Annotated in this window: 48 protein-coding genes and 2 pseudogenes (1 of these 50 running past the window's edge); 28 read left to right on the top strand and 22 right to left on the bottom strand. The window is 37.7% G+C overall.

Annotated elements, in window-relative coordinates; all coding sequences use genetic code 11:
- Together AC0N32_RS10645 and dinB are read right to left on the bottom strand one after the other, a co-directional pair.
- Positions 1 to 254: the 5' portion of a DNA polymerase III subunit alpha gene (locus AC0N32_RS10645; protein ID WP_476393837.1), read on the bottom strand. The gene continues 2,800 nt to the left of window position 1, outside the view; 254 of the gene's 3,054 nt are visible here — the first part of the coding sequence; its start codon is at positions 252 to 254; its stop codon lies beyond the left edge, outside the window.
- Positions 255 to 267: 13 nt separating this feature from the next.
- Positions 268 to 1,410, bottom strand: a complete 1,143-nt coding sequence (gene dinB, locus AC0N32_RS10640) for a DNA polymerase IV (RefSeq protein ID WP_476393836.1) — start codon at positions 1,408 to 1,410, stop codon at positions 268 to 270.
- A gap of 61 nt (positions 1,411 to 1,471) precedes the next feature.
- Here dinB and AC0N32_RS10635 point away from each other — a divergent pair, with 61 nt between their 5' ends.
- The 5 genes from AC0N32_RS10635 (at position 1,472) to AC0N32_RS10615 (ending at position 7,816) form a co-directional block, all read left to right on the top strand.
- Positions 1,472 to 2,251 carry an XRE family transcriptional regulator gene (locus tag AC0N32_RS10635; protein ID WP_476393835.1) on the top strand — a complete coding sequence of 260 codons (780 nt, stop codon included), beginning with the start codon at positions 1,472 to 1,474 and terminating at the stop codon, positions 2,249 to 2,251.
- Between the two features lie 105 nt (positions 2,252 to 2,356).
- Positions 2,357 to 2,968 carry an alpha-ketoglutarate-dependent dioxygenase AlkB family protein gene (locus tag AC0N32_RS10630; protein WP_476393834.1) on the top strand — a complete coding sequence of 204 codons (612 nt, stop codon included), beginning with the start codon at positions 2,357 to 2,359 and terminating at the stop codon, positions 2,966 to 2,968.
- 207 nt (positions 2,969 to 3,175) lie between these two features.
- Positions 3,176 to 3,541, top strand: a complete 366-nt coding sequence (locus AC0N32_RS10625) for a hypothetical protein (RefSeq protein WP_476393833.1) — start codon at positions 3,176 to 3,178, stop codon at positions 3,539 to 3,541.
- 523 nt (positions 3,542 to 4,064) lie between these two features.
- The gene (locus AC0N32_RS10620) at positions 4,065 to 5,384 is read left to right on the top strand and encodes a serine hydrolase domain-containing protein (protein ID WP_476393832.1); all 1,320 of its coding nucleotides are present in this window, start codon (positions 4,065 to 4,067) and stop codon (positions 5,382 to 5,384) included.
- A gap of 554 nt (positions 5,385 to 5,938) precedes the next feature.
- Positions 5,939 to 7,816, top strand: a complete 1,878-nt coding sequence (locus AC0N32_RS10615; protein ID WP_476393831.1) for a T9SS type A sorting domain-containing protein — start codon at positions 5,939 to 5,941, stop codon at positions 7,814 to 7,816.
- Between the two features lie 107 nt (positions 7,817 to 7,923).
- On the opposite strand, the gene AC0N32_RS10610 is transcribed toward AC0N32_RS10615, so the two are convergent.
- The 3 genes from AC0N32_RS10610 to AC0N32_RS10600 form a co-directional block, all read right to left on the bottom strand.
- Positions 7,924 to 8,598, bottom strand: coding sequence for a CPBP family glutamic-type intramembrane protease (locus AC0N32_RS10610; RefSeq protein WP_476393830.1), 675 nt, complete (start codon positions 8,596 to 8,598; stop codon positions 7,924 to 7,926).
- 226 nt (positions 8,599 to 8,824) lie between these two features.
- On the bottom strand, positions 8,825 to 9,289 hold the full coding sequence (locus AC0N32_RS10605) for a LexA family protein (RefSeq protein ID WP_476393829.1): 465 nt from the start codon (positions 9,287 to 9,289) through the stop codon (positions 8,825 to 8,827).
- On the bottom strand, positions 9,286 to 10,539 hold the full coding sequence (locus tag AC0N32_RS10600; protein ID WP_476393828.1) for a Y-family DNA polymerase: 1,254 nt from the start codon (positions 10,537 to 10,539) through the stop codon (positions 9,286 to 9,288). The genes AC0N32_RS10605 and AC0N32_RS10600 overlap by 4 nt, the downstream gene beginning before the upstream one ends.
- A 61-nt stretch (positions 10,540 to 10,600) precedes the next feature.
- Here AC0N32_RS10600 and AC0N32_RS10595 point away from each other — a divergent pair, with 61 nt between their 5' ends.
- Positions 10,601 to 11,266: an SOS response-associated peptidase gene (locus tag AC0N32_RS10595; RefSeq protein ID WP_476393827.1), complete on the top strand. Its 666-nt coding sequence runs from the start codon at positions 10,601 to 10,603 to the stop codon at positions 11,264 to 11,266.
- Between the two features lie 197 nt (positions 11,267 to 11,463).
- Here the strand turns inward: AC0N32_RS10595 and AC0N32_RS10590 are convergent, their stop codons facing one another.
- Positions 11,464 to 11,949, bottom strand: a complete 486-nt coding sequence (locus AC0N32_RS10590; RefSeq protein ID WP_476393826.1) for a DUF4385 domain-containing protein — start codon at positions 11,947 to 11,949, stop codon at positions 11,464 to 11,466.
- 237 nt (positions 11,950 to 12,186) lie between these two features.
- Between AC0N32_RS10590 and AC0N32_RS10585 the strand changes: the two genes are divergently transcribed.
- The 3 genes from AC0N32_RS10585 (at position 12,187) to AC0N32_RS10575 (ending at position 16,241) form a co-directional block, all read left to right on the top strand.
- Complete coding sequence (locus AC0N32_RS10585; RefSeq protein WP_476393825.1) at positions 12,187 to 12,477, top strand: helix-turn-helix domain-containing protein; 291 nt, start codon at positions 12,187 to 12,189, stop codon at positions 12,475 to 12,477.
- A 104-nt stretch (positions 12,478 to 12,581) separates the two neighbouring features.
- Positions 12,582 to 14,042 (top strand): DUF3945 domain-containing protein, encoded by a 1,461-nt coding sequence (locus tag AC0N32_RS10580; protein WP_476393824.1) that lies wholly within the window; start codon positions 12,582 to 12,584, stop codon positions 14,040 to 14,042.
- A 78-nt stretch (positions 14,043 to 14,120) separates the two neighbouring features.
- Positions 14,121 to 16,241 (top strand): type IA DNA topoisomerase, encoded by a 2,121-nt coding sequence (locus AC0N32_RS10575; RefSeq protein WP_476393823.1) that lies wholly within the window; start codon positions 14,121 to 14,123, stop codon positions 16,239 to 16,241.
- A gap of 75 nt (positions 16,242 to 16,316) precedes the next feature.
- Here AC0N32_RS10575 and AC0N32_RS10570 read toward each other — a convergent pair whose 3' ends face one another.
- From AC0N32_RS10570 to AC0N32_RS10555, 4 genes and pseudogenes are all read right to left on the bottom strand, one after another.
- Entirely contained in the window at positions 16,317 to 17,138 is an 822-nt protein-coding gene (locus AC0N32_RS10570) for a helix-turn-helix domain-containing protein (protein ID WP_476393822.1), read from the bottom strand.
- Positions 17,139 to 17,741, bottom strand: a pseudogene (locus AC0N32_RS10565) (aldo/keto reductase).
- 72 nt (positions 17,742 to 17,813) lie between these two features.
- The gene (locus AC0N32_RS10560) at positions 17,814 to 18,221 is read right to left on the bottom strand and encodes a hypothetical protein (protein WP_476393821.1); all 408 of its coding nucleotides are present in this window, start codon (positions 18,219 to 18,221) and stop codon (positions 17,814 to 17,816) included.
- A gap of 85 nt (positions 18,222 to 18,306) precedes the next feature.
- The gene (locus AC0N32_RS10555) at positions 18,307 to 20,859 is read right to left on the bottom strand and encodes an AAA domain-containing protein (protein WP_476393820.1); all 2,553 of its coding nucleotides are present in this window, start codon (positions 20,857 to 20,859) and stop codon (positions 18,307 to 18,309) included.
- 182 nt (positions 20,860 to 21,041) lie between these two features.
- On the opposite strand from AC0N32_RS10555, the gene AC0N32_RS10550 reads away from it, so the two are divergent.
- From AC0N32_RS10550 to AC0N32_RS10520, 7 genes are all read left to right on the top strand, one after another.
- On the top strand, positions 21,042 to 21,311 hold the full coding sequence (locus AC0N32_RS10550) for a hypothetical protein (protein ID WP_476393819.1): 270 nt from the start codon (positions 21,042 to 21,044) through the stop codon (positions 21,309 to 21,311).
- Between the two features lie 137 nt (positions 21,312 to 21,448).
- Positions 21,449 to 22,408 (top strand): hypothetical protein, encoded by a 960-nt coding sequence (locus AC0N32_RS10545; protein ID WP_476393818.1) that lies wholly within the window; start codon positions 21,449 to 21,451, stop codon positions 22,406 to 22,408.
- 3 nt (positions 22,409 to 22,411) lie between these two features.
- Positions 22,412 to 22,819 (top strand): hypothetical protein, encoded by a 408-nt coding sequence (locus tag AC0N32_RS10540; protein WP_476393817.1) that lies wholly within the window; start codon positions 22,412 to 22,414, stop codon positions 22,817 to 22,819.
- Complete coding sequence (dcd, locus tag AC0N32_RS10535) at positions 22,812 to 24,944, top strand: dCTP deaminase (protein WP_476393816.1); 2,133 nt, start codon at positions 22,812 to 22,814, stop codon at positions 24,942 to 24,944. Before AC0N32_RS10540 ends, dcd begins: the two co-directional genes overlap by 8 nt.
- Positions 24,945 to 24,948: 4 nt before the next feature.
- Positions 24,949 to 25,728: a hypothetical protein gene (locus AC0N32_RS10530; protein WP_476393815.1), complete on the top strand. Its 780-nt coding sequence runs from the start codon at positions 24,949 to 24,951 to the stop codon at positions 25,726 to 25,728.
- A gap of 12 nt (positions 25,729 to 25,740) precedes the next feature.
- Positions 25,741 to 26,112, top strand: a complete 372-nt coding sequence (locus tag AC0N32_RS10525) for a hypothetical protein (protein ID WP_476393814.1) — start codon at positions 25,741 to 25,743, stop codon at positions 26,110 to 26,112.
- Positions 26,112 to 27,362: a hypothetical protein gene (locus AC0N32_RS10520; protein WP_476393813.1), complete on the top strand. Its 1,251-nt coding sequence runs from the start codon at positions 26,112 to 26,114 to the stop codon at positions 27,360 to 27,362. The genes AC0N32_RS10525 and AC0N32_RS10520 overlap by 1 nt, the downstream gene beginning before the upstream one ends.
- Positions 27,363 to 27,460: 98 nt before the next feature.
- Here AC0N32_RS10520 and AC0N32_RS10515 read toward each other — a convergent pair whose 3' ends face one another.
- Entirely contained in the window at positions 27,461 to 27,742 is a 282-nt protein-coding gene (locus AC0N32_RS10515; RefSeq protein WP_476393812.1) for a helix-turn-helix domain-containing protein, read from the bottom strand.
- Positions 27,743 to 28,379: 637 nt separating this feature from the next.
- Here AC0N32_RS10515 and AC0N32_RS10510 point away from each other — a divergent pair.
- The 3 genes from AC0N32_RS10510 to AC0N32_RS10500 are packed head-to-tail and all read left to right on the top strand — an operon-like array spanning position 28,380 to position 35,279.
- Entirely contained in the window at positions 28,380 to 31,385 is a 3,006-nt protein-coding gene (locus tag AC0N32_RS10510) for a SusC/RagA family TonB-linked outer membrane protein (RefSeq protein WP_476393811.1), read from the top strand.
- A gap of 11 nt (positions 31,386 to 31,396) precedes the next feature.
- Positions 31,397 to 32,794 carry a RagB/SusD family nutrient uptake outer membrane protein gene (locus AC0N32_RS10505; RefSeq protein ID WP_476393810.1) on the top strand — a complete coding sequence of 466 codons (1,398 nt, stop codon included), beginning with the start codon at positions 31,397 to 31,399 and terminating at the stop codon, positions 32,792 to 32,794.
- Positions 32,781 to 35,279 carry an alpha/beta hydrolase family protein gene (locus AC0N32_RS10500; protein WP_476393809.1) on the top strand — a complete coding sequence of 833 codons (2,499 nt, stop codon included), beginning with the start codon at positions 32,781 to 32,783 and terminating at the stop codon, positions 35,277 to 35,279. Before AC0N32_RS10505 ends, AC0N32_RS10500 begins: the two co-directional genes overlap by 14 nt.
- Positions 35,280 to 35,311: 32 nt before the next feature.
- Here the strand turns inward: AC0N32_RS10500 and AC0N32_RS10495 are convergent, their stop codons facing one another.
- The 4 genes from AC0N32_RS10495 to AC0N32_RS10480 all read right to left on the bottom strand — a co-directional run bounded on the left by AC0N32_RS10495 (position 35,312) and on the right by AC0N32_RS10480 (position 37,536).
- On the bottom strand, positions 35,312 to 35,596 hold the full coding sequence (locus AC0N32_RS10495) for a DUF6520 family protein (RefSeq protein WP_476393808.1): 285 nt from the start codon (positions 35,594 to 35,596) through the stop codon (positions 35,312 to 35,314).
- A gap of 76 nt (positions 35,597 to 35,672) precedes the next feature.
- The gene (locus tag AC0N32_RS10490; RefSeq protein ID WP_476393807.1) at positions 35,673 to 37,115 is read right to left on the bottom strand and encodes a MauE/DoxX family redox-associated membrane protein; all 1,443 of its coding nucleotides are present in this window, start codon (positions 37,113 to 37,115) and stop codon (positions 35,673 to 35,675) included.
- Positions 37,116 to 37,134: 19 nt separating this feature from the next.
- Complete coding sequence (locus tag AC0N32_RS10485; RefSeq protein ID WP_476393806.1) at positions 37,135 to 37,302, bottom strand: hypothetical protein; 168 nt, start codon at positions 37,300 to 37,302, stop codon at positions 37,135 to 37,137.
- Positions 37,303 to 37,317: 15 nt separating this feature from the next.
- The gene (locus AC0N32_RS10480) at positions 37,318 to 37,536 is read right to left on the bottom strand and encodes a hypothetical protein (protein ID WP_476393805.1); all 219 of its coding nucleotides are present in this window, start codon (positions 37,534 to 37,536) and stop codon (positions 37,318 to 37,320) included.
- Positions 37,537 to 37,815: 279 nt separating this feature from the next.
- On the opposite strand from AC0N32_RS10480, the gene AC0N32_RS10475 reads away from it, so the two are divergent.
- Together AC0N32_RS10475 and AC0N32_RS10470 are read left to right on the top strand one after the other, a co-directional pair.
- Positions 37,816 to 39,522, top strand: coding sequence for a helix-turn-helix domain-containing protein (locus AC0N32_RS10475; protein ID WP_476393804.1), 1,707 nt, complete (start codon positions 37,816 to 37,818; stop codon positions 39,520 to 39,522).
- A gap of 46 nt (positions 39,523 to 39,568) precedes the next feature.
- The gene (locus tag AC0N32_RS10470) at positions 39,569 to 40,411 is read left to right on the top strand and encodes an RteC domain-containing protein (protein WP_476393803.1); all 843 of its coding nucleotides are present in this window, start codon (positions 39,569 to 39,571) and stop codon (positions 40,409 to 40,411) included.
- A gap of 45 nt (positions 40,412 to 40,456) precedes the next feature.
- On the opposite strand, the gene mobC is transcribed toward AC0N32_RS10470, so the two are convergent.
- Positions 40,457 to 42,457, bottom strand: a complete 2,001-nt coding sequence (gene mobC / locus AC0N32_RS10465) for a conjugal transfer protein MobC (RefSeq protein WP_476393802.1) — start codon at positions 42,455 to 42,457, stop codon at positions 40,457 to 40,459.
- A 288-nt stretch (positions 42,458 to 42,745) separates the two neighbouring features.
- On the opposite strand from mobC, the gene AC0N32_RS10460 reads away from it, so the two are divergent.
- Positions 42,746 to 43,645 (top strand): SDR family oxidoreductase, encoded by a 900-nt coding sequence (locus tag AC0N32_RS10460; RefSeq protein ID WP_476393801.1) that lies wholly within the window; start codon positions 42,746 to 42,748, stop codon positions 43,643 to 43,645.
- A gap of 36 nt (positions 43,646 to 43,681) precedes the next feature.
- Entirely contained in the window at positions 43,682 to 44,596 is a 915-nt protein-coding gene (locus AC0N32_RS10455; protein WP_476393800.1) for a helix-turn-helix domain-containing protein, read from the top strand.
- Positions 44,597 to 44,627: 31 nt separating this feature from the next.
- Here the strand turns inward: AC0N32_RS10455 and mobB are convergent, their stop codons facing one another.
- On the bottom strand, positions 44,628 to 45,902 hold the full coding sequence (mobB, locus tag AC0N32_RS10450; protein ID WP_476393799.1) for a conjugal transfer protein MobB: 1,275 nt from the start codon (positions 45,900 to 45,902) through the stop codon (positions 44,628 to 44,630).
- A gap of 4 nt (positions 45,903 to 45,906) precedes the next feature.
- A complete protein-coding gene (gene mobA / locus AC0N32_RS10445) occupies positions 45,907 to 46,341 on the bottom strand; it encodes a conjugal transfer protein MobA (RefSeq protein ID WP_476393798.1) in 435 nt (144 codons plus the stop codon).
- 668 nt (positions 46,342 to 47,009) lie between these two features.
- On the opposite strand from mobA, the gene AC0N32_RS10440 reads away from it, so the two are divergent.
- The 4 genes from AC0N32_RS10440 to AC0N32_RS10425 all read left to right on the top strand — a co-directional run bounded on the left by AC0N32_RS10440 (position 47,010) and on the right by AC0N32_RS10425 (position 49,061).
- The gene (locus tag AC0N32_RS10440) at positions 47,010 to 47,777 is read left to right on the top strand and encodes a ParA family protein (protein WP_476393797.1); all 768 of its coding nucleotides are present in this window, start codon (positions 47,010 to 47,012) and stop codon (positions 47,775 to 47,777) included.
- Positions 47,778 to 47,780: 3 nt separating this feature from the next.
- Complete coding sequence (locus AC0N32_RS10435) at positions 47,781 to 48,194, top strand: DUF3408 domain-containing protein (protein WP_476393796.1); 414 nt, start codon at positions 47,781 to 47,783, stop codon at positions 48,192 to 48,194.
- Between the two features lie 208 nt (positions 48,195 to 48,402).
- Entirely contained in the window at positions 48,403 to 48,822 is a 420-nt protein-coding gene (locus tag AC0N32_RS10430) for a hypothetical protein (RefSeq protein ID WP_476393795.1), read from the top strand.
- A gap of 50 nt (positions 48,823 to 48,872) precedes the next feature.
- On the top strand, positions 48,873 to 49,061 hold the full coding sequence (locus tag AC0N32_RS10425) for a hypothetical protein (protein ID WP_476393794.1): 189 nt from the start codon (positions 48,873 to 48,875) through the stop codon (positions 49,059 to 49,061).
- An 86-nt stretch (positions 49,062 to 49,147) separates the two neighbouring features.
- Here the strand turns inward: AC0N32_RS10425 and AC0N32_RS10420 are convergent, their stop codons facing one another.
- Together AC0N32_RS10420 and AC0N32_RS10415 are read right to left on the bottom strand one after the other, a co-directional pair.
- Positions 49,148 to 50,341 (bottom strand): lipase family protein, encoded by a 1,194-nt coding sequence (locus tag AC0N32_RS10420; protein WP_476393793.1) that lies wholly within the window; start codon positions 50,339 to 50,341, stop codon positions 49,148 to 49,150.
- Positions 50,342 to 50,372: 31 nt separating this feature from the next.
- Positions 50,373 to 52,277, bottom strand: a complete 1,905-nt coding sequence (locus tag AC0N32_RS10415; protein WP_476393792.1) for an amidohydrolase — start codon at positions 52,275 to 52,277, stop codon at positions 50,373 to 50,375.
- Positions 52,278 to 52,786: 509 nt separating this feature from the next.
- On the opposite strand from AC0N32_RS10415, the pseudogene AC0N32_RS10410 reads away from it, so the two are divergent.
- Positions 52,787 to 52,972 (top strand): annotated as a pseudogene (locus AC0N32_RS10410) (DUF4134 family protein); the annotation flags it as partial.
- A 413-nt stretch (positions 52,973 to 53,385) separates the two neighbouring features.
- Here AC0N32_RS10410 and AC0N32_RS10405 read toward each other — a convergent pair.
- The gene (locus AC0N32_RS10405) at positions 53,386 to 55,575 is read right to left on the bottom strand and encodes a S8 family serine peptidase (protein ID WP_476393791.1); all 2,190 of its coding nucleotides are present in this window, start codon (positions 55,573 to 55,575) and stop codon (positions 53,386 to 53,388) included.
- Positions 55,576 to 56,281: 706 nt separating this feature from the next.
- On the bottom strand, positions 56,282 to 57,451 hold the full coding sequence (locus AC0N32_RS10400) for an NUMOD4 domain-containing protein (protein ID WP_476393790.1): 1,170 nt from the start codon (positions 57,449 to 57,451) through the stop codon (positions 56,282 to 56,284).
- Positions 57,452 to 57,671 lie beyond the last annotated feature (220 nt).

Genomic DNA, 57,671 nt, shown 5'->3' with positions numbered 1-57,671 from the left:
ATCTCTGCAATTCCTGAAGCATTCTTAGCCAGGCAGATATAATACGGTTCATTTTCGACCCTGATCTCTGCACCTACGATGGGTTTGATATCATGCTTTTGGCACAGCCTGTAAAAATCATAGATCCCGGTGACCGTATTGATGTCGGTTAAAGCCAATGTTTTAATATTAAAATCCACAGCCTGACGGACCAGATCCTCCAGGGAAATGGTACCGTACCGTAAGCTGTGATAGGAATGGCAGTTGAGAAACATAGGTTGAAGATATTTATTTAAAAAAACCGGATGCTCTTCCCACGCTGGATGCCCCGAACCTGTTTTTGATCCTGTCCATGGTCTGGTAGAGGGAGATCAGTTCTTCAGTGTCCTCGAACAGATCCATCTGGTGGCAGCCATGAACAAGACCGGTAAAGCGGACCCCGATCAGCCGGATCCGCATCCTGCGGGTATAAACTTTATTGAACAATTCAAGAACAAGACGAAGCAGGGTATGATCGGCAGAGGTATACGGGATCCTGCACTGCTTGGTCTCCGTATCAAAATTGGAGTACCTGATCTTAACGGTAACGGTTGAGGTCAGCCACTTTTCCTGTCTCAGCTGAAAGGCCAGCTTTTCCACCATTCCTGACAGGATGCTTTTGATCTGTTGCACATCGATCGTATCCTCTGAAAAGGTATCTTCAGTGGATATAGATTTCCTCTCCGAGTAAGGGATCACGGGCGTTTCATCGATCCCATGCGCTTTTTTCCAGAGCACCGTTCCATTTTTCCCGATCATTTGGTGCAGCACGTCCACCGGCATTTCCGACAGGGTTTTTATCGTTTTAACGCCTAACCTGGAAAAAAGATTGAACGTTTCGGTACCGACCATCGGGATCTTTTTGATGGACAGCGGATTTAAAAAATCCTGGATATGGGGAGCCCTGACCTCTAATCTTCCTGTAGGCTTTGATTCACCGGTTCCGATCTTGGAAACGGTCTTGTTGGTTGAAAGCGCAAAGCTGATCGGAAGTCCGGTATTTTTAGTAACGGCATCGACAATCCCATGGGTCCATTGGTAGCAACCGAAGAACTGGTCCATGCCTGACAGATCAAGATAAAATTCATCAATGCTGGCCTTTTCCAGGACCGGTACTCTTTCCTGGACCACCTCGGTCACCAGATGCGACATATTGGAGTAGTATTCCATATCCCCTTTGATGACCCTGGCCTCCGGGCATAGCCTCAATGCCATTTTAATCGGCATTGCACTGCGGACACCGAAATGCCTTGCCTCATACGAGCACGAAGCCACCACACCACGGTCTCCACCGCCGATAATCACCGGCTTTTTCTCCAATACGGAGTTTCTAAGCCGTTCACAGGAGACAAAAAACGTGTCCAGGTCCATATGGGCAATTGTTCTTTCCATGGCACAAAATTAGTTACGTTTTTAAACAAAAGCTGTATATTTGTTGTCATAAATAATGACAATGTCAATTTTTTCAGATAACATCGTGTTTTTGAGAGGTCAAAAAAAACTATCCCAGCATAAGCTGGCGGAAGAACTCATTCTGACCCGGTCAAGGTATGTCTCCTATGAATATGGGGCAGCAGAGCCGCCTATCGATGTACTGATCAGGATTTCCAAATACTTTAACATCAGCATTGACCTTTTGGTCACGGTGGACATCAGGAAGTTTCCTTTGCAGGAAATGATCAATCTTCCCGGAAATAAGATCCTGTTGCCCATTGTGGTAGACCCGGATGGCAACAATTATATTGAAATTGTCCCCCAGAAAGCATCGATGGGCTACCTGAAAGGATACAGTGATCCTGAATTTATTGAAAGCCTCCAGAAGATGCAGCTGCCTTTCTTAAAGAACGGGAAGTACCGCGCATTTTTAGCGGATGGCGATTCCATGCCACCTTTTGCCGACCAGTCAATTATCATCGGGGAGTATGTGGAAGCGCTGGAAGACCTGAAATCGAATAAAGAATATATTTTCGTTACCAAGGAAGGCATCACCTACAAAACCTTTCTGAAAAGAACCCAAAAGTGTATTACGGTATCAGCGGACAATGTGTTGTATGAGCCGTACCATATTGCTCTCGAAGACATTGCTGAAATCTGGCGTTACGTCAGAGGGATACTTCCCCAGGATTACAAGCCCTACACCCTTTATAACGAGACGAACCTGAAACATCTGGTAGAAGATGCAAAAAGAAGCATCAGCAAGCTGGAAAACAGCATTCTGAGATTGAATCAGTAAATGAACATCAACAAAAAAACTTCTCCGAAGGGAAGTAAAAACACAAATTGATGAAAATCCCATAAAATGGGATAAATAAAATGTAAGAATAAAATTAAATTCCAGATGATGACCCAGCTAAGTTTATTCAATTCCGAAGAATTATATGAATTTCCAAAAGATCTTTTGGAATACAAAGAACATTTTCTGAGCAGCCAAGAAGCTGATCTGCTGAATAACAAACTGCTTCAAAGTGCGCCCTGGGAACAACGTACCCAGAAGATGTATGATAAAACCGTTCTGACACCTCGTCTTACAGCATGGTATGGTGATGCAAAATCGGATGAACCTGCTGATAACAATATCTCCAACACCAATCCCTGGACTCCGGAGCTGTATGCTTTAAAAGAAAAAATCGAAAAAGAATTCGGATGCCAGTTCAATGGCGTATTATTGAACTTTTACCGTGACCATAATGATTCGGTAGCCTGGCACAGGGACAAAGAAAGCCGATACGGAAAACGCCCGGTCATTGCATCGATCAGCCTCGGACAGACCAGAAACTTTGACTTCAGAAAAAAAGACCACCATCAGAGCAAATATAGCCTTCCACTTCCTCACGGATCCCTTCTCATTATGAAAGGAGATCTTCAGGAACATTGGGAGCACAGGATTGCGAAATCCACCGTTCCTATGAAGCAACGAATCAATTTAACTTTCAGATGGATCCAAAGCTGAACTTTTGACTGGGCATCATTGAAAGATTAAGTATTTTCTTTTAATGGACGGAATGATAAATCGACGCAAATTGCCCTCAGAAATAGGGCTTCCATAGCAGCATTTCTGACGAATCATAATAATACCTGAACAAATGTTGAATGCCTGTTGGCAGACCGTAGTCCCTGAACTCTTAAAGTACTATAGAGATACCGTATAAAGCAAAAATTGGGTAAGGCCGATTTTAAAAATAAGGATATAGATAATGACGATTTTACGATACATATCTCTTATAAAAAATATGGAATAGATTGTTTTGTTCACTATGAGAATTCTGGTTTTTTCTATACCTCATTTCATTTAAAAGATCTGCTGATAGACAATATACAGATAGCAAGCCTTGGAAAAGAAGATTGTATTTTGGTACTAAAAAAATTTCATCTTAAAAATTCAAAGGAATTCGTCATAGATGAAAAAACAGATAGTGAGGAAGTTACTTTCTATTTTGAAAATTTAGGTCTAACCATTTGGTATTCCAATGACGGTTTATCAGATATAAGTATAGAACCTATCTTCCTTTTAGCCGATGAATAATTATTGAACCTTAATAGTCATCATCGACTTCTCACACGTAAAAAGAAAATAATCATATTCTATCTGATTTTAATGATTATATTTACAATCTTCGATCTGTTGGATGTGGGGGAACAAAATATATTTTTGGGGTGCTGCTGTTGGTTCGAAGGAATATCCTTTAGAAATTTATGAAGACGATCCTTCCGAATATATCCATTAGTCCTTTGACGACAATCAACCCGAAAGATATAGAGAGCTTTGAGGTTTTGAAGGATGCGGATACAACGGCATTTTATTGTAACCGGAGCAGATCTAAATATTGCTATGAAAGGCAAGGAAGAAGAAATCAATTAGTATTGGAATTCCATATTGTACCAATTAAGCTTACAATATAACTTCTAATTAATCTCAAAAAACGATAAAAAAAATAATGTAATACGAGCACAATAGGAATTGCTAACTGCTCCAGAATGAAAGGTTCACAAAACAATAAGAATTGAAACCAGACCTCTACAGAAGATTAAAAAAACTAAATACAAAAATGAACTTTATAAAAACATTCGCATTATTGCTGGGTTTAACAGTACTAAATACTACGGCTCAGGCACAGTCTAAAATGGATATATATTTTGATCATATCTTTCAGAATAAAAAATATATGGGCAGTGCTAGCATTTTGTTCAAAGATTCTATTATTTACAAAAAGTCGGTGGGATACGCCGATACGGCTTTGCAACGATTAAATGACGAAGAGACTAAATTCCGGGTAGGATCTATTACAAAAACTTATACGGCAGTAATGGTTTTAAAAGCAATGGAGGAAGGTAAATTGAAATTAGACGATAAGCTGGCCAGATGGTTTCCACAGTTTGAAAATGCAAAAGAAATTACTTTAAAGATGATGTTAAAACACCGCTCAGGCATCTTTAACTTTACAGAAATTCCGGGTGAAAGTGAGTGGGAATCAACACCGCATTCGCAGGAAGAATTCATCGAATATATTTCAAAACCTAAAAGCAGTTTTGCTCCTGATACAGATTATCAATACAGCAATACCAACTATGCATTGCTTGGATTTATTCTAGAAAAGATTTATCAAAGCGATTATAATCAATTGCTACATACTTTTATCTGTAATCCTTTGAGATTAAAAAATACGTATTACACTTTTAAGAACAATCTTGCAAACAACGAATCCTACTCTTACAACATTCAAGGGACCTACTTAAAAAACGGGTCGATTCATTATTCTAACGAACCGGGCAGTGGCGGTGTTTTGGCATCCGCCAATGATGTGAATATTTTTATTTCTGCCTTATTTAAGGGAAAGGTTATCAGTCCTGAAAGTTTGGAAATCATGTTACCAAAGGAAAACGGCGAATATGGATTAGGGATTGAAAAGGTGGTTTTAGGCAATTTGGAATTCTTCCGCCATAGCGGTAGAATTGACAATTATATTTCTGATTACTGGTATTTCCCTAAAGAAGAATTAGGGTTGGTTTCTTTGGCAAATGCCACAAATATCAATACGGATCAGGTACAGATCGTGATGTTGCAATATGCGTACGGCAATGCACCAGCTTTAAAAGATTATAACCAGATAAAAGGAATGTCCAAAACGGAATTTCAGAAAATAAAAGGTACCTATTACTACCCTGATAAATCCACCTCGATCACCATTTCATCTGACGGAGATCAACTCATTTTTCAGGATTCCAGAGCAGGACAAATGTACGTGCCGGCGATATATGTAAAGGATTATAAATTTGAGTGTGATGATATTTTACTCACTTTCAATCCGATCAAAAAAGAACTGTTACAAGAGCAGGGAAATGTTAAAATTAAAATGAAAAAAATATAACAAAAAAACTGTATTCATTACAATGGTATCTTTATTTGCTTGAATAATTTAGAAACGAAGTTTGCAAGTAAGGAGAACTCTACCTTAGATCGTTTGGCAAAACAATACTTTAATAATTCGAAGGCGGGAGAAGTTATACTAGCCATATGATTAAAGGCCATGAATTATTGGCCATGTGGAGAAGTTTGGTTTGTAATTGTAATAATTCGGCAAATCCAAAGAATGCGCTTAATTTAGTCGTAAAACCGCTGTACAAAAAGAACGTTAGCATTGCTTGTAAAATCTCAAAAACGATGTTCCAACAGCATAATCAAATCCTTTTATCAAAGGGCCTACAACTATTTCTTAGGAATCTCGGTAGTATTACAGAAACTACGTATGGTATTGATTTTTGGAACACGGGTGAAGCTTTACTCTAAGAAGGAAATTGTAGGAAGTATATAAATGGTACTTGTACTCTTTTAGAAATTAAATGTTATTAATGGTTATATTTTCATTGAGATAGGCAAAAAATTAATATTTTTAGCCACATTTTTAAATAAAACTAAACAAGCATGATTTCTAAATTTAACATTAAACTCTTATTCTTATTAATTCCCATTTCCTCATTTTCTCAAACCTATCAGTGGCAATGGGCTAAACAAGGCGGCGGAAACCAAGGCTCCAGCGGCATTGGCTTCAATGAGGTTACCGATGAGATGATTCGGAGCGTGGCTGTGGATAACCAAAACAACTATTATTATCTTTCTACTGTATTTCAGGATAATCCCCAATTAGACGGCCAGCCGGTAACACATTACGGTTCCAGAGATTTGCTGCTGTTTTCAACGGACTGCCAGGGGAATATCCGTTGGAGCCAGACAATTGGAGGTTATGGTGACGGAGAAAGTGCATGGAAACTGGAGGCCGATAATAACGGAGGCCTTTATATTATGGCTAATGTGGTCAATCAAGCCAACGTTAATGCGCCTTCTACTTATACTGCAACTCATTTTGACACGAATGTTACTCTTCCGGTGGTAAATGTTGCCTACAACAGCCCTGAATCACATCCTGGTATCAATACCGCTTTTCTTTTAAAATATAATACTTCTAACGGATCCTTAGCATGGCAAAAGCCTCTGCAGGGCAATGTAAGTTATTCAGTAAGATCAGCCGACAATGGGGTGTGGTGTATGGACAGTGCAAAAAATATTCATGCAGTTTTGGGTTTTGCGGCAGGGACGCATCTCGATGGATTGATCACAGTGCCTTCAACATTTACCAATACATTTCAGTATTATCTGGTGAAATTCAATAACAATAATGGAAATATGACTCCGGCACCAAATCCGGTATTACTTCCCGTTTCAGGTACTTTGGCCTCAGCAGTGGGCGGCGGAAAAATAAATATGCTGTATGATGAAACCCTAAACAGATATTATATTGCAGGATCCAGAAGTTCAAGTTTCGGAAGCCCGTTTCCCTTTTCATACAACAATATTCCGGTTAGTAATGACGGGTTTATGCTGGCGATAAATGCTGCTAACGGAAATGAAATCTGGAGAAAAGAGTTTAGCGCACCCGGTACATCGTCTCAGGACGATAAAATATTCGGACTTGTAAAAGACAACGATTCCAATCTCTATCTTTCAGGATATTATTACAAAGGAGTTATTCCTACAGCCGTAGCGACATTTGGCAACTATAGTTTTCCTGTACCTTTCAATACTGGTTACAATCCTTTTGTTTTAAAACTAAATTCGTCCGGTGAAGTACAGTGGTCAAAGATTCATGAAGGCTTAACCGCTACAGCACCCATGGGATATCGGTTTATGAGAGGATCTTTAGTACTTAACGGTAACGAACTCGCATTCATCAAAGGGGCAATCGGTGACAAGTGGGGGACCTTCCAAATGACCAGAGCACAAAATGACCTGGCAGATCCTTTATTGGTAAGATTGAATAAAGACACCGGAGATGTCATAGGGACAAATGAAATACAGAGCAACTTTGGTTTTCAGGATGAGCTTTCTGCAATTGCCGTGGATAATGACGGTAATTATGTAGTAGGTGGTCTATTCCACAGCCAGTTGTTTACGGATCCCGCCGACGGTGTCAATACACTAACTGCAGCAGGAAACAGCGGGAAATCACAATTTTTTATTTCCAAACTAGCAAAGTCTGCCTGCGGCCAGCTTGGGCTTGATGAAATATCGCCCGGAGCATCAATCATAGTATATCCTAATCCGGTGCATGATATTCTAAAGATCAACAGCAATGAAGCCGTTCAATCTTTTGAAATTTACTCTTCAGCGGGTCAGCTTATAAAAACAGGCAGTTTATCTTTGGAAAAATCTTCGGTTGATGTCAGTCAATTAAATAGAGGCGTTTATTATATAAAATTAAAAACTGCGAAAGTTTCAGCAAGCGAGAAATTTATAAAGAAATAATTCTAACCCGATAAGCATTACATAGGACGAAATACCCATCCCTAAAAACTTAGTTTTCATATTAAAATCTTACAAAACAATCCTTAATCATTCGAAGTCGGGAGAAACTATGCCAGCCAGATGATTAAAGGCCATGAATTATTGGCCATATGGAGAAGAATACTCCATTGAAGACCAATTTTTGCGGCGACATACGCGAGTAATAATCCGTTTAGCATAAAAGGGAGCAGCGTGGCGATAACCGTCACAGTGCCCATATTATCAAATTCAAAATTATAATAATGCCAAAGTCCGAAAGCGATAGCGCCGCCCCAAATTAAGATAAGGCGATATGCTCTTTTTTGCAGCATGATGATCACTGAATTAATATTTTTACTGGGAACAAGCAAGGTAATCGTACTGCCCAATGCTGCCAAAGCAGTCGAAATACTGAATTCGTAAAAGTTAATTCCCAATACCCGGCAAATAAGCAGATAACAAATAGAGACCAAAGAAACTCTGAACCAAGTGTAATTTTTTTGAATGAGCCCACGGAATGCCGTTTCCTCCAAGATGGGCGCAAGAATTACGATCTCTGTGATCACTTGAAAGGCAGACATTGATTTCATGTATTCCGGAATCATACCTGAAGATGTAACAGGTTGGATGATTCCGGCTCTTGTCAGTAGAATCTGAAATAACAGAGTGAACACGATCACCACGAACATGGTGGGTAAGACCAAAGCAATGAGCTTAAGTTTTGACCTGTATGCGGTTAATGGACTTGTATCTTGATAGCCCATGAGAAAATGGAAAAAGTTTTTCATACCTATGATCTGCTAATGGTAATTGCTTACAAATCTAGACTAATTTATGCATTCATAAATGGTGGAATTTAGTCGTTTAACGATCTCTATGAATAATAAAAAGCAAAATGTTGCAGAATTAAATCAGTGACATTATAAAACAAACATTTCCTGTTTCAAAAAACAAACATATATGGTTTAAAGAATCTTTTATGATAAAAAATTAGTCAATATTCAGCGAAGACATATCCCTGAATATGCTTTTCACCACGCCGCGTGTTTCCACGATTTCATCAGCAGCAATGGTGATGACCGGGAAATCTTCATTCAGTGGGGTCAGGCAGTTTTTTTCAAGATCAATTTTCTTGGCTGAAAATCCTTCGCCCGCAACATAGACGATAGCCAGGTCACCGTCACGCGCTTCCAAGTCCGAGCGAATGATTAGATAGTCACCAGGCATGATGTAAGGATAATTGGACATCCCTTTTGCTTTGCCTATAAAAGTGGCTTCAGGTTTGGAGAGAAACTTCTCGTCCAAACTGATTCGTTTTCCTGAGAAATCTTCAGCAGGTGAGGGGAAGCCGTTGGCAATATTGTCGTGGACTTCGACATAAAATTTCTCACCATCATTTTTTACGGGAAAGAATTCAATTTCGCTGTAAATATTATCTGCTTTCTTTAAGATCATGATATTTCAATTAAATCGGTCCATTTTGTTGTGTAGCACTGTGAGAGTCTTTCACGCAGCATTTTCTCCCGTTTACCGAGATCATTGGATGCCAGCGTTACCACAGGATCCATCTTTGATATGTTGAGCGTGTCCATCACGCGCATCAGTTTTTCGTGCCTTGGGTCTTCATTGAGAAAAAGGTTTCCCTGTCTGTACGGCTGCGGTGTTATTCCGTGAACGACGACACCGGTTTTTTTATAGCCATAGCCGGGTTTATAAATGACATCCAAAGCTTTACGTGCGTATTTTGCCAGAGTGATATTAGAATTGGAAGCATAGGGCAGATTGATGATAACTTTGTTGGCGTATTGCATTTCGTGAACCTTGAACTGGTTGGTAATGACAAACACTTCGATCTTGCTGCAGTAAGACTTTTCGGCGCGGAGTTTTTCAGCGCATCTTGTCGCAAAAGTTGACACACGTTCGGCAAGATTATCATAATTATATTCATCATGGGCAAAACTTCTGGTGGTGGCGATTGCCTTTTTACGCTCAGTTTCTTCAAGGTCAAGGTAATTTAAGCCCAAAAGCTCTTTCTTAAGGCGAAGGCCGACAATGCTCAACTGCTTTTCGACAGTATGATCGTCCAGCTGTGTAAAGTCATACGCTGTTTTCACACCCCATCCCATAAGTTTTTTGGAAAGCTGCCTTCCTATGCCCCAGACATCTTCGATGGCCAGCCATTTGAGCGCTTTGATTCTTTTCTCTTCCGAATCGATAACATAGACACCGCTTAGCTGATCAGAAAACTTCTTGGCAATTTTATTGGCGACCTTTGCCAGCGCTTTTGTAGGGGCAAAGCCAACAGAAACCGGAATCCAGCAGTTTTTCTTGACCTTCTTACGCATGTCGAGACCATAATCGTACAGATTGTAATTCTGAAAACCCGTAAACTTCAAAAAGATTTCGTCAATAGAATAGACTTCTACTTCAGGTGTATATTCAGCAAGGGTATTCATTACCCTTTTACTCATATCATCGTAAAGTTCATAGTTGCTGGAAAAGATGTGGATGTCATCTTTTAAGAACTCTTTCAGCATGAAAGCCGGCAGACCCATTTTAATTCCCAGGTCTTTGGCCTCATTGCTTCTCGCAATAACACAGCCGTCATTGTTGGAAAGTACCACCAAGGGCTTACCGTTCAGCTCAGGCTGAAAGGCTCTTTCCGAAGAAGCATAGAAATTATTACAGTCGACTAAAGCGAACATGATGATCTGGGAATGAATTTTGTGGTAAAGGTAGACAAAATCACTACCAAAAAAAACGATTATGTGCTACAGGTTTTCCACACAGTTTACAGCAAAGCAGCTCGAAGAATATTACAGCGCTTTTGAGATTGAGAATGAATACCATCTTCTGGATGAACTCAACGGTTTTGATCATCCCAGGACAGCCATTATTACCAATGAAGCGCCGAGTGAGATCGTTTCCGGCATCTGGGGACTGCTGCCGGTATGGGCCAAATCTGACTTCTATAAAAAAGCCAATACGCTGAATGCACAGATCGAAGGCATAGAAAGCAAACCATCGTACAAAAACTCGGTCAATAACCGATGCCTTATTCCCGCGCATCTCTTTTATGAATGGCAGTGGCAGGATGCCAGGGGCAAAGAGAAAAAAAAGTTTGAAATTGCATTACGCGATCACGAGATCTTTTCCTTGGCAGGCATTTACAGCATCTGGACGCATGCTAAGACCGGTAATCAATACAAGACCTACAGCATTATCACCACAGCCGCCAATGACCTGATGTCTGAAATCCATAACACTAAAAAGCGGATGCCTGTCTGCCTGAACAGGAAGATGGATCAGGAATGGCTCGGTGGGAGAGTGCTAGAAGATTTTGCCTATCCTAATTATGATCCCGATCTCGTTGCAAACGAAATTGGCGGAGGAGTGGCGGATATTTTTTTTCCTAAGAAGAATACGGACTAGACTGAATTGCCTCTCAACCTGGTTCTAAAAGAATAACTATTGGTCAATGTGATCAAAATAAATCTATTGTCTGCACTCTAAGTTTATCTTTATTTGATTTTACCTAAGCTTTAGAATACTGATAGTATTAGAGCAATTGCTTTACAAGGTCAGAGAAATTTCCCTGATGATTCCAGAGTGTAATGTCAACTGAAAGCCTATCCATATTCTTTTTTCCATTCTTTTTTTAACCGTGCATATCTAGGGCAGTCTTCTGCCTGCTTCCATTTCTTATAAAAGATATCTGCTGATCTGGCTTTCCCGGGATCTCCTGTTCCCTTCTTCAATGGCTTGTATCCTTTTCCAGTATCATATTTCCTGCCACCTTTATAATTATAGTATCTTCTCGCTCTTGTAAATCCCATTTGAAGATATTTTCTGGCCATATCTGCACCGACAAAATCATCCTTATCGAGATAATCCAAAAATAGGTTATAGATTGTTTCTGAACTTGATCTGGCGATCTCTTCATTTTTAAAACGCCAATATTTTCCTATTTCAGACTTATACGGCTGACAGATTAAAACCCCTTGTTCACCTTTCCCTACTTTGTATAGCTCCGGATGCAAACGATAGTCGATATCAGGTTTCCAAAAATAATCTTTGTTATTAAAATTAAGGTAGGTCGGTTTTTCTGTACTCATTGCTTGGAATTTACTAAGTCAATGTATTGCAAGATAAGAGCCATGAGAATATAAAATCATTTCAAACTGAAATCTTGACCATTTAGCTCGTCAGCTGATAAAAATTTAACCTATCGATTTTTAAAAATCTTTTCGGTACTACGAAAAAGTAGTGATTTTATGTTAAGCTCATTTATCAATTTTACCTCAGTAAAGTTGATCAACTGTTCAAATCTATTAACATTAAAAAATCACGTTATGAATATCGAGAGAACAGAATTTATAGCATGGATGGAACGGATCATGGAACGATTTGACATCCTGAAAGAACAGGTAGTAAACAACCAATCCCGATTTATAGAAGTAGATGGTGAGCAACTGCTCGACAACCAGGATGTTTTGCAAATCCTGAAGATCAGTTCAAGGTCATTGCAGCGTTACCGGACTGATAAAAAGCTGCCGTACTATACGATCAGTGGTAAGCTGTATTATAAGCTGTCCGATGTCCACCAGCTCATCAGGAACAGCCTGAATTCAAAGATCACTTAACATAAAGTCAAACACGGCCAAATCATTCGGAAAGATTCCTGATTGAAAATGCTGGGTTGTCGTCCAAGTATCTTCCGTCCGTAGAAATCATAAAATATTAAGTGATGGAAGATAACCAGCCCAGTAATACCAATGAAATAAAGCCGGCAAAGGATACGCTTTTGGTCCTGAACATCCATAACAATACGATAGAGATGGTGAAGGGAATCGATAAAGAAGGTAACCTGCAAACAGTACCTCCCGAAAGCAAGAAAGAAAATGACCAACTTGTAAGGGTCGATAAGCACGGGGATCTATTCAGTAACTTCTTTTCCAACTTTTACCGTCAGCTTAAAAACCCGACGCATTTCAACTTCTTCAAAGTTTCGGAATATGATGCGGTCGATACCGCCAAAGACCTTCAGCAGTATGTCGATCAGGCATCTCCTGCAGATAAAGAACAACTCAAGGAATATGAGATTTTACCTAAAAATACCAACCCATTAAAAAATCAGAAAACAATGGAAAACAACACAGACAACCAGGAATACCGTTTCCAGCCGGAGCAGATCGACTGGAAAACCATGGAAAAATTCGGGCTTACCCAGGAAAAGCTTGAAAAGATGAATGCCCTAGATCCTCTGCTCAGAGGCTACAAGACCAATACCTTGATTCCCATCACCATTAACCTTGGTGCTGCCGTCAGCAAAATGGACGTCCGGCTTTCCCTACAGGAAGGGGATACGGGCGACATCGGCATTAAGCTTCACGGCATCCGCAGGGAACCCAATCTTAACCTCAAATTCCTGGGCCACGAGTTCAGTGAAGAGGATAAGAAGAACCTGATGGAAAACGGCAATATGGGTAGAGTTGTCGATCTGGTCAATCCCAAGACCGATGAGATCATTCCATCCGTGATCAGCCGTGACCGACTGACCAATGAACTGGTGGCTTACAGGGCAGAGTATATGAAGATCCCAGACGAGATCAAAGGAATCAAGTTGGACGAGCATCAGAAACAAACCCTTTTGGAAGGCAAACCTCTTTATCTCGAAGGCATGACCTCTACCAAAGGAACTTCCTTTGATGCTACTGTGCAGTTCAATGCCGATAAGCGCTATGTTGAATTCATATTCGACAACAATCAAAAGCAGCAGCATAGCCAGTCTCAAAAAGAAGGCAGTTCACAAAACCAGAGTCAAGATCAGAATAAAAACAGCGAACCCCCAAGAGTTTTCAGGGACAAAGAACTGGATGACAAGCAGTATGAAAAATTCAAGGCAGGGGAGACGGTCTATGTCAGTGGTCTTGTTGACAGCAAAGGCAAAGAATACCAAGGCTACATAACTTTCAATAAAGAGACCGCCAAGACCGACTTCTCATTTACCAATCCCAACAAGCTCAGGGAAAAAGCCCAGCCATCAGAGTCCCATAAAACCCAAACGGCTGTTAACACCGATGGTAAAACCAATGAAGCGACCAAAAACATCAAAGAACCGCTTCAATCAAAACAGCAGGAACCTACCAACAAGCAGCAACAGGAGCAGCAGAAAAAACCTGCCAGATCAAGAGGCAGAAAAATGTAATGGAGACCCCATTCCACTAAGGATCTTCGACCTGGCAAGAATAAATCAACCATAACAACAACCATCAAATCCAAACCTATGAAAGCCATCATTGCAGAAAAACCGAGTGTTGCCAGGGAAATTGCCCAGATTCTCAATGCCAACAATAAAAGAGACGGCTACTTTGAAGGAAACGGCTACTATGTGACCTGGGCGTTAGGTCATCTGGTAGCATTGGGAATGCCGGAAGATTATGGCATCAGAGGCTTTGACAAAGCCTCTCTGCCTATCTTTCCCAACCCCTTTATCCTTACTCCAAGAAAGCAAAAACCAGCCAATTCAAAAAACTACAAGCCAGACCCATCCGCCTTAAAGCAGCTCAAGATCATTAACAATGTCTTCAATCAATGCACAAGCATTATCGTAGCTACCGATGCAGGAAGGGAAGGTGAGCTGATCTTCCGCTATATCTATGATCACTTACAATGCCAAAAACCATTCGAAAGGCTTTGGATCAGTTCACTGACCGAAAAAGCCATACAGGAAGGCTTTAAAAATCTAAGACCCGGTTCAGATTTCGATGGACTTTATGAAGCTGCAAAAGCCAGAAGCGAAGCCGACTGGCTGGTGGGCATCAATGCGACCCAGGCATTAAGTATTGCAGCGCACAACGATGTCTATTCCTTAGGCAGGGTTCAGACCCCAACTTTAGCATTGATCTGCAAAAGATTTCAAGAGAACAAAAATTTTAAACAAAAGAAATACTGGCAGATCCAGTTAGAGCACCGTAAGGATTATGTAAATTTTACCAGTCTTTCCAATCAGCAATGGGAAGACAAAAAACAGGCAGAGCAGGTTTTAAAAGCCATAGAACGAGAGGGTAGAGCCACGGTAGAAGAGGTCTCCATCAGTACCATCAAAGAACAGTCTCCACTACTGTTTGATTTAACAGAACTACAGAAAGAAGCCAACCGAAAGCTGGGATTATCGGCAGATGAAGTATTACAGACCGCACAAAGTCTCTATGAAAAAAAGTTCATTACCTATCCAAGAACCGGAAGCAAATACATTCCTGAAGACCTTTGGTCAGAAATCTCTGAACTCATAAGAATACTCAATCAATCCGACCTATTCAAGCCAGCGATAGCAACACTCAAGTTCGGCAACTTCAACAAACGCATTGTCAATGATCTCAAGGTCACAGACCACCACGGACTTTTACCGACCAATAAAATACCATCCGCTTTGACCGCTAGTGAAAAAGCGATTTACCATATGATCGTTTACCGCCTGCTTGAATCATTATCAGAGCACTGCTCCAAAGAAGTCAGCCACATCACAATAAAAGTCCATCATTATGAGTTCAGTATCAAAGGTTCTAAAATACTCCACAAAGGATGGCGAGCCATCAAATGCCTATTGTGTGATGAAGCGAGCCCAGACCAAGATAATAACAGCAACAATAACGAAACACAAGAATCCCAACTCATTGAACTTCCGGAATTCAAAAAAGGCGATGAGCTTAAAATCTCATCCACCGAACTGAAGGAAAAACTGACCAGCCCTCCAAAACTCTACACGGAAGCAGATCTTTTATCAGTAATGGAAAACGCAGGAAAACAAATCGAAGACAAAGAACAGCAAAAAGTTTTAGCAAACATTGGTATCGGTACACCAGCTACAAGAGCCTCCATCATTGAAACCTTAATTACCAGAAACTACATTACCAGAAAAAGCAAAGCACTAATCCCAACCGACAAAGGCGAAAAGGTTTATGATCTTATCAAAGACCAAAAAATAGCCAATGTCCAGATGACCGCAGAGTGGGAGATGGCACTCCATCAGATTGAAACAAAAGAAATCAATTCAAAACAGTTTCTTACTGAGATTAAAAACTACACAGCAGAAATTACCAAAGAACTTTTGTCACTCAACATTCCTCAAGAAAACATCCCGGAGCTCAAATGTCCCAAATGCCTACAGCATAACCTCACCATAAAAGAAAAGATCGTCAAATGCCCGGATGAGCAATGTCAATGGATCTTATTCCGAGTTACATGCGGCATACAGCTCAGCATTAGCCACATCACTTCCCTCATAACAACAGGAAAAACACCACTTATCAAAAATATGAAAAGTAAAAACGGGAAAAAGTTTGATGCCTATCTTATTTTAGAGGAAGACTTAACAACAGGTTTTGAATTTCCTCAAAATAAGTAAAATTCAATACAATAATCCCCATGATAAGTTCTATCATTAAAAAGTCCGAAGAATCATTTATTCTTCGGACTTTTTTTAAATAGTTTTTGCCAAGCTTTCGGTTGGCGCTTTCGCAAATTTCTTCTTAAAGGCATACGAGAAATGGGATAGGCTTTCAAAACCCAGGTCGAGGTAGATTAAAGACGGTTTTTTATTTTTACTTTCAATAAGATGCTTTGCCTCATTCAGTCTTTTGTCCTGCAACCATTTTCGTGGCGGCATTCCGAATATCTTCTGAAAATCCCTTTTAAATCCTGATAGGCTTCTGCCGGTCAATTGAGCCAGTTTCTCAACCGGTACGTTAAAATGAAAGTTGCTTAACATAAATCTTTCCAGATCTATCTTATGATGTTCTGAAAAGTCGAATAGAAAATTTCGCAGCTCTGGAACGGCAAGCAACATTAACTTAATGCCTTCCTTCACTTTCAACAGTCCTAATTCGTCGGTCATTTCAGCACCGGAGCTTCTCGCATACGGAACAATGGACTGAAAATAACCTTGAAGAAAATCATTGTTCGGAAGGCAAAGATTCGGCATTCCGGTATATTTACCATCAGCTTCCAGTTTTTCTTCCAATGCGATCTGGCGCATCAGATCTTCTTGCAGGGAGATGACGATGGTTTCATAATGACCATTTGGTCCCGGTGTTTTAGTTAATGTTCCCAGCTGGTTCTTATGGGTCAATAATACATTGCCCGCAGTGATTTTGATATTCTGCTCCGAAGTATCCAGAATCATCTGACCAGCGACCTGCAATACCATTGTGTGGTGATTCCAGACACAGGCCTTTTCCTTCCGTTCCGAAGAAAGGTAAGAATAGAATATAACACCCGGAAGAATTTCTGCTGGACTTTCCATTTATCTTTGCAGGTACGTGCCGCCTTTGATGGCACCTATTGCAAATGTAGTGTTTAAAAGGTTCATTTCCTCATGAGTAAACACAATTTCCATCGCAGCCATATTTTCAGGCAACCTCGACCTTCTGCTCATACTAACCAACGGCATAATGTGGTCGCCTTGTTCTTTGACCCAGGCAATCGCAAGCTGTGTCGGGGTGACATTTTGAACGCGAGCCATTTCTTTTAAAACCTCCACTTTTTCAAGATTATGAACCAGATTATCACCCTGAAAACGAGAAAAATGATTTCGGTGATCATCCGCACCAATGGGGGCTTGCAGATCTCCGGTCAAAAGACCTTCAGCGGTGTTAGCAAAAGCAACAAAAGCAATTCCCAATTCCCTGGCGGCAGGTAACAAATCATTTTCTATCTAACGGTCTGCAAGAGAGTATCCGATCTCCAAAGCACTGATCGGGTAGACGCTGTTAGCTGCACGAAGCTAATCAGGAGTAATCTCCGAAACACCGATATGACGAACTTTACCTTCCTCGACCAGACCTGCAATCGTTCCGATAATGTCTTCTATAGGCACGCTGCCGTCCATCCTGCTGGGCTGGTACAGGTCGAAAACCGTATTGACATTTCTAATATGGTATAAAACAAAAGTTCTGTGATTAACAATTTAAAATAAACATTACCTTCTTCTCGGAGCACTTCTGGTATGTGGTCGAACATAGGTACCATCCTTTCGGGTATATCCCTTAACACTAACTGATCCTCCAGAACCTGATCCTGGACTATAACTAGAACCTGAGCTAACTGTTGGAGAAGTATATGATGATGTACTAGTATAGTTGCTGAATGTTGAATGCTGAGGATTATTTGCCCATCCATTATAATTCCCCCATTTGATCTTTCTGTAATTCTTCCTGTTGGGTTTGGATGATAAATAAACTTCTGTACCTTTAGGAATAACTGTTGTAGAAATTTCACTGTTACTGTTGGAGTAGAGTGGTGTATCTTCTTGTAGCAAAACAGTGTAATAATTTGTACACGAAATTACTGAGAGTAGTAATACTAGATAGAGTAATGATTTCTTCATTGTAAATAATTTTTATTTATTTACAAATCTAAAACTACTTTATCCAGAGTCATTACGGTTTTCCGTAGTCTGGAAAGCTTTATAATTATAATCCTTTTAACGCCGTGATTAATTTATCTTTCTCCCCACTTCCTGTCGTTGAAAATCTTAACAAAGGAATCTTATACTTCTCCAAAATCTCATTCTTCATGACATCTCTTTCGGCTTGCCGGCTTTTCTGTTTATGATATTCATACCCATCCACTTCTATGGCTAATACTGGATTTTTTCCTAGCTTATTATAAATAAGAAAATCAAGATGTGTAGCGTGATGTCTTGCGTACCCTTCTTCTTCAGAACTTAATCTGGAAAAATCTAACAGTAAATTTCTTAATGGATGATGCAGAATAACACCATATTTTGAAAATTGATCGTCGGACAAAACTTCCCTGATTAATGCATACATAAGATTTTCACTATCGAAAACAGATTTCTTTTTTTGATCCGATAAAAGGGCTCTTCTTTTTTCTTCATAGCCCTTGTATAGGTAATCGAAAATAGAATATACTTCACTCTTGATTGTGCTGAAGTTATTGTAATCAATATATCGGATCAGATCTGAGATGTTGGTGTCGTTGTCACTTTCATTTCCACTCACCAATAGAATCAGCTGATCTTTGGCTCTGGAAATTGCTACATTCAGACGGTTGGGGTTGTCGGTGAATTCAGAGATTTCATTATCTACTGTGGAGAGAATAATCACGTCATTTTCTCTTCCCTGAAACTTATCCACCGTATCGGCTTTGATGTCTGTTCCCTGAAATGTTCTTTGCAGTGCTAAAGTCTGATTACGGTATGGTGTTACAATTCCCAAATTGACACCCTCCAGATTTTGCTGTGGAATGATTTCCTGAATAATCACATCAATCTGCCGCTGATTCTCTCTTTGTCGGGCATGATTGCCTTCAGTTGTTTCATAGACTAATAAAGGTTCTCTTTCCGTTTGTCCTTCCGAAAGAATGATCAACTGATCATTATAAAACTTACGGTTACAAAAATCAATGATTTTAGGATGGCAGCGATAATGTTCCTTTAAAAGTGTTTTAGGCACTTTTGGAAATACTTCTGTGACAGAAGAAAGCAGGCTATGATTGGAATACCGATAAGGTTCCGGAATATCATAGTTCTTAAAGATCCGATCTGTATTTTCTGCTGTTTCGGAATCCACTACATTGGGAAGTTGTCTTAAATCTCCTACAATGACGGCCTGTTTTGCACAGGATAATGCGAGTACACCCGTTGCAAGATCTACCTGCGAAGATTCGTCAACAATGACATAATCGTAGACCACATTTTCGGCAAGGCTTCTTCTCAATGAGTAAGTCGTACTCATAATGACAGGATAATCTTTAATAAATTCTTCTGAATTAAAACGAAGATCCCATTCAGTATATTCTGAACGTTCATTTCCTTTATATTTTTGGTAGAGTTTGTTTTTAAACAGCTGCATAGATCCTTCAGTATATTCTTTCATTTTATCATGGAAAGAAAAATGCTGTAACGTATTTTGCAGATCTTGCTTTCTGAGAGTAAGCTCTGAAATTTTTACCCCATAGTATTTTGACTGCACAATTCTGATCATTTCTTCGTAAGATAGAGTATAGAAAATCTTATCTCTTACCCCATACAGAAAAGGAAATATGAGTTTTCGCCACCAGTAGAATTTCTTACCTGTTTTCTCATAGTCTTCCAACGTAATCCATAATGAAAGCAGCTGATTTGAACTGACATTCTTTTTAAAACGGGTTTGAGTTGCCAAAGCGATATCATCCGTAAAATGCTTATGTTCGGTTTTGCTCTTATCGATTTCCAGTTTGAGTAAAGCTAATTCATTCTTTACTTCCAACTTTTCTGCAAGTTCAGTAAAAAGAAGGGAAGTAGACTGCATAAGAGATTGTTCCTGTTCTTCCTCTAATCTAAAATCTGATAGATCCCGGATTTCAGTCTGAGCATCGATAAATTCTTTTTTATTCTGGCTGCTTCCCAACAATGCCGCTATAAAAGAAACTCTATTGCTCTCCAGCTTCTCAAAAACATTTTTTGTCGCCGAATTATTACTTGAAACAACAGCAACACTCTGATTATTCATCACCGCGTTGGCAATAATATTAAGAATAGTCTGGGTCTTACCTGTTCCCGGAGGACCTTCAATAACACTTAACGGATTTGAAAACGCATTGTCAACTCCTGTTTTCTGACTTAAATTAAAACCAAAGGGGAAGATTTCAATAGGAGAGGCATGGTAATTCTTACTGGGTTCTTTGCCATTAAGATAATTGTAAAGAATTGAAGTCTCAGGAATAAAACGGATACTACCATAGCTATTGGCAAGAATATTATTGCCTTCCTCTGTCTTCAAACCAACGCTTTCTGCAATCGCCTTTAGATATGAAAAAATATTACCGGCTCTCTCACTCTGAATAGCAGATCTTACAATTTTAATTCTACTTTGAGGATAAGAATACGCTTTCTCACTGCTTTTATACACTACGACACACTTATTGCCCTCAAAAGAATAAGATTCTATCTCATCAGTTCTGTCTCTACCATCAATGTAGATTGCTTCTTTTCTAAGTTTATGTGGAGTAAAACTTTGCATTGGTTACTAGGTTGAATACAAATATATGAAACTGAAAAAGTATAAATTTGAGGATAGCTCAACGGTATTCTATTTATAATTATTTAACTGAATTATTCAAGCTGTATAAGGATTTGATTTACCGTAAAAATACGTATTAAATTTTATCTTTTTTTTTTTAGATTTGCGAAAATCATATCAAAATGACACATATTAATGATATTATGTATGTATTGAATAGCTTTTATACATATGAATATAGTTTTAAAAGCATGAGTGGTAAAATGATTACAGAATTTATTCACTGTATTTTAAAAGAACGTTTAAACGAAGATGCTGGTTACTCTCCTAAAGAAATTAAAGTTCAGCAGATACACAATTTGGAAAGATTTGACAAATACGGTTGTGAAGAAGAGAATGTTTCAATGAGAATATTAAAAACTGATAATATTCAGCGTGGAACATTATTATAAGCTTTTACGGTTAACCGTAAAAATATCTTAATTTTTCCAATACTTTAGTTTAAAATTATATTTTTTGAAGAATAACTTTTTTTATGAAATTAAATTGATACCTAATAGGGCTTTTATATTTTATTTACAGTAAGCAAATGTCAAGAGTAACAAAAAATTCAATAAAAGTATGGCCATACTTAGATAATATATCTAACAATATTATAGCATATTCTAGTGAACATTTGAATAAGTCTAGTGTCGTTAGTATTGATTTATCGTCATTAAAAACAATTACAACATCAGGTGCAACAATTTTATTAACCAAACTCATAAAAACCTTAAATGGCTATACTTGTAGAATAATTAGACCTGCAGATAAAGAGATAGATAATTTTCTAATTAAGATAGATTTTTATTTTTTTATTCAAGAAAATTTAAAAATTGAAACTGAAAATCTTTTCGAGAGTTTTGTCATTACGAAAGAAACTGAACAACAAGTATTGGAAAAAAATGGAAGCAAATACATTATGTTTCCTATTTTTAAACTCAATTTTGATTTAGAACAAGAGAGAATTGGATATGAAAATTTTACAGATTGGTTTGCAGATATTTTATATAAAAAAGAATTTGATATAATAAAAGATAAACGAGATAAATTAGGGACAGTATTATTTGAAATTGCAAAAAATTCTCAAGATCACACTGATAATATTGCTTTTTTTGGATTAGATTTATTATTAAATAATGATACTCAAGGGCGGCTCTCATTCTCATTCTGTGATTTAGGAGTAGGAATATCAAAAAATGTCAGAGATTCTTTAAATGATAATGATAACGGGTTAAGAAAAGATGCCTCCAAACACTTCTCATTTTCTGATTCCTATCAATTTGCATTCGGAATTGGAAATACAACATCAAGAAATAAGAAGAATAAAGGAATTGGAATGTCCATGATAAAAGATGCTTGTCACTATTTGAGAATGGAATTATCAATTTGGGACGCTAGAAGTATGTTACTTATTCCTGAAAAAATTACTCATACAGAGTTAAGAAAAAATGTATATGACACTGGAAATAATGTTGGATTTTATTATTATGGAATATTAAATTTTTAATATATGAAAAAGATAGACTTTAGTAACCAAAAACTTCATAGAGAATCTTATTATTTTCCTATGCTGAAAGAAGTAATACTTAGTGATGAAGATTTTGAAATAGAGGTAAATATAAGAAATTGTTTTATAGATTATCCTGCTACTCCACATTTAATCGATTTTTTTTTAAACCATTTAAAAGATATCGATATTTCTGAAAAGAAACTTATAATCAATTCAACTTCTTTAGACAATCTTGAACATTATGTTTTGTACTATCTTGTTTTTGAAAGTGATTTTTTTGATATAAGGGAAAAAATAAACTCTGAAACAGAATTGGATTTGTGGAAAGAAAAGATAAATCAAAGATTGAAGCAACACCAAATTAAGCTAATAATCAAAACTGTAAATAAAGAATTCAATTATGGATGAAAAAATAATATCAAATATTTTATATGAAATTATTGAACGATTAGTTAGATTTCGTAAACATTTAAATGATATTGAAAATCAATTTTATAATGGAAGTGATGATAAAAAGGAGTTGATTGAAAATTACAGAAATGTTCTTCAAGAATTATTTGAATTTTCAATAAAAACCTATAATGAGAAATGTACTGATATAAATATATATAAAAATATTCTCCAACTTATAAATGATTTACATATTACATATCTGTCTAAATTACCAAGACCAATAGAGCCTGTAGAGTTAACTCGATTTGAAAGAGTAATTTCGAAGCAAATAATAAAACTTGATAATAAGGAACAGACTTTTCGTGATAATAAAGAAAATGAAGTTTCAATATTAATGAATGAAACAATTGGTGAAACGTTGGATTCTGATTACCTGTCTGAATTTAAACAAAAAATAAAGGAGATTTTAAATTTAGAAATAAAACGTGTAGAAAAGAAAAATAAAAAACTTCACGTAACTATTCCCAGAATTGATGCTCCTAATACTTTTAGATGGCCATCTTTAATTCATGAAATGGCTCATCAATCATTCCTAAAAGCTAAGTTTGATGTTAATATAGAGACAGATTTTATAAAAGCAACAGGGATTGACAAAAGAAAAGCTTTTAGTGGATTTTTTGCAGATAATTTTGCTGAAGCGCATTTTGAACAAGGATCTAAACTGTTTTGTTGGTTAAAGGAATGTTGGTGTGATTTGTTTGCATGTATATTGATTGGACCATCTCTTTATTTTTCACAATATTTAGTGTTTTTGAATGGCGAAAGCATCTATGCAAGTAATCAAGGAAGTACGACAGATCAATCTACCCACCCTAATTCTTTATTGAGACTTTACTTAATAAATTCGATAATTTCACATCGTTTTCCAAGAATTTCATCTCTTATATCTGATTTTTGTACTGAATGTGAAGATGTTTTGGAAAACTTCATGTCTGAAAGCATAGAACTTAACAAAGAAATTTTCAACAGTTTTAATCTTTTTTTTACATCTTATTTTTTTTCTACTGAATCAAAAATCTCGAATAATGGTAATGAAAATTTAAGTACACCTCTTATTGAGCTTATGCATAAATATGTTAATTTACAACCGGAGATTATCGAACAACTATGTGGAAATTTATCTCTGGGATTACCTATTCCGAGTATTAAAATTTTAAATAATGAAAAAAAATACCAAGAAATACCAACTTATATACAAGAAATATTCCTTAGTAGCTGGATAACTCGTTTTAAATTGTTAATGAAAAATGTTCTTGAAATAATAGGAGAAGAGGGAAGTAATTTAAAGAAATATGAAGATATTGAAAAGATTATTTTAAGACATGACTTAGCTGTCTTAAAATCAATTCAAGTTTCGGAATGGTTTGATTACTTGACTGATGAACAAGATAGATCTGAAAATATTGAGATTTTTAATAATAGTAATATTGAATATGATATCAATTCTTTTGGAGGAGTACTTGTAGACAAAGAAATTCAACAGTTAATTTTGAAAAATGAAATAAAGATAATTCCTTTAATGTATTCTGGACAAATGATTCGTGGGAAAGAAATAACTCAAATTAGTACTACATCAATTGATGTTAGATTGGGCACAAGTTTTCAAGTTTTTTTTCCTGATCAATATGGTTTAGTTGATTTTACAGATAAAGAAAATTTTAATTTTGAGAAAAATTCACAAAGAATTAATTTAGATTTTATTGAAGGAATAACAATTGCTCCAGGTCAGTTTTTACTTGCTCATTCTATGGAATATATAAAAATACCCGACTATCTTTCTGGAAATTTAGAAGGAAGAAGTAGTTTTGCAAGATTAGGTATAGAAATACATATGACCGCGAGTTATATAGATCCAGGGTTTGAAGGTGTAATTACTTTCGAGATTTATAACGCAGGTCCAAGCACAGTTAAACTTTACCCGGGAATGAGAATTGGTCAACTTAGATTTGAAAGAAATAATAAACCTGATCAGCCATATTCAAAAAAACATTCTGTAAAATATATTGGATTGTTAGAACATAATTTGAGTAAACAAAATATGGATCTTGAAGTAGATTTAATTAAAAAATATAAAAATTAATCGTATGCATCAATTTTTACTATTAAAAACTCCCGTTTCTCACTCGATATTAAATGAAATAGATTTACTTTTATTTTACAATTTAGCAATTGTTTTTTTTATTGGTTGTATTTGTGGTACTACTGAAGTCTTAAGTAGATATAAAGAGTCAAGGTATATTTTTAAAAAAGGTATTTTGAGATGGGTTATTTTATATATTACATTTAATGGATTAGTTTCTATTATGGCTTTATTCTTTATAAAATATTTTAGAGGTCAGGAATCAGGATATTTATTTACTAAAATTGAAATAAATAATATATTAATAGCAGGATTTGGAGGAATGATGATTTTGAGAAGTTCTATCTTCAGTATAAATAATAATGGTAAAGAAGTTGCTATCGGACTTGAATCAATTGTTAAAACCTTCTTAGATTCCATTGAAAGACAGATTAAGAATATAATGGCAACTAAAAGATTAGAAGATTTAGACAAAATTATGAAAGGTTTAGATTTTGAAAAAATAAAAGACGAATTACCTCAACTTTGCATAGATTTTGTTGATAATTTTAAAAAAGTAGATTCAGAAGACATTCAAAATCACATTAGTAATATTGCTAATTACGATAATATAAGTAACTTTGGAAAGTGTTTATCTTTAGGACGAAAAATTGCAGAATACTGTGATACGGAAATAATAAAATCCATGATTGAAAAAAATAATGATTTTAAACTAGACGATAATGAAGATAATCTAGCTCTAAATCAGGATATTGAAGATTTACAAAATATATTAAGAAACTAAAATTTGTTCAAAATGGCAACGAATATAAAATATAATAACTTTATTGAAGACATTAAAGCAAATAATATTTCGTCTAATATTACTTTTTTAAAAACAATCACAGAATTAATAAAGAATGATTTAACTAAAATAAAAGGAAGTGATACTTCTAAATTGGTAGATATTATTGAACGAATAAATAATATGAATGACAAACAAATTATTGATGAATATATTTCCTTTGGCTATTATTTAAAATCAATTATGGCTCCTAACATTATAGATGAGAATAAAAATGTTTTAAAAAGCATCACGATTCAATATTTAGAAATTGCTAAATGGACTAAAGATACTAGAATTAAAAATTTAGGATTTGATATTGCAAAAGAATTAACGGCACATTAATGTTAGATTATAATTTTAGAGAAAGAGCAGATTCTAATATTATTTCGAATGCTTCTGATTACAATAGTGAACATAGATTTAGGTGGTATCCATATAAAGAAGGGTTTTCTAAATCTTTAGTACAAGAAGCAATTAATAGTATTAGATTAAATGGAGATGATTATATTCTAGATCCATTTAATGGAAATGGTACAGTTACTTTGACTTCGTCTCTTAACAATATTGCTTCAATTGGCATAGAATCAAATCCTTTCTCAGCATTTCTAGCAAAAACAAAAAGTGTAAATCTTTCAACCAATGAATTGGACAAAGATTTTAATAAACTCTTGAAAAATATAAAAAACGGTAAAGAGTCAAATTTGCTAAAATATTCGACATTTTCAGAGCATACAGGTAAGAAAAAGTGGTTATTTAATAGTGATGTTTTAAATGCTTTTGAAGGAGGTTGGCAATATGCTAGTAGAATTTGTGATCCTAATAAAAAGGGACTTTTGCAGTTATCTCTTATTTCTTCAGCAATTGAAAATTGTAATGCAGTAAAGGACGGTAAATGTTTAAAATACAAACAGGAAAGGATAAATAAAAAATTCTCAATTGAAAGCTTTACGAATTCCTTTGAGAATAAAATTAAATTAATTAGAGAAGATTTACGAGAATCCATTATAAACACAACCCCCAAAATAATAAATGGAGATTCTAGAAAAGTTTTAGATTCGATACCACCTTATAAATTATGTATAACATCACCACCATATTTAAATTCATTTGATTACACTGATATTTACAGACCTGAATTATTTTTAGGAAAATTTATAAATTCTAGTGAAGAACTGAAAAACTTAAGATATAATACTATTCGATCTCATAAACTTATTTATGATAATCAAATATCAGATAATATTTTGTTAGGGCAGTTGTTCGAAGCTGTTATTAATAGTCTTCCTGTGATAAAAATGGGTTGGAATAAAACTATTCCTCAGATGATAAAGGCATATTTTGAAGATATGAGTATCATATTATCAAAATTATATTCAAGATCAAAAAAAAATGGTGAATTATGGATAGTGATTGCTAATTCTGTTTATTTACATACTGAAATCCCAGTAGATCTAATTTTAGCTGAAATTGGATCATTACTTGGTTGGAAATTAAAGAAAATAGAAGTATTACGATATATATATAGAAGAAAAACAAAGTATTCAGGAGATCATACAAAATTACGTGAAAGTCTAATTGTGTTTGTGAAATAATTTACTATAATTCTTCTACAGCAATTAGAACTTCGGTAGTCGTTATTTATTATAAAGAAATTAGTCAAGCAAAATCCTAACTTTTAAGTTAGGATCTTTTATTTTTTAGGTGTGGCTTTTAATATATTGTTTTCTTTCATGTAAAATTCAAAATCAAATTTTAAAGAGAAAAGAATTTGAGGTTCAATTCCAGCAGCTAATGAGATTCTTATTAATGTTGAAAGCTTGGGAACATTCTCTTTATTAATCAATCGATAAACCTGTTTTCTATCTACGTTCGCTGCTGCTGCTAAGTCAGATATGTCAATATCCTTTTCCTCAATCACATTTTTTATATAATCAGAGATTGCAATAAAGTATTTATCTTCAATATATTTCATTAAATAAAAGTGACATATTTGTCAAATTTATCATTGACAAATATGTCACAGTCCGAAAAAAATACTATATTTGTAAAATAGGTTACAGAAAATGTAACTTTGCGATACTTCAACGAAATATTAGAAGCTATTGCTTAGAATCTCGCTTAGAAAACTGGTAATTTACGGAACGAGAGGATAAGTATTAAGCTCACGACCTAGGCGTGGGCTCTCTTATCTGTTCCAAGGCATACCAGTGCCCCTAAGCTGATAATGTAGAGTCTCATGCCGTTTTTTTCAATGCCGTCCACTCTTTTCTACATAACGAATCTAAGCCCGCTTCCTAAACATAGTATCAGATTACACGATACAATAGGAGGGTACAACCTATTGCGGCTTTAAAAAGCTTACACGGGACACAGATTCATTCATATTAAATTCTTTCCGATGCCTGGAAGTCACTGTTTACAGAACCTCACCAGTCCTTTTTCACACCAAAGGGCATCAAGAAAGTTTTATTAAAAAAGAATCAAAAAACTACTCAACTTAAAAATTCAGAAGAAAGAAAAAAGCCCCTTCCTGTCAGTCGCCTAAAACGTCAGGAAAGAGCGTAGTTCAGTAATTAATCTTTTAGAAAATTAAAAACCTTTACAAATCTATGAAAAATTCCTATTACGATATAGGAGGCATTTTCTTTGGCCTTATGTTGACCGCTGTAAGCATCAACACAAAAGCACAAACACGCAACATTTCCGGTACCGTTACCACATCTGGCAAAACTTTACAGGGAGTCATTATCTCCCAAGAAGGCAGTGACCAGGTAACCATGACCGCTAATAACGGAACCTATACCATACAGGTTTCAGCAGAAAATCCCATCCTATTGTTCAGACACCCTGATTACGTAGAAGAAAAAATCACACTCACCAATCAGACCGTCGTCAATATCAGCTTAGAACAAAAAGTAAAGGGAATCGAAGAAGTTATTCTCAACGCAGGCTACTACAAGGTCAGAGACAAGGAAAGCACCGGTAGTATCGCCAGAGTTTCAGCAAAAGACATCGAAAACCAGCCTGTCAATAACGTCCTTTCAGCTTTACAAGGACTTATGCCAGGTGTCAGTATTACACAGAATTCCAGTGTTCCCGGAGGAGGCTTTGATGTACAGATCAGGGGAAGAAACAGTTTAAGAAGCTATGCAACGACAGGGTATGACGGCAACAAGCCATTGTATATTGTCGATGGGGTACCCTTACCTCAAGTCAATGATTTCAACACGGGGATGGCCAGTACGATATTGCCGTACAGCGAATCCAATCCTTTAAATTCGATCAATCCCGATGATATCGAAGCCCTGGAAGTATTGAAAGATGCAGATGCCACGGCCATCTATGGCAGCAAAGGGGCCAACGGCGTTATCCTGATCACTACCAAAAAAGGCAAAAAAGAAAGAACAGAAGTCAATCTGAGAACAAGTTATGGCATCGGCGAAATGACCAACCTGCCCAAGATGATGAATCTTGAAGAATATACCGCCATGCGTAGAATAGCCTTTAAAAATGATGGCGTTGCCGTTCCTGCCAATGCATATGATATTAATGGCGTATGGAATCCCAGTAAATATACAGACTGGCAGAAATACTTTGTTGGCAACCGGGCTGAGTATTCAGACGTACAGGTCGGCGTATCGGGTGGAAGTGGCAGTACACAGTTTTCCGTGACCGGCGGTCACAACGAAGAGACTACTGTGTTCCCCGGCAGTTACCACTACAAAAGAAACAATCTTGCGGTTAGCCTCAATCACACCAGTGAAGACCGTAAATTCCAGATTGCTTTCAACGGCACAGGTTCTTTGCAAAGCAATATCCTGCCGCCTACGGATTTTAATCTGGTCTATGCTGCACTGGCACCCAATGCGCCTGACCTTTATATGCCCAATGGTATGATCAACTGGGAAAACAGTACGTTTACCAATCCCATGGGTCCCGCTACGCAGACCTATTCGGTCAGCACAAAAACTTTAAATGCGAATATTAATATAAGCTATAACATTGGGAAAGGGTTTACCGTAAACGTAAACAGTGGTTACAGTACCTACAATACCAATGACCAGAAGATTTTTCCCAAGACAACGTATAACCCGTCCAGCAATATTGGCAGCAGCAACTCTTCTATAAGAAAAGGCCAGCGACTGAATCAGAGCTGGATAGTGGAACCTCAGCTGAACTATGAGAAAAAATTGGAGAAACACCAGTTTTCAGCATTGCTGGGGGCGTCATTGCAGGAGCAGAAATCTGATAACCTTGTATTATTAGGAAGAGGTTTCCCTTCCGACGATATGCTGACCAATATCGGTGCGGCCGCCACTGTTACAATTCCAAGCACAAGCGAATCATTATACCGCTATCAGGCGATTTACGCCCGGTTTAATTATGGCTTCAACAAAAAATACTTTGTGAACCTGACGGGAAGGCGGGACGGTTCAAGCCGGTTCGGCTCCGACAGGAGATATGCCAACTTCGGAGCGGTTGGTGCCGCATGGCTATTTTCCGAAGAATGTTTCTTAAAAAACAGATCATGGCTCAGTTTCGGGAAACTCAGAACCAGTTATGGGGTTGCCGGGAATGACCAGATCGGAGACTACCAGTATTATGATACCTACCAGTCCACCGGCGGTTCTTACGGCGGTTCTTCAGGCATCGTGCCCCAGCGTCTTTACAACAGGAATTTTGGCTGGGAGATTACCAAAAAGTTTGAAGCGGCAGTGGAGTTGGGGCTGTTCAAGCAGCGGCTGAATTTAAATGTGGGGTATTACCACAATATCAGTTCCAACCAACTCATCGGGATTCCGATGCCGGGAACAGTCGGGTTTACTACGATCCAGGCTAATCTGGATGCTACGGTAAGAAACAGGGGGCTTGAAGTATCCTTACAGACGGTCAATATTCAAAACAAGGAGTGGAAATGGAGCACGAACTTCAATATCACAGTCCCTGAAAATAAGCTGCTTGAGTTTCCGAATCTTGATAAATCCACCTATGCCAGCCGGTTCGAAGTAGGCAAGTCGACTTCGATGGTCAAACTCTACCAGTATGCAGGCATCAATCCCGTGACAGGATTGTACACTTTCTCTGACGCTAATGGCGACGGTATATTCAACAGTGCAGACCGTATCATCAGTAAAGAAATCAGGGAATATTGGTATGGAGGGTTGCAGAACAGCATCCAGTATAAAAACTGGAGCTTTGACCTTCTTCTTCAATTTGTCAAGCAGAGTCAGTACAATATCAACTCAGTCTACGGTAATATTGGCTACATGTCGAATATGCCTGCGGTATTTACCGATTACTGGACTCCCGAAAATCCTCATGCGCAATTTCAAACGCCCAGTGCCGGATTCAATCCGGCTGCTGCTACAGCGAGTTCACTATTTAACAGCAGTGACGCAACGGTTTCTGATATGTTGACGGTACGGGTAAAAAATGCAACATTGACATATTCCATCCCCGCCAATGAAAAAACGAGGATGAGAGCCAAGGTATTTATGAGCGGACAGAATCTGTTTGTATTCTCCGACTATAAGGATGGCAATCCTGAATTCACAGTGGCCGGCTACAGCAGCCCGCTGCGCGTTATCAGTTTCGGACTTTCATTAACCTATTAAGAAATATTATCATGCAAATTAAGTATAAAAAAAATATCATTTTGGTAAACATCATCATGTCGGCGTTTCTGATGTTAAATAGCTGCGACCGCTTTACGGATGTCGGCCTACCAAAGAGCCAGATCACGAGGGATCTGGTATTTAAAGACGATGAACTGGCAAAATCCGCTATGGCGGCTGTTTACCGATCAGTTTACGAAACCGGATTTATAGCAGGCGGACCATCGGGAGCGCAAATACTCTTTGGCACCTATGCAGATGAGTTGCAATCCTATGCCAATGCAACCAGCGATGCCACCATTTTCTATCAGTTAAGTCATCTGGCCAGTACTACTAAAATCAACAGTTTGTGGACAACGACGTACAGTCAGCTATACAATATTAATTCAATTATCGATGGGGTGGAAAATTCTGAAAATCTAAGCCTGGAGGTAAAAAACCGTCTAAAAGGAGAAGCTCTTTTCATGCGCGCCCTCCTGCATATGTACCTGGTTCAGAGCTACGGGTCGGTTCCCTATGTGAATACCACCAGCTACGAAGTCAATCAAAGCATCGGGAAAAGCGATATCACTTCGGTATATGGCCTTTGCAAAGCCGATTTGCAGGCAGCGGTCAACCTGCTGCCTGCCACTTTACCCGCGGGCAGCAGGATTTATCCGACGAAGATGGCTGCGTACACGGTATTGGCGCGCATTGCATACTATGAAAAAAATTGGGAAGAGGCCGTCCAGTATTCCTCGATGGTCATTGGCAATACATTGTATAAAATGGAAACGGATTTAAATAAAGTATTTTTAAAAGACAGTACCGGAAGTATCTTTCAGCTGTTGCCCTTCAATTCAACTTCAAGTACTTCCCAGGGAAATGCTTTTATTTTGAATACAGCACCACCGACCAACGTAGCCCTACGCCAGGATTTTGTTAATGAATTTGAGTCCGGTGACGGACGCAAGGCGGCATGGATTGGCCAAAAAAGCGATTCGCAAGGCAAAATGTATTACTATCCCTACAAATACAAACAATACTCGACAAGTACCAGTTCAACGGAATATTCTGTAGTGCTCAGAATAGAGGAGCTCTATCTGATCAGGGCAGAAGCGTACATTCAAAAGAATCAAAATGATTTAGCAGTCAATGACCTTAACAAAATCAGGAACAGAGCCGGTTTGCCATCGTTAGCAAACACTACCGATCAAAGCTTTCTGAACAATGCTGTCATAGAAGAACGTAGATCCGAACTCTTTACTGAATTTGGGCACCGCTTTTATGACCTGCGCCATCATAATGTATTAAATCAGGTAATGATCACAAAAAAAGCAAACTGGAAACCCTATTTCAGACTTCTGCCGTTACCTGAAAAAGAATTGCTTCTCAATCCCAATTTAAATCCACAAAATGAAGGCTATTAGAATGTATATTGTAGGATCTTTGCTACTCAGTGTGCATGTATTTTCTCAGAATATTGACAGTCTGCAAAATGTTTACAGAACATACTACGAAACAAAACTTTTAAAAACCAGCTCTGATGGGCGCAATGTCGTTCTAAACCATCACAATACGTATGGAAAAGATGAAGATGAACTCATTGATCTAAATAGCAATAAGATTACACCATTGAAGAAGCACGATCTCTATCAATTTCTTGATGAGGATATACTTTTCATGCGAAATAAGGATCAGTGTCGCTTTCTAAATTTTAAGACCGGTCAGTATAAAGATGTAAACGGTCATTTTATCGCAACTGTCTCTAAGCCTTATCAAAAAGTGGTATTATATGACAGGAATTCGAAAATCCTGATGACCATTTCTAAAGACGCAAAAATATTATGGAAGGAAGAGAATATCAGCCAATATCAGTTGAATGATCAATCCGGCGAATTGATCTATATTTCGGATCATCAATTGGGCATAATAGATCTAAAGGATCAGAAGTTGAGATCTATTAGACTTGATAAAAACGTTCAATGGATATCGAATACAGGAAATGATATTCACTGTGCAGATATCCAAAAATCAATGATAACGCTTTACCGTGTGGATAGGTCATTCAATAAGCTGACTCAACAGCTCATCACAAGTCCGGAAGGTTTTGAATTTGTACAGACCTTAGGTGGATATTTTGAGATAAGAGAAGATGAGCATTTCCTGCTTCCAATGTACTTAAAAAGAAAGGTCACTGATAAGGTAGATTTAGAGTTAAAGATCACTTATTCTAATAAAAACAGCATGAATGAGAGCTTAAATCGATATTTGGGCATCTACAATGTTAAGGAAAAGCAGTGGGAATATATACCGGATGTGGGGATTCAACTTCCGGTTTACCAATTTCTGAATGATAAAGGTGATTTTATTGTGTACGAACAAGGCACTGATATAGTTGAAGCGGATCCCAATGCAGTTCTTGATTTGAAATTGGTTTTGGACTACGGAAAAAAATCTCATCGTCTACCCGCGAAAAGATCGGATCAGGGAAATTATTTTTGGGATCGCGAAAGGAATCAATTCATCTACTTTGATCAGAAAAAATGGATGAGCTATAATCTGACAAGAGGAAATGTACAAGAACTTATGCCATCCCATACGACCGGATGGGAGAGCGGCGGACATAACGGCTTAGGCAACAGTCCTGAAACCAAACCCATTCGAGTGAAAAATCAACCCATCATCCTGCTTTCCAATCAATTTGACTATTTTACCCTTGACCTCCGAACACATGAAGTAAAAAGAATTACGAAAGGAGAGGAGGATAGTATAAAATATAAATTAATGAATGTAAAAGATCAAAATCCACCGTCTTCCTGGAGTGTAAAATACATTGAAATTAATCTGCAAGAAGATCTGATTTTTAAGATGTTCAACGAGGTAAATTATCGTTCAGGATTTGCAAGGTATTCTGCAAAGAATGATGAAACCATAATTTATAAGCAAAAAAATTATAAAGAAATATTACCCTATGAAAAAGGACTGTTGTTTACTTCTGACTTTGCATTAGAACCTTTCAAATTGACAAGATTTGAAAACGGTAAATACAAGGTTATTTATCAAGCGCTTCGTGTGGAAAGTAAAGATTTAAAAAAGGTGAAGTACAAAATTTTCCAGTATAGAACATCTTATGGTTTGTCCAATGCTGCTGTACTCTTTCCGGTGGGATATGATAAAAATAAAAAGTACCCTATGATTGTCAACATTTATGAAAAACAGTCACGTGATCTGCTTTATTTTATGCCACCCTATTTAACGTCAACCGTAGGATTCAATTACCTGCATTACCTGTTAAATGGATATATCGTCCTTCTCCCAGATCTACAGTATGACACCGGTAATGTTAAAAACAGCATGCTTACATCTCTGGAAAAAAGCATTGATTCCGTCAAAATATTAGCCTCCCTTGATGATCATAATATTGGTGTTGTGGGCTTGTCATACGGCGGTTATGAAACGGGTCTTGCCTTAGGCAATTCAAAATATTTTAAAACCGGGGTTGCTGGCGTTATGGTTTCCGATCTGGTCAGTCTGGCTTTGAGCAATTCAGAAATCAATACTACGCCCAACTACATGAGGGTGGAGAATCAGCAGTTCAGAATGAACAGTAACGTTTTCGATGATTGGAAAAACTATTGGGAACATTCACCGATCTATTATTTAAAAAGTGTGGAGGCTCCGGTGTTGATATGGACTGGTTTAAAAGATAAAAATGTTCCGCCTTCGCAGTCTAAAATGTTTTTTCTCGGGCTGAAAAGACTGCAGAAAAAAGCAGTGTTGCTTGAGTATATAAATGAAACGCATAATATGATGAACCTTGCAAACCAATTGGATCTCAATGTTAAAATATGGCAATGGTTCGATTATCACTTAAAAAATAAATCTCCGGCCGCCTGGATTACTCCTTTATAAAACTGGAAAAGCTCCCTCTCGGGAGCTCTTTTTTAATTACCTAATTTGTATAATTCAACATTAGCCGTTTCCGGATGGTCGACTTCCTCTCCAGCGGTTCCAAAAACCTGCTGGCCTGTTGGTAGGCCATTGAGTGTACAGATGACATCAAAGTCATCACTGCACATAATGCTTCTGTCCCATTGATTGGTTGCGCTATTAAAAATATAGCCTTGTCTGGCAGCTAATTTATTGCTGCTGCTTTTCGCTTCCTGGGTAGCGAATGCAGTTCCTGTTCCTATCAGAATCAAAACTGCGGGTAAAATGAAATTTCTCATTGTAATAAAATTTGATGTTATGCCTACTCTAGATCAACAGGTTTTCGGCATTCCCTGTTCTGTCGGCCAACAGATATTATTTAAATGTATACCTTGTAATTTTTTTACCAGACAGTACATAGAAATAATGTTTTGTAGATAATATCCCTCTGATCTTATCATGCTCCGTATTCCTGATATAAAAACTGTAGAGATATCGTTTCGTTGGATTATGATAGACGTCGATGATATAGTTGTTTTTGGACACTTTCCTTGATTCATTTCTGCCCCTCATAATGGATACATTATAAAACTTATTATCATATACAGTTTGGACCTTGTTGATGACGCTTGGAGAGCTCACTAATTTTTGTTGTCCGTTCTTAAGGTTTTGGGTTTCAATGGGCATATGAGACAATGAATCAATCATTCTTTTCCTTTGAATATTTCGAAAATTAAAATCCGCTGTCATCATCTCGCTACGGTAGTAATGGGTATAAATAATTTTTCTGCTTTGATGATCCAGAGTCAAGTCCCCATCGGTGTCAAAAACGCCGTCCATCTTTTTCTGTAATGCATCCGGAAAAATTTGATACTCCTTCGTTGCAGTATTCAAAATGCCCAGTTCACTTTCTTTTGTTTTGACGAGCATCGTTTTAAATACATATTTTTGTGGTTCAAGCATATAGAACCTCGAAAAATAAAGTCGATTAATACCGGTCTCATACGCCATTAAAGAAGGGAGCTTTCCTTCAAAAATTACCGGCACCTTTCCATCAGAGACGCTGAAGTATGGATAGAGGACATTAATACTAACACTGACAAAATCATACTTATAATTATTCAATCTGATCGTGTCCAGTTTAATAGCATTGAATTCAGGTGTTATGGTTGAAAGAAGGAGTGGTGTTTTATGGTTTGCTAAAAACAGGGAATCACCATAACTACCTGCAAAATAATAGTTATTCATAGGAAACTTCAATATCTGATATTGCATTGTTAACGGTTCTTTTATACTCCTTTTAAAATCCCCTTTGTTATCATCAACATTGATATCATATACCAACACCACTGACACTATTGGCAGGACTGTAATCAATGCAAGCCGGCTCATTAACTTTACTGTGTTTGCAGCGTAACTAATCATAATTGCTACGATCAGTAAGAGAACACAGCATAGATTAAAAATGAGGTGTTGATTCCAATCCATTTTCTCAAGTATACCTCCGCAGGAGCAGGGAATAGAATCACTGTAATTTAATATCAGGAAAATGTAAATCGTAAACGCTGACATGATACCAAGAGATGCATAAAGCCCTCTCAGACGAAATTTTTGGATGACTAAAAGATAGACAATTAAAAGTTCAACAATAATGACGAGCAATGAAACGACGCCTGCATACGCCCCAAGCATAGGTGACTGCGCTAATTGTACCTGGAAATTCTCAAATTCCAACAGTTTACTTACACTTGCATACATAAACAACAGGATAAAAAAATAAGAGACAGCTTTGACAAAAATGGGCTTAAAAGATTTCATTGCTTTGTTTTTATTTAATTTAACAGATCTGAATCAGCCTCCATTTGATCTTCATTCCGCAGTAGTCAGGCATGGGCGCTCCTTTAAATAGGGTAACCGTTGTTCTGAAATTCCCCATACTCTCCCAGATGCCGCTTTCCGGACATGGTAAGCCTGAGGCAGCTGATATGGAGGTACGAGGAATCATAGGTCATAGAATTGCTTAATTTTTATTCGTAATCCTCCAGTTATCGCCATCTCTGACCGGCGGATCGGGATCCACTATTTCCTCTGATGATTTTGCAGAGTCTTTTTTCATGATCGATATTTTCAGATCCTCATATGATCTGTCATCACGTATGAGATCTTCATCTCGGTTTGCACAGTTTTGCAAGCTCATTGCAGCGATTGCTATACTAAAAATTGGGATTAACTTTTTCATTGTAATTTGTTTTGATTTGGTTATCCCGACGTCGGATTGAATTAGAATTCTTAGGCCAAAGTTATAGGCCCTGGAGACGGAAAAAAACTGTCCTGTGGGGCAATTTTAAAATAGATACGTCTCAATTTTAAAATTGTACCATTGCGAGAAAGCCTACAGAGGCTTATTGATCATTGGTAACAGGATTTTATGTATTGAATGGTCTTCGGTGGCTTCCAAAGGCATTTCTTATGATCAAAATTCGTATTTTTGAGATGGTGAGGTTCTAATAATCAGTATATGAAAAAGTTAAATTACTTTCTCGTCCTGCTTTCTGCCTATTCACAATTATTTTTTTCCCAGCAAAAGGAAGTACGGACTTTCAGAGAGATCAGAAGCAATTACGAAAAAATGACCATCGATGATGAGCGGGCAATGCCTTTTGTAAGAGCCTATATTCAAAAAGCAAAATCTGAAAACAACATTTCCCAACTGATTCAGGGCTACAGGGACGGAAGGCAGTTTGATTATAAAAGCAAGATGAAATATGCTGACAGTGCTTTGGCAGTCAGTATTAAGTACGGTAACAACGATGACATCAGCAAAGACTACCTCAGCAAAGGTATTATCTACTATTTTTACCAGAAAAAATATAAGCTGGCCTTAAACCAGTACATAAAAGCCTATGAATTCTCAAAAGGTTCAGATGACCAATACCAGCATTATAAGGTCATTTACCATCTAGGAGTCGTCAAAGCACATTTGGGATATTACGACGAAGCATTAGAGCATTTTCAGGACTGTTCCCAATTTTATGAAAAGGCCATGAACCAAAAAGGTCTGCACGAAAACCTACAATTCAACAACAAGAAAGCTTATCTTAATTCACTTCATCAAATGACCGTTGCCAACCGGTACTTGAAAAATGTCTCGACTAGTGACAGTCTGAACAAATTGGGATATAAACTGACTGCAGGTGACCGGGATTTTCTATTGGAGAACAGCTATTTTCTAAAATGTTTAGGGATCTCAAAATTTTTGAAGAATGATTATGAGGGTGCGGCTTCGGATTTAAACAGGGCATTACCTGAGATCTTGAAAAGAAACGACTTTGCGTGGGTTTCCGTCATCTACTATTACCTTGGAAAGATCTCAGAGGCTAAAAATCAGGAAGAAGTAGTGATCGGCTATTACAGTAAAATTGATTCAATCTTTGTCAAAGAAGGATTTATCCTACCGGAAGTTTATAAAAGTTACAATTATCTCATTAGCTATTATAAAAACAAGGACCTCGACAAACAATTGTATTATACTGAGCAGCTTCTGAAGGCGGACAGTATGATCAGCAAAGATTATCCATATTTGTCCGGAAAACTTCACAGGGAGTATGACCGCAAGTCACTCATTGAGCAAAAAGAAAACATTGAGAAGGCAGGTAAGAAAAAAATAAGGATCGCCCAGTTCCTGATCTTGTCGAGTACGCTTACCATTATATTTTTTGTAATCCGATTCCAGAAGGACCGCAAAATAAAAAAACAATACGATCTACTTCAAAAAAAAATTAAAGAAGGTTCTTACGGTATTCCCGATACTGTAGAGGAACAACCTCACGAATATTCCTCAAGAAAAACTTTTCTGACGCCTGAAGTAACAATTGAAATTGAAGAGAAGTTAAAAAAGTTCGAGAAAGAACTGCAATTTACCAAGAAAGGCATTACCCAAAACAGCATTGCTGCCAAACTTAATACAAACGCAAATTATCTATCCATCTATATCAATGAGAATAAAGGCATGAATTTCACCAGGTATATTGCAGAACTCAGAATCAAGTATATAACAAACCTTTTAAATACCAATACCAAATACCTCAACTACACCATAGAAGCCTTGGCAGAAGAATGTGGTATTGCAGCGCGTCAGAATTTTTCCAATCTTTTTTATGATATTAACGGCATCCGTCCAACAGATTACATCAAAAAGCGGAAAAAAGAATTGAGAATCGGCTGAATGGACCTTCAGTAAACGTTTTTTTGTAAATTTCTAAAAAAAGGACATGGTAACAAAAACTATTTTTAGAAAAATTGCAAAGCTGCATGAAGAATTGGAGCTTAAGATCAATGAAGTGTACGATGAAGATGATATGATCAAGGTAGCAGAAAGATCTTTACTGCTGATCGACGATTCGATCAGAAAACTCAAGACGTTGGTCTCCTCCCATAAATTTGAAAATTTGGGTGAGGAGGTTCATTTCTTCAAAAATATGAAACCAAAATTCATTTCCAAATTTATTTACTATTCACTGGTGTTAGATCTGGAATCCAACAAGCCCAATGCAGGTAGGAAAGTGTTGAAGAAATACTACGAGGCGGAGCAGGAGAAGCTTAAGAACTTCTACGCAGAACAATCAGATTTTTACAGTTATTACAAACGGGAAGCGACTTACCTGGATCACAAAATATTTGTCAGGGATTCTTATGATCTTAAAATGAAACTCTCATTGGGCTTTTACAATTTCGACACCAGCTTTACGACCTCTCATGACCAGTTGATTGCCAAATTTATCGCTAATGAAAAATTCGACCAGTACCTTAAAAAACAGATTGATGGATTATCAGAAAGTGAAGTATATAAGTCTTTATCTCCTTTGGTCTGGTCTGCTTCCAAGGTAGGACTTATCGAACTGGTCTATGCCCTATACCAGATGAGATGTTTCAATGGCGGTAATGTGGAATTGAGTGAAGTGGTAAGGTTTGTGGAAAAATCACTCGGCACGGACCTTGGGAACTTTCACAAGACCATCTTCGAGATCCGAAACCGGAAGCAGGGACCGACCAAGTTTTTAAACATTGTTAGCGAGAATCTTCTGCAGTACTTTCAAAGTACAGAAGGGGAGTAGATCATACTTCGAGACCTCTGATGATTAAGCTGCATTGGAGGTTTTCTACTCTTTACTAATGAGATGCTGCAAGTCCGGGTCATTAGTAATCCGGTCCATTTCAATAGATATGATTTTTAAAATTTCAGCTTTGATATTCTTATAATTGCTGTCAATGGTTTCTAGCATCCTGTCATTTCCATCCTCATCCTCGAAACAACGGATGTCAGGAATTTTCTGATAGTTCTTTTCCTCCGCTGAAATTTTTGCCGTATCGACAACGATCTCCGAATGAAAAATTTTTTGCTTAATTCTTTCATCAAAATTATCTGAAACAGCACCTACAAAAAAGCCTTGAGTTAGGGTGGATATTTTGGAAGCAGGAATCAGGCTGTCTAACTGCGTGGATATTGAGGAAGACGTATCATTCCTGTTGATCGATATGCTCTGTCTTTTCTGTAGCACTTTACCAAACCTTTCGGATAAAGCCTTTGCGGTTTCCCCAACCACCTGCCCGCTGAAAATGTTTCCAACCGTATTTTGAATCACCTTGCTTTCTTTATCTCCATAATCTCTTGTTAATTGAGAAAAGTCCTGAAATCCCAAACAAACAGAAACTTTATTACTCCTTGCTGTTGCAATCAGATTGTCCAAGCCTCTAAAATAGATGGTAGGCAATTCATCAATAATCACGGAGCTTTTGAGTTGCCCCTTTTTGTTGATGAGTTTTACAATCCTTGAATTGTATAGTCCCAGTGCCGCAGAATAGATGTTCTGCCGGTCAGGATTATTTCCTACACATAAAATCTTCGGCTCCTTGGGATTATTGATATCCAGTGAAAAATCGTCTCCCGTCATCACCCAGTACAATTGAGGCGAGATCATTCTTGATAACGGGATCTTTGCTGAGGCGATCTGTCCCTGTAATTGATCCTGAGCTCCGCCCTGCCAAGCATCCATAAAAGGGGAGAGGTAGTTTTCTAATTCGGAATAGGAGGTCAAAATCGTGAAGACGTCTTCATATTTCTTGTTGAGCAGTTCTATAGCGTGAGGGAATGTACAGTATCTGCCGTTCTCGTAGATTTTCAAAAACCAGATGATCGCCGCCAAAAGAATGATTGGCGATTCTACAAAAAAGTCACCCTGTTTCTGTATCCAGCTTCTGTTCAAATTCAGCATAATGGTGTAAGCCGCTTCGTAGGCATCTGAAATATCCGTCATAAATTCAGGATTTAAGGGATTACACCGATGGCTTCTTCTGGGATCATCAAAATTAATCACGTAAAACTTCGGCTTTACCCTGTAAGCATCTGAATGTTTTAGAAGATGATTATAGGCTATGGTCGAAAGGTCATCAAATTTAAAATCATAGATATACATGGAGAAGCCTTTCTCAATGTGCTGCCTGATATAGTTATTAACGACGGCATACGATTTTCCTGAGCCCGGTGTTCCCAACACAATGGTCGCACGGAAAGGATTAACGACGTTGATCCATCCCTTATGCCAGTTGCCGTGATAGTAAAATTTCGTGGGAAGATTGACCGAATATTCATTGTACAGTAATCTGGTCTCCTGTTGAAAGCTTTCATTTTCATTGTTGAAAACGTCGGTCATCAGATTTGTTGTTAACAAACGGCTAATCCAAACGCCTGCCTGCATCAGAAGAATGTATCCGGCGCCAGTGGATAAAATATAAAAGGAGGTGGCGCCGGATGCTGGAAATTCTAATAGAAATGAATTAAAAAAGAAGAATAAGGTTCCGATAGAAGAAATGATCAGTATTTTTTTCCAGCTGATTTTTTCATTTTTAACTCCTTTTGTCCCCAAACAACTAAGGCCCAATAACAAAACGGCAAACAGTTTAGAATAAAGTGAGTGAGAAAATAACCCTGCTGTTTTATTGAAGTCGTGGAGTATTTTATTGATGAGCTCCAAGGTCCATTGTTTTTGCGCAAAAAATCCGTAGCAAAACCAATAGAGGTGCATTATTACCAGAATAATGCTGACCGCTCTCATAAAGCCCATGATTTTGGCGAGTCCTCTCAAATCGTCTTCTCCCTGCACTTCTTTACTATTTAAAGGTTCGGGGGTAAGGTATGAGCCTCAATGATTCGTGATTTGATGATGACGCTAATGGGAAAAGGAAGGCTGGTTTTGTCTTCCCTAAAACCGCTTAGGAATTGGGTTCGAGCATTCATAGTTTTTTAGTACATTATTTAAAATTAAAACAGATCTTTCAACTTTGGAGTTCAGAAAGTGTTACCATTAAATTTTTCGGCTACAAGAAAATACTTTTCGGCTACAAGACTATAAAACTGAAATCTGAACTTTGCTTCATAAAATGATATTAATATGAAAGTATTTGTAACAGGTGCCACAGGATTCGTAGGAACTGCTGTAGTACAGGAATTATTAACCAATGGACACCAAGTATTAGGATTAGCGCGTTCGGAAGAATCAGCCAAAAAGTTAATTGATGCAGGTGCAGAAGCGCATCACGGTGATTTAAACGATTTTGACAGCCTGAAATTGGGAGCTGAAGCCTCAGATGCGGTAATTCATTTAGGATTTGTCCACGATTTTGCACGATTTGCAGAAATGTGTGAACTGGATGGAAAAGTTATTCATAGCATTGGCGAAGCCTTAATGGGAACAGAAAAACCATTTCTCATCACTTCAGGAACTGCACTTTTCTCAAGAGACGGAATAACAACAGAGAAAGAAATTTCAGTAAACAATCCTCATCCAAGAATTGCCACAGAAAACGCTGCAGATTCTGTTGCAGCTAATGGCGTGAAAGTCGCGGTCATCCGATTGTCGCCATCGGTTCACGGAAAAGGTGATCGTATTGGATTTGTTCCGACTTTAATCAATATAGCAAAACAAACAGGTAAATCCGCTATCATTGGTGACGGAAATAATGTCTGGCCCGCAGTTCACCGATTGGATGCCGCTAAATTATATCGATTGGCATTAGAAAAACCTTTCGAAAGCGGCACACGTTATCACGCAGTGGCTGAACAAGGCATTCCTTTCAAAGATATTGCAACATTGATTTCTGAAAGACTGGAAGCTCTTGTTATCTCTCTCACCGATAACGAAGCTGCAGAATATTTCGGATGGTTTTCTCATTTCGCCAAATTGAACAATCTGACTTCAAGCGAAGAAACAAAAGCAACTCTAGGCTGGAATCCGCAACAACCGACTTTGTTAGAAGATTTGCGAAGTAATGTTTATTTCTCTGAACCATAATAATCTGTACATTTATATTTATTAAATATTGAAACGATGTCCGATTCACCAATAAGAATAAAAACGATCTCACAATTTCATACCTTGCGAGGTCTGACAAAGCCAAAGCATCCACTCATCAGTGTAATCAATTTTGAAGACATGGCACCGGCTTTGGAAGGTGGGAAACAAAGTTTGATATTCGATTTTTATATGATTTCCGTGAAAAGAGATATGAATCATAAATACAGGTACGGACAGCAGGATTATGATTTTGATGAAGGCGTTATGTTTTGTATGGCGCCTCATCAACTTCTGACCATTTTAAGAGAAGAAAATGCCAAAAATCCTACAGGTTGGTCGCTTTTGATTCATCCGGATTTTCTTTGGAATACACCTTTAGCTGCAGCTATTAAAAAATATGAATTCTTTGATTATTCAGTTAATGAAGCCCTTTTTTTATCAGAGGATGAGGAAATAAAAGTTCAGCAGATCGTTGAAAACATCAGGCAAGAATATCAGACCAATATTGATACATTCAGTCAGAATATTATCATTTCCCAACTGGAAACGCTTTTAAATTATTCACAACGTTTCTATCAACGACAGTTTATTACCCGTCAAAAAGCACATCACCAGTTTTTAGAAAAACTGGTAAATCTGCTCAATGATTATTTTGATGGGACTCATCTGAAAGAACATGGCTTGCCAAGCGTTCAGTTTCTCTCCGAAGAATTTAAAATGTCGCCGCAATACATGCGAAGTCTGCTAAAAACTCTGACCGGACAAACAACGCAGCAATACATCCACGAAAAGCTCATCGAAAAAGCGAAAGATAGATTGACAACAACCAATCTCTCCGTTTCCGAAATTGCTTATGAACTGGGGTTTGAACATTCGCAATCTTTCAGCAAACTTTTTAAGATAAAGACAAATCTCTCACCTTTGGAGTTCAGAAGATTGTTCAATTAAAGTTTTTACTCTGCATAATTTACTGGATTCACTAATGTTTTTTGCGTTTGCGTTTGTTTTTCATCTTTTTTGCAAAATCAATTTCCTCATCATCTTCTCCCCGAGGTTGTGGTACTAAGCCGCCTACTGATTCGAATAAATCTTTAGCGGTATCTGTATCCATCATGTCGAAGAATTGATCTAATGTCGGAAGAAAATTGGTATCATTCGATGTAGTCGATTTATCATATGTTTGTTCAGCTCCTTTTTCATCGGGTTTCAGATTGTTATTCCAGCACGCGTTGAATGCGTTGGCAGAACATTCTTTTCCCAATCTTGAACCATTCCATACGGTCTTTGACCCATGATCGATAAAAGTCATTCCGTAAATTCTTCCCTTGTTATTTTTCCTAATTACTACATCGATGTCTTGTTCGCATAATTTTTTCGCAAATGTTTTTTCGTCATTTGAGGCTTGTAAACTCAAAATAATTTTTTCTTTCAGGTTCTCCTTCCCGGCAAGGCTTCTCATCTTGGCTTTACAAAGTCGAAAGTGCTTTTCCAAAGAGCCAAGGCCTGCCTTTTTTCCAAACAGCGAGGATTTAAAAGGTCTGCCTGTCTTTTTCCCGATCCTATCCGTCGGGAAGTACAGCAAGCCTTTTTGCACATGACCGTGCAGTTCGCCTTCCACTATTTCCGCGGTTATATGGTAAAGAGAGAGCAGTGCGTTGTATTCACCCAAGGACTGAAATTGATATTGAGAACTGATGTTTCTTACCACTGAGGCGATCTGACTTTTAACATCACCCCGCTTATAATCAACAGCTTTAAAAATTTCACTTTTTAAATTATTTTCTTTTTCAACAACTGATATTAATCCGAATTGCTCCTCCAGTTCCCGGCATACTTTCATCGAACGGACCTTTTCGAATGTGTCAGAGATCTTTTTACCATCCTCATCCACGCATACAGAGACAATATGAATATGACTTCGGTCTATATCCGTATGTTTAAATACAACAAACGGCTGTTCTCCATAGCCCATCTTTTGCATATATTGCTGAGCCATTAGTCTGTATTTCTCATCAGAAACTACGTCTTTAGGATCTGGATTTAAAGAAATATGCAGGGTATGTTTTTCTGTATTTCGATTCGCCAAAAGGTAAGGCTCAAAAGATTTTGCCAGCTGACCTACAGTATATTTTCCATTAGCTGTCTCGATCATTTTGTTGGTTAGCAGGATTTCTCCTGTCTCTTTTTCAATTTTCATATTATTGTAGGACAATGCACCGTACAAATTGCTGCTTCTTCCGATTTTAGCAATCATATTATCATTCTTTTTTTAGATGTTTTTGATTAAATTCTTCGGTCAATTGAACAACTTTCTTGAATATCTCCACCATTTCTATAGTTTGCTGTTCCAGTTTAAAAAGTAAAGCCGACGCTTTTTTTTCAGAAAAATGAGTGTAAAGAAGTTTTACGGCCTGATTATAATTTACGCCTACCGAACGAAACTGGCTGTGAAAAGAGGTCAGCCTCATATAAAAATCCACTGTTCCTTTATCCACTTTGATAGTCTTTACCGTCTTTTCAAAAATACAGGAGGTTATAAAATGAGCTTTGACCCGCATCCCTGATTGTTCAAAAAGTTCAAGAAAACGTGCGTTTTCAACCTCGTTAAAAGAGATTGTATATCGGATCTTGGCAGGGTCAGCCTTAGGGCGGCGACCTATTTTTTGCGGTTTCTTATTATTTTGCTCATTCATAATCCATCCATTTTATTTTATAAAACATCGACTTTGGAGATTGTTTCTGCCCCCTGCAAGGGCAAGTTGTTTTCAGCAGCCGAAAACGTTTCGAGATGCTCAAAACACAACTTGCTGTGTTCTGGAGAACACAAGCATCCGCCCGTCGGTACGGATTGTAGTTACCAGGGTAGAACAGCCTATGGCTGTTTCTGCAAATCGGGCGGGTGTATTGATAGCTCTTCATGACGCTTCACAATTACAGTGGTAAAGTAACGAAGTAATCATAATAGAAGCATGACACGATTAGGCGCCAAAGAGCGCAATCAGAAGCCACTGGATTCCAGTTAAACGGGTGCGTATACCTATCTGCATTTTTTTGTACAAGCAGACGGTTATAGAAATGTGGGTGGGTATGTACCTACGCAATGACATTGGCAATTAACTATAGCTGAGCGGATATATCGATGTAAATGGATATAGACACTGGTATGCGTTGATGGGCATCATTATATCAATAAGCGGATAGGGACATATGTGCAACAAGTTGTAGGTGAGTGCAGATACAGAGATGGGCCTTTACAGACCGGTAGCTATAGAGTCAGTTAAGTACCCATCTGCTTATTTCTGCAAATACTGAACTATCAATGTATTTAAATAACAAAATAAAAATCCTTAATCCTAAAACAATGACAACAGAACCAAAAACACTATTTATTGCATTCTCATCTCAAAAGGGAGGAGTTGGGAAATCTGCCTTTACCGCGCTTACGGCCAGTACACTTCATTATCGGCTGGGGTACAATGTGGCAGTAATTGACGGTGACTTTCCACAGTATAGCCTGTTTAAAATGAGAGCCCGCGACCTTACTATGATCATGGAAAATGAGGTTGTAAAAAGAATTGCCTATAAACAATTTACGACGATTAACAAAAAGGTGTATCCCATCCTGCAAAGTAAAGCTGAAGGGTTGTTACAAACGGCGTATGACTTTCTGGATGCTTCACCCGTGCCGATTGACGTCATTTTTTTTGACCTTCCCGGCACGGTGAATACCTCTGGCATTTTAAATGCCCTTGCCGGAATGCATCATATTTTCACTCCGATCACAGCTGACCGCCTGGTGATGGAAAGTACACTGGTATTTACTCAGCTGATGCAAGAAGTGATTATGAAAAAAGGTAAAACATCGATCATATCCATCAATTTATTCTGGAACCAGGTTGACGGGAGGGAGCGATCTCCTCTTTATGAAATTTATACCAAGTTAATCAAGGACTTGGACTTAAGTCTCATGACTGCTCAGATCATGAACAGTACGCGCTTTCGGAAGGAAAGTGAAATGGTGGCTAAAGCTGTTTTCCGATCAACAGTTCTTCCCCCTGATGAGCAGATGATGAAAGCCTGCCGGTTCGATTTGTTTATGAATGAGTTTTTGAAAATCACAAAATTATAAGTCATGGAAAGAGAATCGAAAAGAAACATTCCAAAGTTAGATGAGGAAATGATGATGGAATTAATGAAAGACGGGGTGCAAAGAGATGGACTTCAACTACCAACCATCATGACCGCTGAAAATGAAGAAAAGGATGTGCATCAACAGAACCCCAGAGAAAAAAATAAATCTAAAAGGATGGCAGCACCGGATTACGAATCCATCTTTTTAAAACGATCAGAAACGAATGCGCGCGATGGAAAGACGGTTTATATCCGTCCGGACTTTCATGAAAGACTTTCCCGTATTGTTCAGGTGATCGGTGAAGACAAGTTAACCATATACGCGTATCTGGATAACCTGCTGGCTTATCATTTTGAAGAATTTGGGGAGCAGATTGTTAAAAGCTTCAACGAAAAATACAAACCTATTTTATAGAAATTATATGGAAATCATTATCATAATTTGCTTGCTTATTGTCATTGGGCTGCTTCTACATGACAAAATCAGCATCACCTGTGCTCCTACAAAATCTGAGCGGGAGAACAGTACAAATAATTGTCAGCCAAGTATTATCGGTCAATCTAAAGAGATAAAGAGACGATTATTGCCAAATGAGGCCTCCGACTGCCAAGAGCGAGATCCCATGCCGGAAGACAATAATTTTGATACCGAGATCAGTGAGAAAGATTACAAAAGACAAGTTCCGCAGGAAGAGCTTGATGAAATCTTCAGTCCGGTCGACCTGGAACAAGAGGAAGAAGAATGGAGACTGGGAATTTCCGATGGTGATGACGGTTTAGCCCAAGGGGTTACATTTGAAGAATTATCGACCGTGGGGATGGTACCTAGGAAAGAGATCCAGGAACCAGCCTTGCAACAAAAAGCGGTTGAAGTAGTTCATAAAATACAGGGAACCGAACTTTTCGCCCTATTGGAAAATTCTACAGAAGACGCTTCCAGGCGAATTGCCGAGCTTTTGGACAGGAGGCTGTCGCTGCAGGTCGGTTCTGGCACTATCTCAAGAAAAAATCTCGATGATTTTGATATTGGGGAATTCGTTTAGAACGGTTCCCCTTTATTCTTATTGGGTAACCAAAGCGAATTCAAAAAGTTATGGAACGCAAATTACCGCTTCTTAATTTGGTAGGAACAGACTTCATGGTCGATGTTGAAAAAATGGAACTTAGCGAGAAAGCTAATCCAAACAACATCATCGCTTTTGAGGATATGAAAGAAGGATCTGATGGATACTCATTTGAATATAGTCCATTGACGAAAGGCACTTTAATTATTTGTATCTAATTGGTTGTACTCAGCCTACAAATAAAATGGTAAGAGCCCGGTACAATACCGAGCCCTTCAACTAAATATTTATTATTTACTCACTATCATATTGGCAATAGCTTTTTCTTAATGCTGCATACACTCGTCGGTTCACTTCCTGCCGTAACTGCATTTAGGAATGGGGTTACGCCAATTTCTTCAAAATAGGCATTAATATGTTGATAGAGTATCTGGCCCACAAAATTGCATTCAGCAATTGATGTTGACGTTTTTGAACAGTCACCTTTCGAGCAGTCATCCGCTATCATCGGGCCATTCGTTGGTAAGGCTGTTTGAAAGATGCCGGCAAATTGCCCATCTCTATCTGGATCGGAACAAATGTAGGGATTGATACCCCCATTATTAAGTAATAACATTTTATTAAGTCCGAACAAAATAGTTTTAACTGCCAAGGGAGTGGTAAGTTCTGTGCCATAAATAGTGTCTATATAGGAGCCAAAACCTTCTGACCACACTTGAGGAACGATATCAAGACTATTCCAAATTTTGCAGTTAAACTGCTGCCATTTCACGGTAGGTTCAGTCTGCGGTGGAAAAGTTGTTTTCAGGTAATTAACATAATCACCGTTGCCCACATCTGGACCTGCAAGAGCATAGGTACGTGTTGTCCAATTTTGAGTTTTAGCATTTGTTGGTATGTCGGGATAAGTCGTATTGCTACCAAAGAGCACGAGGGCCAGTGCTGGCGATAATGCTCCTCCTAAGCTATGTCCGGCAACAGTGATAATCGCATTTGGGTCATCTAATTTGGAAAAATAGTTTGTAATCGAATTATCGGGGTTTAAGCCGAGTAGAAGCTTGATGCCGTTTAACGTACCATGAGAGATTTTGATGTTATTAGATCCAGTGGAATAAGGCCAGGCAGATATTTTACCTCCCAACAAATCTTCGTCCATTTGATCAAAGATAGATGTTGGTTTCGTACCTGCAATAGATACGACATATTCATTTACACCCGCAACCGTTTGACTGGGATATTTGAACACGATCATGGTATTTGTAGCAGTGGCAGTACCTTTTTTTGTTATATCTTTAGATTCTACAACAACAAAAGGACCCCAGGCTACGCTGACATCTACCGGAAAATCCGCGGCAGAAATAATTTCAGGCAATTTCTTGGCAAAGTTTGCCTGAATTGACTGTGCAGCTGAAATTGGATCAGTAACATTATCTTGCTTAGGTGCAAAATTCGAGATCATAGACATGATAAATGTCATTTGATAATCATTGTAAGTCATATATTCTAGATTTTTTGTATTAAAATGAGCGTTATTGACTAACGGAGCTATTTATATTTGAATGATGGTACACAACATTTCCTCCAAGCCAGGTTTCTAGTACTTTGATATTGCGCATATTCATGCTGATCTTGTCATGAGGCATACTTAATGGGTCTTCGGCTAGGATAATAAAATCTGCAAAATGTCCTTTTGGCAAGGAGCCTGCCCATTTTTCCGCATAACATTGCCATGCAGCATCATAAGTGGCTGCACGCAAAGCCTCTTCGGCTGTTAGGCATTCTTCTTTATTGAGAACAGGAGCGATATCATATTCTGGTGGGAGTGATTCCATTACGCGTGTAATTGATTGTTCCATCATCCTTAGTGGTCCAATGGGAGTTACGGTATGATCGCTATGAAGTGAGATCCTTAATTTCTTATCAAGGGCAGATTTACACAGGTCTAGCATATCCACTTTATCATATCCGTCCAATTGCTGGCCTTTGAATATGATATCTTTAAAGATGAATCCCCAATACCCTACATGACCAATTAAAAAGCTGGGTGATATGCCTAATTCAGCCATTTCATCAAGCTGCTTACGGTTACTGAATAAGGAGCAATGCTCTATGCGGTTACGGAGTGGAGTTCCTACATATAATTTTAGCGCCTCACGGTATGCATCTAGGGTTAGGCTTACGGCCTTATCACCATTGGCATGGATCATTATGGGCCAGCCTTTATCGATCATGATTGATTTTATCAATGCTGGATAGCTATCCTGAGGATGGAAATCAAATATACCGTCCTTAAAAGTTTCTGGGAAACAGGCGTAATCTTCCGATTGGTAACCCGTAAGTCCTTGATTCGAACCATCTGATACCACTTTTACGTGACCAAAATAAAGATCACTATATTCTTTCGTAGCTTCGTAGGGTGGTAAATCAGGAAACTCCTTCATATTCTCGCAATATCTGGCGCCGCCCAATCGCACACTTAAATTAGTAGAATTTAAGTATTTGTCGAGATACTTGAGATATTCGGGATTAAGAATGGCATCATACATAGAGGTTATACCCCTTGAATTGGCTTCAGCAAAAAAATGATCAAGGTTTTTATTCATATCTCGGTTTGCTAAAGCCATAATCTGTGTTTGAAAGGTTCCAAAGGCATATAGAAGACCTGTTTCTTCCTGTAATAAACCACGTCCCTTTTCTTCAAATTCCTCTTCTGTCGCATACCCTGCGGCTTTAAGGGCGACTTCGTTTTTCTTATATACTTTACTTATCGTCGGACTATTTATATAGACAGTATGGCCGGAAGCGCTAATTACCATTATCGGTATTGTTGTACTTACCTCATTTAAAAAGGTATAGTCAATGTTTTGAAAGTTATCCTTGGAGAAAGGAGTCAGCAAAGCAGGATCGAGGCCATTAGCAAATAAGACGGCATCTTCAGATTCCTCAGGCAGGTTGGCCCTCAATTGTTCCTTAACCCAATTTTTGTTATAGTCTTTCCTGATGTTTTGGCCGTCAAATGGGCCCACGTCTACGAAAGAAGCCATTAGACCTGAGAAGACCACATGTATGTGTGGCTCGAAAAGCCCAGGCAATAAAGTTTGGTTGGGTTCGAGGTGCCTAATGGAATATTCATCTTTGAAATGCACATCCATTTCTGCAGTGACAAAAGATAAATCTCCCGTAGCAACAACCTTGCCTTCAGCAAACCCGATAGCTTCGACTAGGCCGGCTTTGCCGTCGATCATTGGTCTGATAATACCGCCGGTAAATAGGATAGGGGCCGGCTGAACAACTTCAGGTTTTTTCTCAGGCAGACTTGCGGTCATCAGCGGGAGATTTTCTGGTCCAAAAAGATCTTTTTTTAATAATGTAACAATGGGATTGGTACATGCGCAGAAGCACATGTGATCATGATGATGAGCGTGTTCTTTCATAATTAAAAACGTTTTAAAGTGACACAGAAAGTTCTAACCGAAATGTTTGTACTTTGAATAGTACGGTTATTGGTGTTCATGGTTAAATTGTTTTGGTTAAAAAATATTGTTTAATAAAACTACGGAAGAAGTGATTTTTATCTTTCAGTAATTTTACCTGTTTTTACATTTTAGTATTTATACTGATCAAGTCATTAAGGAATTAGTTTTATTTAAAAACTTTACGTTCTGCTTACATCCGATAATTTAGCTCAATCTACATGGAACTTTATTACCTAATAAATGTAATTCAGTACGCTGATTAGCTTCCCTATCATTTTTTTCTCACAATTAACGCTTCAGATTAATCCTAATTGGTTTTTTTTATGCATTAAAATACCTTGCAAGGCCAACTACAGCCAGGCAGCCTCATTAATTGCCAGTTCATTATTTCCCTAAATGCGTCCCAATACATTTGATGTCAAAGCTCGCAGGCTGCGGGTAATAACTATTATTTTTAGTGTTTAATCATGGAAAAACAAAGAAAAAAGCTGCTGTTGACTTATAGGTTAATACTGGCAGGCTAGGGAGCCTTTGCTCATGTAAATGGGGTAAGGGGTATCAATGAAGCGACCCAGATGGTAACGTCCTACTTGGATCCGGCTACGAAGCTGATTTATGCGATCGGTGCCGTCGTTGTCTTGATCGGTGGAGTTACCAAGCGTTGTAAGAGTGGATGCATTTATTGGACGATGAACTTTCAATGGTACTTAAATAACGTACGGATTGGGTCTAGCCTAAACGAATACGTTGCTTGTCAAAACTTTAATGAATCCTACAAAAAGTATATAAAAGTTTTATTTAAGATAATATGTGAAAGGCAACCTAATTTTGGCTGCCTTTTTTATTTTGTAATATTCAAATCCACGTTAACAACATTGTTATCATATCAAAAATTCAACCTAAGAGAAAGTAATTGCATATAAAAACTTTTTATAAATTCAATCAACATAGAGACTTTTAGATCATAATTGTAAAATCGTTACGAAAATGTAAATTATTTTTATTAGGTCTATTATGAATTTTCAATATATAGCAGCAATGAAATTCATTACTGCCAAATTGTAGATTAATGGTTGATAACTACTTGTTTTTTCTCAGTTTCTCCGTTGCCAGTCATGTGTAAATAATACGTGCCATTAGTTATATTGCGTACATCCATTTGTATTGTTGTACCATCAACAGAGCGGCTATCTCTGAGGATCTTTCCAAAACCATCATATAATCTTACCGTGAATGGTTTAGCCTCATCAGACTTGGATTGCATTCCATTATTTTCACTATCCAAATATCCAATATTAATTATATCGCTTGCCGGATTGGGATAAAAAGCATAGTTAAACTTTCCGCTTCCTGATACGTTTACTGAAAATGATGCCCAATCGGTCCAATCACTCCATCCACATGCATTTCTGGCACGAACTCTGACGTATTTTGTGCCTGTACTTCCAAATCGTATCGTCTGCCCTGCTCCAATAGGAAAGTCCATAGCGCAAGCCATACTTCCTTCCTGCATACTGTTTGCTGTAGGAGAAACTTGCCATTCTATATTAGTGAGTGAGGCTTTGTTATTGGAGCCGCAAACATTTTGTCCGTCATAACGTATTCCATAATCTCCGGGTTGGTTTGGATTTCCAATAGAACTTGTACCCCTAACTGATAGAAGCGATTTTAGTGGTGTACCATAACTAATTTCTTTACTAACTGTAACTGTACTTCCACAAACCAACTGCGATGCATAAAGAATAGCTTTACCTGAACCTGAAGCAGAAACCGTTACATTAGTGCCCGTAGTACTTGAAAGACTCGCCGACACGCCGCTCAAAGTGGTCAACGACCATGAAGAAGAGGTATTTCTCGTATAATTTTGACTCGTACAAAATGAATTGGGTCCTACAATGGAAACAGTTAATTGCTGAAGGGCTGCATAGGCATTAATGCGGCCATATCCAAGTTCGTTACTCCTGCCGTTTACATAACTGTAACCACCAACTTTATCAGCTGTCGTGGTAAGAATATTTCTGATATTCGTTGGGGTTAATGATGGATTCATGGCAAGCATCAAGCTGACAATTCCTGAAACAATTGGTGCAGAGAAAGAAGTTCCATCAGATGAAGCATACGAATTCGATAATTGTGTACTATAAATATCTGTACCTGGAGCCGAAATCACAAGATTACTGCCGAAGTTCGAAAAATTTGCTTTTTGGTCATTCGTATTGGTAGCACCAACCGAAATAACATTAGTATTTCTTGCAGGATAACCTACACTGCTACCATCGTTTCCTGCAGCACATACCACAGTAACATTACTATCAACTGCAAATTGGATAGCACTGTTTATGGCTGAATTCTCACTAACACTAAGGCTTAACTGTATTACTTTTGCTCCTTTAGCTACGGCATAGTAAATAGCATCGTCGATAACCGATCCGTCAGGAGCACTAACTCCAATGCATAGCGGTAGCAGTTTTGTGCCCGCTCCATTATTTCCTCCTGCTATTCCCGCTATTCCGATATTGTTGTTTCTTTTTGCTGAGATTATACCTGCCACATGTGTGCCGTGAAAGTTTGATGTTCTTACATCATTACTGTTGTTACTGAAGTTCCAGCCTTTCCAATCATCTATAACACCATTAGCATCATCATCAAGATGGTTACCACTGGAAGAATTATTGGGGTCAGACCAAGAATCTTCGAGACCGTTAAGATAAATGTTTTGGTAGGTATCTGCTCCCAATCCCAAATCACTATGTGTCCAATCTGTTCCGGAATCAATCACTGCAACAGTAATACATGTACTACCTGTCGTTAAATCCCAAGCTGCCGGCATATTAATTTTTCCAAGATACCATTGCGCCGAATACTGGCTGTCGTTGGGTATTGATACTAGTTTCTTCTTTTTATCGCTTACATATCCATATTTGCCTATGGTATTAAGTTCAACTAGTTCTATCTCAGGGAATTTTAAAAGCATTCTTGCAAATTCCAGAACTTTATATTGCTCAGGAACTTCAATATCAATAAAGCCAAGAGGATTAGCTCTTATTACTTTACCAAATTTTTCAATTCGACTAGCTTCAATTGATCTGGACTTAAGTTTTATAGTAATTACCTTGGTATTGACTTCGAATCCGTTACTCTCCAAAAGCTTTTTATCTTTTACGTAATAACTTTTTCCGTTGAATGTCTCTGTTTTTTGGGCGTAAGTGTTTACTGTGAGCAAAAATAGTATCATCAGTAGCAAATATTTTCTCATGGTTTAAGCGTTAATTAGATTTTTATATTCTTATTGTTGTTTACATTAAAATTCATTGTTGTGTTACTGGATTAATTTCTATTAAAATCTGATAGTCAATCTATTTCTGTAAAAGGTAAAAATGGTATGGGGCTCTGCGAGTATTCTGCAACAATTAAGGAGTTTTCAAAACATATTCTACTGACTTTTAACTTTTCAGCCAGAGTTATCCCATAAATCTATTTTTATCACAAAAATGGAAAGTGGATTGCATCATGCAAGTTAAATTTCTGGAAAACTCCAAAAATCTAATTCTTTAGATATAATTTTCAGATTTTAAAACGGTACAGTAATTAGATATGCTTAGAAACGGATCTGTATTATATAAGCATATTTTTCAGTGATTTTCTATCATCCATCTGAGAGATTTTCAGTAGATAATCAGAAGTATAAATATATCAAAAAATTTTTATTGTCGAAAATTTTTAAGTAATTAATTAACTTTAAATTAATATCAATACCTCCAAATGAAGACCTTGCCGATTACCGACGAAAGGTAACAGTTGATCCCATGGACCGTAAGTTTTGAAAAAAATGTTTTTGTCATCAATATTAAATATAGAGGCCGATAAATATTGATGATAATGTAATTTCAGTCCTGAGGGAGGCTGAACTATTGTATAAGATTAAGGATACGGCAATGGTCAGAAAATAGACTCTGTCAATTCTATTGTGATAGCTTTCCTTTGAGTACCGAATGTATGGAATGCAGGGAAAGTTGCTGAAGGTCGATATTCCAAAATGGATTACTTCTATTCACCACAATCTGTGTTTTTCCATATAGATCAAATTTTTCCACAAAGCAGTAATACATCAGTTTAACCGTACTGATGTATTTTTGCCTGCCTTCATGGTTTAAGATCGTAAATAGCGAGTGGTGATCGCCTTCGGTGGAAAGAAGCTGAGATAAGATTTTTTCCTGTAGAAAAATTTTTCTACCGGTTGTGGTCCATCCGCTGAGCCTTTTGACCCGGCCTTTACTGGAAATCATAAATCTAGTTTCAAAGTGGGGAATGGGTTTCCAATCTTCTCCCGGCAGGCAGCCCAATGAAAAGTTCAATACCGGCGGCGGATTTTTTATGTCAATATCGGGCCTGCCCAATTTTTCCCATAAGGTGATATTAAGAATATCTTGCGGAGTTTGTATATTGTTTTTTACAATAAAATCTTCCTTTCCAGGCGGATTGCTTTTTAAAAACCACCGGTATCCTCCGGATGTTAGAAACTCTTTATGGATCACATCCATCACGGATTCTGGGGTTACGTTAATGCACTCGGCCGCTTCATACATGTTGTTATAATGTTTGATGAGTATGCCCTCGGTGGTGTACTGGCTGACAGGCTGCCCATAAATGACGTGTCGGTTGCGGGCACGGTTTGCTTTAAATGTCATCACCCTTTTTTCACTTACCGAGATCATTTTCAGGTTGGAATAATGTACATTGAGATTATTACCGTCTTTTGAAGTAACCGACAATGTTCGGTCTTTAGTGTCAAATTTTTTCACAAAGTGGAAATATACCAATCTTGCTACGGATTTTCTATATTTTTTTCCATCTGACGACAGCGTACAGTGCACCTGATACTTGGCGCTTTGAAGATACTGGTTGAAATTTTTTACAAAAATCAGCTTCATAATCATCTCCGGAAGCATCTTTTCATTTCCGAATAATGACGATGACTGACGTTCCAGGCTTTTCAATCGCCCGTAATTGGAGATGGCATAGTTTTCAAAACCTTCGATAGGTTTCCATTCTTCATCATTCAGGTCTTTCAAAGAAAGGTTGTACAGTACTTCTTTGACATATGATGTTTCATAATGGAGGGGAAGTTTCATAATAAGTTTTTTTTTCTTGCAAAATTACTGGATCTGAAAAATACGATATTACTTTTTCTTTCAGTGCACATATTAAACGACACGTTTTGTCGTTAAGGGATTATAATTTAGCGCAAGATATCAAAAAGAAATCAGTTAAGTACGGTCTGCTTAAATTCATAATAAATTGATATTGAATTTCTTTTAAACATTGATAAAAAAGAATATTTTTGTGCAATAT

Source organism: Chryseobacterium endophyticum (assembly GCF_056333165.1).
The sequence above is the reverse complement of the archived record's forward strand: the minus strand, read 5'-3'. Positions and strand labels throughout refer to the sequence as shown.

What these genes read in the sequence shown, in the direction of transcription:
- dinB (WP_476393836.1), bottom strand. Translation starts at nt 1,410, where the DNA reads ATGGAAAGAACAATTGCCCATATGGACCTGGACACGTTTTTTGTCTCC.
- AC0N32_RS10635 (WP_476393835.1), top strand. Translation starts at nt 1,472, where the DNA reads ATGTCAATTTTTTCAGATAACATCGTGTTTTTGAGAGGTCAAAAAAAA.
- AC0N32_RS10630 (WP_476393834.1), top strand. Translation starts at nt 2,357, where the DNA reads ATGATGACCCAGCTAAGTTTATTCAATTCCGAAGAATTATATGAATTT.
- AC0N32_RS10620 (WP_476393832.1), top strand. Translation starts at nt 4,065, where the DNA reads ATGAACTTTATAAAAACATTCGCATTATTGCTGGGTTTAACAGTACTA.
- AC0N32_RS10615 (WP_476393831.1), top strand. Translation starts at nt 5,939, where the DNA reads ATGATTTCTAAATTTAACATTAAACTCTTATTCTTATTAATTCCCATT.
- AC0N32_RS10610 (WP_476393830.1), bottom strand. Translation starts at nt 8,598, where the DNA reads ATGGGCTATCAAGATACAAGTCCATTAACCGCATACAGGTCAAAACTT.
- AC0N32_RS10605 (WP_476393829.1), bottom strand. Translation starts at nt 9,289, where the DNA reads ATGATCTTAAAGAAAGCAGATAATATTTACAGCGAAATTGAATTCTTT.
- AC0N32_RS10600 (WP_476393828.1), bottom strand. Translation starts at nt 10,539, where the DNA reads ATGTTCGCTTTAGTCGACTGTAATAATTTCTATGCTTCTTCGGAAAGA.
- AC0N32_RS10595 (WP_476393827.1), top strand. Translation starts at nt 10,601, where the DNA reads ATGTGCTACAGGTTTTCCACACAGTTTACAGCAAAGCAGCTCGAAGAA.
- AC0N32_RS10590 (WP_476393826.1), bottom strand. Translation starts at nt 11,949, where the DNA reads ATGAGTACAGAAAAACCGACCTACCTTAATTTTAATAACAAAGATTAT.
- AC0N32_RS10585 (WP_476393825.1), top strand. Translation starts at nt 12,187, where the DNA reads ATGAATATCGAGAGAACAGAATTTATAGCATGGATGGAACGGATCATG.
- AC0N32_RS10580 (WP_476393824.1), top strand. Translation starts at nt 12,582, where the DNA reads ATGGAAGATAACCAGCCCAGTAATACCAATGAAATAAAGCCGGCAAAG.
- AC0N32_RS10575 (WP_476393823.1), top strand. Translation starts at nt 14,121, where the DNA reads ATGAAAGCCATCATTGCAGAAAAACCGAGTGTTGCCAGGGAAATTGCC.
- AC0N32_RS10570 (WP_476393822.1), bottom strand. Translation starts at nt 17,138, where the DNA reads ATGGAAAGTCCAGCAGAAATTCTTCCGGGTGTTATATTCTATTCTTAC.
- AC0N32_RS10560 (WP_476393821.1), bottom strand. Translation starts at nt 18,221, where the DNA reads ATGAAGAAATCATTACTCTATCTAGTATTACTACTCTCAGTAATTTCG.
- AC0N32_RS10555 (WP_476393820.1), bottom strand. Translation starts at nt 20,859, where the DNA reads ATGCAAAGTTTTACTCCACATAAACTTAGAAAAGAAGCAATCTACATT.
- AC0N32_RS10550 (WP_476393819.1), top strand. Translation starts at nt 21,042, where the DNA reads ATGACACATATTAATGATATTATGTATGTATTGAATAGCTTTTATACA.
- AC0N32_RS10545 (WP_476393818.1), top strand. Translation starts at nt 21,449, where the DNA reads ATGTCAAGAGTAACAAAAAATTCAATAAAAGTATGGCCATACTTAGAT.
- AC0N32_RS10540 (WP_476393817.1), top strand. Translation starts at nt 22,412, where the DNA reads ATGAAAAAGATAGACTTTAGTAACCAAAAACTTCATAGAGAATCTTAT.
- dcd (WP_476393816.1), top strand. Translation starts at nt 22,812, where the DNA reads ATGGATGAAAAAATAATATCAAATATTTTATATGAAATTATTGAACGA.
- AC0N32_RS10530 (WP_476393815.1), top strand. Translation starts at nt 24,949, where the DNA reads ATGCATCAATTTTTACTATTAAAAACTCCCGTTTCTCACTCGATATTA.
- AC0N32_RS10525 (WP_476393814.1), top strand. Translation starts at nt 25,741, where the DNA reads ATGGCAACGAATATAAAATATAATAACTTTATTGAAGACATTAAAGCA.
- AC0N32_RS10520 (WP_476393813.1), top strand. Translation starts at nt 26,112, where the DNA reads ATGTTAGATTATAATTTTAGAGAAAGAGCAGATTCTAATATTATTTCG.
- AC0N32_RS10515 (WP_476393812.1), bottom strand. Translation starts at nt 27,742, where the DNA reads ATGAAATATATTGAAGATAAATACTTTATTGCAATCTCTGATTATATA.
- AC0N32_RS10510 (WP_476393811.1), top strand. Translation starts at nt 28,380, where the DNA reads ATGAAAAATTCCTATTACGATATAGGAGGCATTTTCTTTGGCCTTATG.
- AC0N32_RS10505 (WP_476393810.1), top strand. Translation starts at nt 31,397, where the DNA reads ATGCAAATTAAGTATAAAAAAAATATCATTTTGGTAAACATCATCATG.
- AC0N32_RS10500 (WP_476393809.1), top strand. Translation starts at nt 32,781, where the DNA reads ATGAAGGCTATTAGAATGTATATTGTAGGATCTTTGCTACTCAGTGTG.
- AC0N32_RS10495 (WP_476393808.1), bottom strand. Translation starts at nt 35,596, where the DNA reads ATGAGAAATTTCATTTTACCCGCAGTTTTGATTCTGATAGGAACAGGA.
- AC0N32_RS10490 (WP_476393807.1), bottom strand. Translation starts at nt 37,115, where the DNA reads ATGAAATCTTTTAAGCCCATTTTTGTCAAAGCTGTCTCTTATTTTTTT.
- AC0N32_RS10485 (WP_476393806.1), bottom strand. Translation starts at nt 37,302, where the DNA reads ATGATTCCTCGTACCTCCATATCAGCTGCCTCAGGCTTACCATGTCCG.
- AC0N32_RS10480 (WP_476393805.1), bottom strand. Translation starts at nt 37,536, where the DNA reads ATGAAAAAGTTAATCCCAATTTTTAGTATAGCAATCGCTGCAATGAGC.
- AC0N32_RS10475 (WP_476393804.1), top strand. Translation starts at nt 37,816, where the DNA reads ATGAAAAAGTTAAATTACTTTCTCGTCCTGCTTTCTGCCTATTCACAA.
- AC0N32_RS10470 (WP_476393803.1), top strand. Translation starts at nt 39,569, where the DNA reads ATGGTAACAAAAACTATTTTTAGAAAAATTGCAAAGCTGCATGAAGAA.
- AC0N32_RS10460 (WP_476393801.1), top strand. Translation starts at nt 42,746, where the DNA reads ATGAAAGTATTTGTAACAGGTGCCACAGGATTCGTAGGAACTGCTGTA.
- AC0N32_RS10455 (WP_476393800.1), top strand. Translation starts at nt 43,682, where the DNA reads ATGTCCGATTCACCAATAAGAATAAAAACGATCTCACAATTTCATACC.
- mobB (WP_476393799.1), bottom strand. Translation starts at nt 45,902, where the DNA reads ATGATTGCTAAAATCGGAAGAAGCAGCAATTTGTACGGTGCATTGTCC.
- mobA (WP_476393798.1), bottom strand. Translation starts at nt 46,341, where the DNA reads ATGAATGAGCAAAATAATAAGAAACCGCAAAAAATAGGTCGCCGCCCT.
- AC0N32_RS10440 (WP_476393797.1), top strand. Translation starts at nt 47,010, where the DNA reads ATGACAACAGAACCAAAAACACTATTTATTGCATTCTCATCTCAAAAG.
- AC0N32_RS10435 (WP_476393796.1), top strand. Translation starts at nt 47,781, where the DNA reads ATGGAAAGAGAATCGAAAAGAAACATTCCAAAGTTAGATGAGGAAATG.
- AC0N32_RS10430 (WP_476393795.1), top strand. Translation starts at nt 48,403, where the DNA reads ATGCCGGAAGACAATAATTTTGATACCGAGATCAGTGAGAAAGATTAC.
- AC0N32_RS10425 (WP_476393794.1), top strand. Translation starts at nt 48,873, where the DNA reads ATGGAACGCAAATTACCGCTTCTTAATTTGGTAGGAACAGACTTCATG.
- AC0N32_RS10420 (WP_476393793.1), bottom strand. Translation starts at nt 50,341, where the DNA reads ATGACTTACAATGATTATCAAATGACATTTATCATGTCTATGATCTCG.
- AC0N32_RS10415 (WP_476393792.1), bottom strand. Translation starts at nt 52,277, where the DNA reads ATGAAAGAACACGCTCATCATCATGATCACATGTGCTTCTGCGCATGT.
- AC0N32_RS10405 (WP_476393791.1), bottom strand. Translation starts at nt 55,575, where the DNA reads ATGAGAAAATATTTGCTACTGATGATACTATTTTTGCTCACAGTAAAC.
- AC0N32_RS10400 (WP_476393790.1), bottom strand. Translation starts at nt 57,451, where the DNA reads ATGAAACTTCCCCTCCATTATGAAACATCATATGTCAAAGAAGTACTG.